General features: G+C 63.6%; 52 protein-coding genes and 5 tRNA genes. 40 read left to right on the top strand and 17 right to left on the bottom strand.

Features of this window, described 5'->3' with window-relative positions:
* Positions 1-307: 307 nt before the first annotated feature.
* The 3 genes from ACTHNR_RS24050 to ACTHNR_RS24040 are packed head-to-tail and all read left to right on the top strand — an operon-like array spanning position 308 to position 3,133.
* Positions 308-1,354: an aromatic ring-hydroxylating dioxygenase subunit alpha gene (locus tag ACTHNR_RS24050; RefSeq protein WP_440550870.1), complete on the top strand. Its 1,047-nt coding sequence runs from the start codon at positions 308-310 to the stop codon at positions 1,352-1,354.
* A gap of 8 nt (positions 1,355-1,362) precedes the next feature.
* Positions 1,363-2,307, top strand: a complete 945-nt coding sequence (locus ACTHNR_RS24045) for a PDR/VanB family oxidoreductase (RefSeq protein ID WP_440550868.1) — start codon at positions 1,363-1,365, stop codon at positions 2,305-2,307.
* Positions 2,308-2,353: 46 nt separating this feature from the next.
* Complete coding sequence (locus ACTHNR_RS24040; RefSeq protein WP_440550866.1) at positions 2,354-3,133, top strand: GntR family transcriptional regulator; 780 nt, start codon at positions 2,354-2,356, stop codon at positions 3,131-3,133.
* Between the two features lie 92 nt (positions 3,134-3,225).
* Here ACTHNR_RS24040 and ACTHNR_RS24035 read toward each other — a convergent pair whose 3' ends face one another.
* Positions 3,226-4,203, bottom strand: a complete 978-nt coding sequence (locus ACTHNR_RS24035; protein WP_440550864.1) for a patatin-like phospholipase family protein — start codon at positions 4,201-4,203, stop codon at positions 3,226-3,228.
* 301 nt (positions 4,204-4,504) lie between these two features.
* Here ACTHNR_RS24035 and gltX point away from each other — a divergent pair, with 301 nt between their 5' ends.
* Both gltX and ACTHNR_RS24025 read left to right on the top strand, forming a co-directional pair.
* Positions 4,505-5,914 carry a glutamate--tRNA ligase gene (gene gltX / locus ACTHNR_RS24030; protein ID WP_440550862.1) on the top strand — a complete coding sequence of 470 codons (1,410 nt, stop codon included), beginning with the start codon at positions 4,505-4,507 and terminating at the stop codon, positions 5,912-5,914.
* Between the two features lie 108 nt (positions 5,915-6,022).
* Positions 6,023-6,098: transfer RNA gene (locus ACTHNR_RS24025), tRNA-Ala, on the top strand.
* 179 nt (positions 6,099-6,277) lie between these two features.
* Here the strand turns inward: ACTHNR_RS24025 and ACTHNR_RS24020 are convergent.
* Positions 6,278-7,633 (bottom strand): NAD(P)/FAD-dependent oxidoreductase, encoded by a 1,356-nt coding sequence (locus ACTHNR_RS24020; RefSeq protein WP_440550860.1) that lies wholly within the window; start codon positions 7,631-7,633, stop codon positions 6,278-6,280.
* A gap of 96 nt (positions 7,634-7,729) precedes the next feature.
* Between ACTHNR_RS24020 and ACTHNR_RS24015 the strand changes: the two genes are divergently transcribed.
* Positions 7,730-8,683 (top strand): LysR family transcriptional regulator, encoded by a 954-nt coding sequence (locus ACTHNR_RS24015; protein ID WP_440550858.1) that lies wholly within the window; start codon positions 7,730-7,732, stop codon positions 8,681-8,683.
* A gap of 108 nt (positions 8,684-8,791) precedes the next feature.
* On the opposite strand, the gene hpaR is transcribed toward ACTHNR_RS24015, so the two are convergent.
* A complete protein-coding gene (gene hpaR, locus ACTHNR_RS24010) occupies positions 8,792-9,193 on the bottom strand; it encodes a homoprotocatechuate degradation operon regulator HpaR (protein ID WP_440550873.1) in 402 nt (133 codons plus the stop codon).
* Positions 9,194-9,366: 173 nt separating this feature from the next.
* On the opposite strand from hpaR, the gene ACTHNR_RS24005 reads away from it, so the two are divergent.
* From ACTHNR_RS24005 to ACTHNR_RS23965, 9 genes are all read left to right on the top strand, one after another.
* The gene (locus ACTHNR_RS24005; protein WP_440550856.1) at positions 9,367-10,137 is read left to right on the top strand and encodes a fumarylacetoacetate hydrolase family protein; all 771 of its coding nucleotides are present in this window, start codon (positions 9,367-9,369) and stop codon (positions 10,135-10,137) included.
* Positions 10,134-10,892 carry a fumarylacetoacetate hydrolase family protein gene (locus ACTHNR_RS24000; protein WP_440550854.1) on the top strand — a complete coding sequence of 253 codons (759 nt, stop codon included), beginning with the start codon at positions 10,134-10,136 and terminating at the stop codon, positions 10,890-10,892. The genes ACTHNR_RS24005 and ACTHNR_RS24000 overlap by 4 nt, the downstream gene beginning before the upstream one ends.
* Positions 10,893-10,907: 15 nt before the next feature.
* On the top strand, positions 10,908-12,365 hold the full coding sequence (gene hpaE, locus ACTHNR_RS23995; protein WP_440550852.1) for a 5-carboxymethyl-2-hydroxymuconate semialdehyde dehydrogenase: 1,458 nt from the start codon (positions 10,908-10,910) through the stop codon (positions 12,363-12,365).
* Between the two features lie 49 nt (positions 12,366-12,414).
* Positions 12,415-13,278 (top strand): 3,4-dihydroxyphenylacetate 2,3-dioxygenase, encoded by an 864-nt coding sequence (gene hpaD / locus ACTHNR_RS23990; RefSeq protein WP_440550850.1) that lies wholly within the window; start codon positions 12,415-12,417, stop codon positions 13,276-13,278.
* A gap of 29 nt (positions 13,279-13,307) precedes the next feature.
* Positions 13,308-13,712, top strand: coding sequence for a 5-carboxymethyl-2-hydroxymuconate Delta-isomerase (locus ACTHNR_RS23985; protein WP_440550849.1), 405 nt, complete (start codon positions 13,308-13,310; stop codon positions 13,710-13,712).
* Positions 13,706-14,509 (top strand): 2-oxo-hept-4-ene-1,7-dioate hydratase, encoded by an 804-nt coding sequence (gene hpaH / locus ACTHNR_RS23980; RefSeq protein WP_440550847.1) that lies wholly within the window; start codon positions 13,706-13,708, stop codon positions 14,507-14,509. Before ACTHNR_RS23985 ends, hpaH begins: the two co-directional genes overlap by 7 nt.
* A gap of 318 nt (positions 14,510-14,827) precedes the next feature.
* Positions 14,828-15,865 (top strand): 2-dehydropantoate 2-reductase, encoded by a 1,038-nt coding sequence (locus ACTHNR_RS23975; protein ID WP_440550845.1) that lies wholly within the window; start codon positions 14,828-14,830, stop codon positions 15,863-15,865.
* A 358-nt stretch (positions 15,866-16,223) separates the two neighbouring features.
* Positions 16,224-16,451 carry a hypothetical protein gene (locus ACTHNR_RS23970; protein WP_440550844.1) on the top strand — a complete coding sequence of 76 codons (228 nt, stop codon included), beginning with the start codon at positions 16,224-16,226 and terminating at the stop codon, positions 16,449-16,451.
* Positions 16,426-17,148, top strand: a complete 723-nt coding sequence (locus ACTHNR_RS23965) for a GntR family transcriptional regulator (RefSeq protein ID WP_440550842.1) — start codon at positions 16,426-16,428, stop codon at positions 17,146-17,148. Before ACTHNR_RS23970 ends, ACTHNR_RS23965 begins: the two co-directional genes overlap by 26 nt.
* A 41-nt stretch (positions 17,149-17,189) precedes the next feature.
* Here ACTHNR_RS23965 and ACTHNR_RS23960 read toward each other — a convergent pair whose 3' ends face one another.
* Positions 17,190-18,146, bottom strand: coding sequence for a LysR family transcriptional regulator (locus ACTHNR_RS23960; protein WP_440550840.1), 957 nt, complete (start codon positions 18,144-18,146; stop codon positions 17,190-17,192).
* A gap of 444 nt (positions 18,147-18,590) precedes the next feature.
* Here ACTHNR_RS23960 and oxlT point away from each other — a divergent pair, with 444 nt between their 5' ends.
* Complete coding sequence (gene oxlT / locus ACTHNR_RS23955) at positions 18,591-19,901, top strand: oxalate/formate MFS antiporter (RefSeq protein ID WP_440550839.1); 1,311 nt, start codon at positions 18,591-18,593, stop codon at positions 19,899-19,901.
* 226 nt (positions 19,902-20,127) lie between these two features.
* On the opposite strand, the gene ACTHNR_RS23950 is transcribed toward oxlT, so the two are convergent.
* Positions 20,128-20,496: a hypothetical protein gene (locus ACTHNR_RS23950; protein ID WP_440550837.1), complete on the bottom strand. Its 369-nt coding sequence runs from the start codon at positions 20,494-20,496 to the stop codon at positions 20,128-20,130.
* Positions 20,497-20,734: 238 nt separating this feature from the next.
* Here ACTHNR_RS23950 and ACTHNR_RS23945 point away from each other — a divergent pair, with 238 nt between their 5' ends.
* The 14 genes from ACTHNR_RS23945 to ACTHNR_RS23880 all read left to right on the top strand — a co-directional run bounded on the left by ACTHNR_RS23945 (position 20,735) and on the right by ACTHNR_RS23880 (position 32,257).
* Positions 20,735-21,454, top strand: coding sequence for a GntR family transcriptional regulator (locus tag ACTHNR_RS23945; protein WP_440550836.1), 720 nt, complete (start codon positions 20,735-20,737; stop codon positions 21,452-21,454).
* 95 nt (positions 21,455-21,549) lie between these two features.
* The gene (oxc, locus tag ACTHNR_RS23940) at positions 21,550-23,292 is read left to right on the top strand and encodes an oxalyl-CoA decarboxylase (RefSeq protein ID WP_440550835.1); all 1,743 of its coding nucleotides are present in this window, start codon (positions 21,550-21,552) and stop codon (positions 23,290-23,292) included.
* A 29-nt stretch (positions 23,293-23,321) separates the two neighbouring features.
* Positions 23,322-24,572 (top strand): formyl-CoA transferase, encoded by a 1,251-nt coding sequence (frc, locus tag ACTHNR_RS23935; RefSeq protein WP_440550833.1) that lies wholly within the window; start codon positions 23,322-23,324, stop codon positions 24,570-24,572.
* Positions 24,573-24,654: 82 nt separating this feature from the next.
* Positions 24,655-25,086: a PAS domain-containing protein gene (locus ACTHNR_RS23930; protein WP_440550832.1), complete on the top strand. Its 432-nt coding sequence runs from the start codon at positions 24,655-24,657 to the stop codon at positions 25,084-25,086.
* 95 nt (positions 25,087-25,181) lie between these two features.
* Positions 25,182-25,427 (top strand): hypothetical protein, encoded by a 246-nt coding sequence (locus ACTHNR_RS23925; RefSeq protein WP_440550830.1) that lies wholly within the window; start codon positions 25,182-25,184, stop codon positions 25,425-25,427.
* Between the two features lie 150 nt (positions 25,428-25,577).
* Positions 25,578-26,825 (top strand): formyl-CoA transferase, encoded by a 1,248-nt coding sequence (gene frc, locus ACTHNR_RS23920; protein WP_440550829.1) that lies wholly within the window; start codon positions 25,578-25,580, stop codon positions 26,823-26,825.
* Positions 26,826-26,953: 128 nt separating this feature from the next.
* Complete coding sequence (locus ACTHNR_RS23915) at positions 26,954-27,733, top strand: fumarylacetoacetate hydrolase family protein (protein WP_440550827.1); 780 nt, start codon at positions 26,954-26,956, stop codon at positions 27,731-27,733.
* A gap of 1 nt (position 27,734) precedes the next feature.
* A complete protein-coding gene (locus ACTHNR_RS23910) occupies positions 27,735-29,369 on the top strand; it encodes a Re/Si-specific NAD(P)(+) transhydrogenase subunit alpha (RefSeq protein WP_440550825.1) in 1,635 nt (544 codons plus the stop codon).
* A 9-nt stretch (positions 29,370-29,378) separates the two neighbouring features.
* Entirely contained in the window at positions 29,379-30,770 is a 1,392-nt protein-coding gene (locus tag ACTHNR_RS23905) for an NAD(P)(+) transhydrogenase (Re/Si-specific) subunit beta (RefSeq protein ID WP_440550823.1), read from the top strand.
* A 300-nt stretch (positions 30,771-31,070) separates the two neighbouring features.
* Positions 31,071-31,146: transfer RNA gene (locus ACTHNR_RS23900), tRNA-Glu, on the top strand.
* A 79-nt stretch (positions 31,147-31,225) separates the two neighbouring features.
* A tRNA-Asp gene (locus ACTHNR_RS23895) sits at positions 31,226-31,302 on the top strand.
* A gap of 63 nt (positions 31,303-31,365) precedes the next feature.
* Positions 31,366-31,441: transfer RNA gene (locus tag ACTHNR_RS23890), tRNA-Glu, on the top strand.
* A gap of 79 nt (positions 31,442-31,520) precedes the next feature.
* Positions 31,521-31,597 (top strand) — tRNA-Asp (locus tag ACTHNR_RS23885).
* 180 nt (positions 31,598-31,777) lie between these two features.
* On the top strand, positions 31,778-32,257 hold the full coding sequence (locus ACTHNR_RS23880; RefSeq protein ID WP_440550822.1) for a GNAT family N-acetyltransferase: 480 nt from the start codon (positions 31,778-31,780) through the stop codon (positions 32,255-32,257).
* A 62-nt stretch (positions 32,258-32,319) separates the two neighbouring features.
* On the opposite strand, the gene ACTHNR_RS23875 is transcribed toward ACTHNR_RS23880, so the two are convergent.
* Positions 32,320-33,192, bottom strand: coding sequence for an AraC family transcriptional regulator (locus ACTHNR_RS23875; RefSeq protein ID WP_440550820.1), 873 nt, complete (start codon positions 33,190-33,192; stop codon positions 32,320-32,322).
* Between the two features lie 229 nt (positions 33,193-33,421).
* Here ACTHNR_RS23875 and ACTHNR_RS23870 point away from each other — a divergent pair, with 229 nt between their 5' ends.
* Positions 33,422-33,853, top strand: a complete 432-nt coding sequence (locus ACTHNR_RS23870; protein WP_440550818.1) for a gamma-glutamylcyclotransferase family protein — start codon at positions 33,422-33,424, stop codon at positions 33,851-33,853.
* Between the two features lie 60 nt (positions 33,854-33,913).
* Here ACTHNR_RS23870 and aceB read toward each other — a convergent pair whose 3' ends face one another.
* Complete coding sequence (aceB, locus tag ACTHNR_RS23865; RefSeq protein ID WP_440550816.1) at positions 33,914-35,506, bottom strand: malate synthase A; 1,593 nt, start codon at positions 35,504-35,506, stop codon at positions 33,914-33,916.
* Between the two features lie 105 nt (positions 35,507-35,611).
* Positions 35,612-36,355 carry a haloacid dehalogenase type II gene (locus ACTHNR_RS23860; protein WP_440550814.1) on the bottom strand — a complete coding sequence of 248 codons (744 nt, stop codon included), beginning with the start codon at positions 36,353-36,355 and terminating at the stop codon, positions 35,612-35,614.
* A 152-nt stretch (positions 36,356-36,507) separates the two neighbouring features.
* Between ACTHNR_RS23860 and ACTHNR_RS23855 the strand changes: the two genes are divergently transcribed.
* Positions 36,508-37,410: a LysR family transcriptional regulator gene (locus tag ACTHNR_RS23855; protein ID WP_440550813.1), complete on the top strand. Its 903-nt coding sequence runs from the start codon at positions 36,508-36,510 to the stop codon at positions 37,408-37,410.
* 179 nt (positions 37,411-37,589) lie between these two features.
* Positions 37,590-38,024 (top strand): universal stress protein, encoded by a 435-nt coding sequence (locus tag ACTHNR_RS23850; protein WP_440550811.1) that lies wholly within the window; start codon positions 37,590-37,592, stop codon positions 38,022-38,024.
* A 133-nt stretch (positions 38,025-38,157) separates the two neighbouring features.
* On the opposite strand, the gene aceA is transcribed toward ACTHNR_RS23850, so the two are convergent.
* The 3 genes from aceA to ACTHNR_RS23835 form a co-directional block, all read right to left on the bottom strand.
* Positions 38,158-39,465 carry an isocitrate lyase gene (gene aceA, locus ACTHNR_RS23845; RefSeq protein WP_440550809.1) on the bottom strand — a complete coding sequence of 436 codons (1,308 nt, stop codon included), beginning with the start codon at positions 39,463-39,465 and terminating at the stop codon, positions 38,158-38,160.
* Between the two features lie 441 nt (positions 39,466-39,906).
* Positions 39,907-41,493, bottom strand: a complete 1,587-nt coding sequence (locus ACTHNR_RS23840; protein WP_440550807.1) for a DEAD/DEAH box helicase — start codon at positions 41,491-41,493, stop codon at positions 39,907-39,909.
* Between the two features lie 430 nt (positions 41,494-41,923).
* Positions 41,924-42,193, bottom strand: coding sequence for an acyl-CoA-binding protein (locus ACTHNR_RS23835; protein ID WP_440550805.1), 270 nt, complete (start codon positions 42,191-42,193; stop codon positions 41,924-41,926).
* A 175-nt stretch (positions 42,194-42,368) separates the two neighbouring features.
* Here ACTHNR_RS23835 and tsaB point away from each other — a divergent pair, with 175 nt between their 5' ends.
* Genes tsaB through ACTHNR_RS23815 form a run of 4 tightly spaced genes read left to right on the top strand, consistent with a single transcriptional unit; the run spans position 42,369 to position 45,460 of the window.
* On the top strand, positions 42,369-43,133 hold the full coding sequence (gene tsaB / locus ACTHNR_RS23830) for a tRNA (adenosine(37)-N6)-threonylcarbamoyltransferase complex dimerization subunit type 1 TsaB (RefSeq protein ID WP_440550803.1): 765 nt from the start codon (positions 42,369-42,371) through the stop codon (positions 43,131-43,133).
* Entirely contained in the window at positions 43,130-43,621 is a 492-nt protein-coding gene (gene rimI / locus ACTHNR_RS23825) for a ribosomal protein S18-alanine N-acetyltransferase (protein WP_440550802.1), read from the top strand. Before tsaB ends, rimI begins: the two co-directional genes overlap by 4 nt.
* Positions 43,608-44,468: a uracil-DNA glycosylase gene (locus ACTHNR_RS23820; RefSeq protein WP_440550800.1), complete on the top strand. Its 861-nt coding sequence runs from the start codon at positions 43,608-43,610 to the stop codon at positions 44,466-44,468. Before rimI ends, ACTHNR_RS23820 begins: the two co-directional genes overlap by 14 nt.
* The gene (locus tag ACTHNR_RS23815; RefSeq protein ID WP_440550798.1) at positions 44,465-45,460 is read left to right on the top strand and encodes a DUF1853 family protein; all 996 of its coding nucleotides are present in this window, start codon (positions 44,465-44,467) and stop codon (positions 45,458-45,460) included. Before ACTHNR_RS23820 ends, ACTHNR_RS23815 begins: the two co-directional genes overlap by 4 nt.
* A gap of 20 nt (positions 45,461-45,480) precedes the next feature.
* Here the strand turns inward: ACTHNR_RS23815 and thiD are convergent, their stop codons facing one another.
* Entirely contained in the window at positions 45,481-46,290 is an 810-nt protein-coding gene (thiD, locus tag ACTHNR_RS23810; protein WP_440550796.1) for a bifunctional hydroxymethylpyrimidine kinase/phosphomethylpyrimidine kinase, read from the bottom strand.
* A 38-nt stretch (positions 46,291-46,328) separates the two neighbouring features.
* Positions 46,329-47,636: a lysophospholipid transporter LplT gene (gene lplT, locus ACTHNR_RS23805; RefSeq protein WP_440550794.1), complete on the bottom strand. Its 1,308-nt coding sequence runs from the start codon at positions 47,634-47,636 to the stop codon at positions 46,329-46,331.
* Between the two features lie 216 nt (positions 47,637-47,852).
* Between lplT and alr the strand changes: the two genes are divergently transcribed.
* Together alr and radA are read left to right on the top strand one after the other, a co-directional pair.
* Entirely contained in the window at positions 47,853-48,923 is a 1,071-nt protein-coding gene (alr, locus tag ACTHNR_RS23800; protein ID WP_440550793.1) for an alanine racemase, read from the top strand.
* A gap of 104 nt (positions 48,924-49,027) precedes the next feature.
* Complete coding sequence (radA, locus tag ACTHNR_RS23795) at positions 49,028-50,404, top strand: DNA repair protein RadA (protein WP_440550791.1); 1,377 nt, start codon at positions 49,028-49,030, stop codon at positions 50,402-50,404.
* Positions 50,405-50,498: 94 nt separating this feature from the next.
* Here radA and ACTHNR_RS23790 read toward each other — a convergent pair whose 3' ends face one another.
* Both ACTHNR_RS23790 and ACTHNR_RS23785 read right to left on the bottom strand, forming a co-directional pair.
* A complete protein-coding gene (locus tag ACTHNR_RS23790) occupies positions 50,499-51,533 on the bottom strand; it encodes a CaiB/BaiF CoA transferase family protein (RefSeq protein ID WP_440550871.1) in 1,035 nt (344 codons plus the stop codon).
* Positions 51,534-51,622: 89 nt separating this feature from the next.
* Entirely contained in the window at positions 51,623-53,572 is a 1,950-nt protein-coding gene (locus ACTHNR_RS23785) for an ATP-binding cassette domain-containing protein (RefSeq protein ID WP_440550789.1), read from the bottom strand.
* A 139-nt stretch (positions 53,573-53,711) separates the two neighbouring features.
* Between ACTHNR_RS23785 and ACTHNR_RS23780 the strand changes: the two genes are divergently transcribed.
* Positions 53,712-54,191, top strand: coding sequence for a glutathione peroxidase (locus tag ACTHNR_RS23780; RefSeq protein ID WP_440550787.1), 480 nt, complete (start codon positions 53,712-53,714; stop codon positions 54,189-54,191).
* A 100-nt stretch (positions 54,192-54,291) separates the two neighbouring features.
* Here ACTHNR_RS23780 and ACTHNR_RS23775 read toward each other — a convergent pair whose 3' ends face one another.
* On the bottom strand, positions 54,292-55,500 hold the full coding sequence (locus ACTHNR_RS23775; protein ID WP_440550785.1) for a hypothetical protein: 1,209 nt from the start codon (positions 55,498-55,500) through the stop codon (positions 54,292-54,294).
* A gap of 8 nt (positions 55,501-55,508) precedes the next feature.
* Positions 55,509-55,950: hypothetical protein (locus ACTHNR_RS23770; RefSeq protein ID WP_440550783.1), on the bottom strand; the 442-nt coding region annotated here is incomplete at its 5' end.

Genomic DNA, 55,950 nt, shown 5'->3' with positions numbered 1-55,950 from the left:
ATGTCTAGTCGACATCCGAACCTATTCGATCGCTCGGTGCGGCCAGAGCGCGGGACGATGTGCGCCGTACCGCCGCCGAGAAAGAACCTGCTGTAGTCGTTTACCCGGCGCGCGCCCTTCGGGCCTGGCAATCTTTTTCATCCTGTATACAATCGCAGATGCCAAACGCAGGATGGGTCGATGATGCTCTCGACGTGAAGCGCTATAAATACGCTGAGAAATTCAAATTCTCTCTAAGCAGATCATCCGGTGTTGGCGTGTTTTGGCTTATTTCGGAAGAAATTGTATACAACAAGGGAGGAGGCGGATGTTCTTGAAGAACGCTTGGTATGTGGCTTGCACCCCGGACGAGATCGCGGACAAGCCGCTCGGCCGGCGGATTTGCAACGAGCGCATGGTCTTCTTCCGTGGGCCAGACGGCGTCGTGTCGGCGCTCGAGGATTTCTGCCCGCATCGCGGCGCGCCGCTCTCGCTCGGTTTCGTCCGCGACGGACAATTGGTGTGCGGCTACCACGGACTGACGGTCGATGTTCACGGCAAGTGCGCGTCGATGCCTTGTCAACGCGTCGGCGGCTTCCCGGTCACGCGCCGGTATCCCGCCGTGGAGCGCTATGGGTTCATTTGGGTCTGGCCGGGGGATGCGGCGCTCGCCGATCCCGAAAAGATCCATCCGCTCGAATGGGCCGACAATCCCGATTGGGCCTATGGCGGCGGCTTGTATCACATAGCGTGCGACTACCGGCTCATGATCGACAACCTGATGGACCTCACGCACGAGACCTACGTCCACGCGTCGAGCATCGGGCAGGCCGAGATCGAAGAGTCGGCTCCGCAGACGAAGATCGAAGGCGATACGGTCGTGACGAGCCGCTTCATGGAGGACATCATGCCGCCGCCGTTTTGGGCGGCGGCGCTGCGCGGCAACGGGCTCGCGGACGACGTGCCCTGCGATCGCTGGCAGATTTGCCGTTTTACGCCGCCGAGTCACGTCATGATCGAGGTCGGCGTCGCCCATGCGGGCCACGGCGGATATCACGCCGATGCGCGGTACAAGGCGTCGAGCATCGTCGTCGATTTCATTACGCCCGAGACCGAGACGTCGATCTGGTATTTCTGGGGCATGGCGCGCAATTTTCGCCCGGACGATGCCGAACTGACGGAGAAGATCCGCGAAGGTCAAGGAAAGATTTTTTCCGAAGACCTTGCCATGCTCGAGGCGCAGCAGCGCAATCTGCTCGACTACCCGCAGCGCAATCTCCTGAAGCTGAACATCGATGCCGGCGGCGTGCAGTCGCGCCGCGTGCTCGACCGGTTGATTTCGCAGGACCAACCGGCGCTCGGCGCCGTTTCGTGAGATCGACCATGCAAGTCAAAATCGCACGCAAATTCGCCGTGGCAACCGATATCTGCGCATTCGAACTCGTACGTCCCGATGGCGCCGAGTTGCCCGCGTTTTCGGCCGGCGCGCACGTCGACGTCATGCTGCGCGATGGGCTCATGCGGCAGTACTCGCTTTGCAACAGCCCCAGCGAATCGCATCGCTATTTGATCGCAGTGCTGCGCGATGCCAACTCGCGCGGCGGATCGATCGCGATGCATGCGCTAGAGGAAGGTGGGTTGCTGGAAATCGGCGAGCCGAAGAATCACTTCGCGCTGCACGCGCAGGCGCGTCACTCGGTGCTGCTGGCGGGCGGTATCGGTGTGACGCCGATCCTATCGATGGCCGAGACACTCGATCGTGAGGGGGCCGCGTTCGAGATGCACTATTGCACGCGCAGCCCGGCACGTACCGCGTTCAGGGAGCGGCTCGCCAGGGCGCGGTTCTCGGAGCGCGTTCACTTATACTTCGATGACGCTGAAGCGGGCGAACGATTGCGGCTAGATCGACTGCTTGCGCAACCTCGCCCGGATACGCACCTTTACGTTTGCGGCCCCGCGGGTTTCATTGCCGCGGCGATGGACGCAGCCAAAGCCGCGGGATGGGACGATGCGAACGTGCATCGCGAGTTTTTCGCAGCGGCGCCCGCTCAAGAAGGCGGTGGTGCATTTCAGGTGACGCTGTCGAGTACCGGCCGGGTAATCGACGTCGCGTCCGATATGACGGTCGTCTCGGCACTCGCGCAGGCCGGTGTCGAGGTGCCGACTTCGTGTGAGCAGGGCGTATGCGGGACGTGCCTGACACGCGTGTTGTCGGGGGAGCCCGATCACCGCGACGTCTATTTGACGGACGAAGAGAAGGCGGCGAACGACCAGTTTTTGCCGTGTTGCTCGCGGTCGAGATCGCCGATGCTCGTGCTGGATCTTTAGCGGCAGCGAAGCGAGCGCGGCGCGCAACGTAAGCAAGAGGTTTGGAATGGAGTCATTCGACGGAACATCGAACGATGCGGCTGTATCGTCCGGTGCGTCGCAAACGGTCAAGGCGCAGCTAGGGTTGCGTGAATTGATTCTCGCCGGCGAGGTGGCGCCGGGCGCGCGTATCACCGAACTGTGGGCCGTGGACCGCCTCGGCATGTCACGTACACCCGTGCGTGCCGCACTGATGCGGTTGCAGGACGAAGGCTTGCTCGACGCGGTGCCTTCGGGCGGCTATTGCGTCCGGTCGTTCAGCAGCGCCGAAATCTTCGATGCGATCGAGGTGCGCGGCACGTTGGAAGGGCTGGCCGCGCGGCTCGCGGCCGAGCGCGGAGTCGCGCGGCCGTGCATGGCCGAATTGAACGAATGCGCCGATGAAATCGACGCACTGCTCGCTTCGCCGAAGATGGCGGAGGGAAAGTTCTCCCGCTATGTCGAGATCAACGAGCGGTTTCATCGCTTGCTGGCATCAGCCTGCAACAGTAGCGTGGTCGAACGTCAGCTCGCCAAGGCGATGGCGCTGCCCTTCGCCTCGCCGAGCGGATTCGTCGAGGTGCAGTCGGTCGCGCACGACGCTTATCAAGTGCTCGTCGTGGCGCAGGCGCAGCATCGAGCGGTGCTCGACGCAATCGAGCGTAGAGAGGGGGCACGCGCCGAAGCGTTGATGCGCGAGCATTCAAGGATTGCGCAACGCAACCTCGAAAATGCGTTGAAGAGCCAAGCGACCCGTTCGCGCCTATTCGGCGCCAAGCTCATCCGGGAAGATGAGACTGCGCGTTGACAGGCTTTTTAACCCCTGTCGCAACGCAAATGAGGCATCCGGATCTCGCGCTGGTTTCGGTCCCAAAGCGTCGCGCGCGGCGACACGCACCGCTAGGCTGCGGCGGCCGACCCGGCGTGGTGCTCGGCGAGCTTGCGCTGCAACTCGGGATATAACCGCGAAACCGCTTCCTCGCCCGCGAGGATGGCCGCGTTGCGTTGACCGAAGTCGGCGCCGCTCATGGCGGCGAGGTTGGGGCGGATGACGAAGTCGGCGTACTTTTCGAGTTCGTAGGTCTTGATCGTCTGGCCCATGATCGTGAAGGTCTGCAGCAATACGTCGAACGAGTTTTGCGTCAGCGCCGTTTCGGGGTTGGCCGAAATGTCGACCGCGATGACGAAGTCGGCGCCCATGCGGCGCGCGAACGAGGCGGGCACCGGGCTCACGAGCCCGCCGTCGACATATTCGCGTCCCCCGATTTTCACGGGCTCGAAGATCGACGGGACGCTGCACGACGCTCGCACGGCAATGCCCGTATCGCCGCGCTGAAACAGAATCGGCTGGCCGCTGCGCAGATCGGTGGCGACGATGCCGAGCGGCTTGGCCATCTTTTCGATGGGCCGATTATGCAAGGTGGTGTCGACGTAGTTCTGCAGGGCCACGCCTTGCAGAAAGCCGCGCGTGCGAAACGGCATCGCCCAATCGCTGATCGAGGCCTGGTCCATCGTCAGCGCCAGCTTGTTGATTTGCAGGCCGCTCATGCCCGAGGCGTAGAGCGCGCCGACGACCGAGCCGGCGCTCGTGCCGCAGACGAGATCGATCTGCAGCCCGCGTGCTTCGAGCGCCTTGATCACGCCGATGTGGGCGAACCCGCGCGCGGCGCCGCCGCCCAGCGCGAGGCCGATGCGAAGCGGCTTGGGCGGCAACGCCGGCGGCCGGACTTCCGCGCTCGAATCATTGGACTTGGTGAAGGGCGAGGCGCAGGCGGAAAGCAAAGCCGAGGCGCAGGCGAGCGTGAACCCGCGGCGGGCGAGGCGGGGGGAAGACGATTTCAACGCAATCTCCAGCCGCGCGCCTTTTGCGGCGCGCATCGATCGCCGGACGCGGACGTACGACACGCCGGCACGCCGGCCAAGTGGCGGCGCGCGCACATCATACGGCAAAGCGAGTGAGATCGGCTGCGCAGCCGTCTCCTTAAGACTAGTAGCAAGCCACTACGAGCAGCATGCGCGGGCGAGCGGCGCATTCGGATGCGGGGCGCAAGCGCGGCGGGGCGGGGCTCGCTCGGGCGGCATGATGCGCCGCGACGCTATAATCGCTGTTTACTCTCCGTTCGCGCGACGGTGCGCCGCTTTGGCCGGCGCGCGCGCCCTCGCACCATCGACGCTACCTATGACGACCGTCCGCACCCGTTTCGCTCCGAGCCCGACAGGCTTCATTCACCTGGGCAACATCCGTTCCGCGCTTTATCCGTGGGCCTTCGCGCGCAAGATGAAAGGCACGTTCATCTTGCGGATCGAGGATACCGACCTCGAGCGTTCGACATCCGAATCGGTCGATGCGATTCTCGAAGGCATGGCGTGGCTGGGGCTGAACTTCGACGAAGGGCCCTTCTATCAAATGCAGCGGATGGACCGCTATCGCGAGGTCGTCGCGCAGATGCTCGATCAGGGGCTCGCGTATCGCTGCTACATGTCCATGGAAGAACTCGAAGCGCTGCGCGAGCGGCAGCGTGTCGCCGGCGAAAAGCCGCGCTATGACGGCACGTGGCGCCCGGAGCCGGGCAAGACATTGCCGACGCCGCCCGCCGGAGTCGAGCCCGTGATTCGCTTCAAGAATCCCTTGACGGGCGTGGTCGCGTGGGACGATGCCGTCAAAGGCCGCGTCGAAATCTCGAACGACGAACTCGACGATCTCGTCATCGCTCGGCCGGACGGTACGCCTACGTACAATTTCTGTGTCGTCGTGGACGATCTCGACATGCGCATCACGCACGTGATTCGCGGCGACGATCACGTCAACAATACGCCGCGGCAGATCAACATCCTGCGCGCGCTCGGCGGCGAGACGCCCGTCTATGCGCATTTGCCGACCGTGCTGAACGAAGCCGGCGAAAAGATGAGCAAGCGGCACGGCGCGATGAGCGTGATGGGCTACCGCGATGCCGGCTATTTGCCCGAAGCGGTGCTCAATTATTTGGCGCGCCTTGGCTGGTCGCATGGCGATGCGGAGATCTTTTCGCGCGAGCAGTTCATCGAGTGGTTCGATCTCGAGCACTTGGGCAAGTCGCCCGCGCAGTACGATCACAACAAGCTCAACTGGCTCAACAACCACTACATCAAGGAAGCCGACAATGCGCGGCTCGCGGAACTGGCCAAGCCGTTTCTCCTCGAGCTCGGCATCGATGATGCCGCGCTCGCGAGCGGGGCGGATCTCGCCGCGGTTGTTGCGCTGATGAAGGACCGCGCCACGACGGTGAAAGAGATCGCCGACAACGCGGCGATGTTCTATCGCACGCCGGCTCCAGAAGCCGACGCGCTCGCGCAGCATGTGACCGATGCGGTTCGGCCGGCGCTGGCGGAACTCGCGACTGCGCTGCGCGGTTGCGAGTGGACGAAGGAGGGCGTCTCGGCCGCGCTGAAGGCCACCCTTGCGGCACACAAGCTGAAGATGCCTCAGCTGGCCATGCCGGTGCGTTTGTTCGTGGCGGGCACCACGCATACGCCGTCGATCGACGCCGTGCTCGTGCTCTTCGGGCGCGAGCGCGTCGTGAGCCGAATCGAGGCGGGCCTCGCGGCTTGAGGATTGAATGGCTCGGCCCCGAGTTCGTCTTAAGGACTTGAAGAAAAATCGTCGAAGGGTATTTACAAGTCGGAAAGGGGCCTATACAATCTCATTTCTGTTCTGCAAGGGGGTATAGCTCAGCTGGGAGAGCGCTTGCATGGCATGCAAGAGGTCAGCGGTTCGATCCCGCTTACCTCCACCAAATATCGCAGACAGACCCAAAGAAAAGCTCCGGTTTCCGGGGCTTTTTCTTTTTCTACGGTCCACTGAAGTTCGCGTCGCTCTAGTCCTTTGCGTGTGGTCTGTGCGACGGTCGAACGTCTCCCCTTTTGGCTCCTCTCCCGCCCCTCCGGGCTTCCGCGCTTCGACATCTATCCGTCGTCAATGCAGCTTGACGGTCGGCCGATTATGGCTTTGCAGCCAGTCGCCGAGCGATTGAAGCAGGGTGCGCTTCGTGCCATGCAGGCCGAACAGATGCTTCCTATAGAGAAACTTGTACAACCCGATCGCCACTAGACCGTCGACGATCAGGGACCGCGCACGGCTGCCGAAATCGATCTGGTAGACCGCGCCGGCTTGCCCGAAGGAGACGACCGTGCCGGCGTCGTGGAACTTGAAAGCGGAAACATCCTTGCCGGACAAACGCCGGGCGAATGCACGCCCGAGATAGAGCGCCTGTTGATGTGCGACTTGTGCTCGCGGGGGCAAGATGCCGCGTCCTTCCAGCCGGCAGGCCGCGCAATCGCCGAATGCGTAGATGTGCGGATCGTCTGGCGTTTGCAGCGTGTCGGTCACGATGACTTGGTTCGACCGATTGAGGGCGATGTCGCCGATCTGCTTCAACATCGCGGGCCCCGCGACGCCCGCGGCCCAAATCGTCATGTCGGCGGACAAGCGATCTCCCGTCGCCGTCATGATCGCATCGTGGGTGACTTCCGATATGCGAACGCCGGTCGACACCTCGATGTTCATCCGTCGAAGTTGCGCAAGCGCCTGATCGGAGACGCGCTCGTGCAGCGCGGGGAGGATGCGCGGCGCGCCCTCGATCAAGCGGATGCACACGTCTCGCTCCGCGATCAATGACCTGAAGCGGTACTTCGTCAAAGGGGCCACCGCTTGCCGGAGCGCGGCGGCCAATTCCACGCCGGTGGCGCCGGCGCCGATCACGTTGATGAAGATGCGTTGCACGGGCAGCGTAGGGTTCGCTTGCGCCTGGTGGTCGGCCTTCATGCAGGCGGCCAGAAACTTGCGGCGAAAATCTTCGGCTTGCCCCAGGTTTTCGAGCGGCAGGGCATGCTCCGCGGCGCCGGGCACATTGAAGAAATTCGTCACGCTGCCCACTGCGAGCACGAGCTCGTCGTACGGCAGCTCGCGTTCGGGCAGAACGGGCGCGCCGTCGCCGTCGAGCACGGCCCCTAGGGTCACGACGCGGCGCGTTCGATCGACGCGCTGCAGCTCGCCCTGTACGAAGCGAAAGCCATACAGCCTCGCTTGCGCGGCGTATTCGATCGTGTGGGACGCCGGATCGCGATGACCGGACGCGGCCTCGTGCAAGAGCGGCTTCCAGAAATGCGTCGGATAGCGGTCGACGAGCACGATGTCTGCAAGGCCGCGCCGTCCGACCGTGTCGGCAAGGCGCGTCGCCAGGTGCAGGCCGCCCGCGCCGCCGCCGACGATCACGATGGAAGGGATGCGCGCGGCGCGATCCGTCGCACTAATACGCTGGTTCTTGGCCATGAGAGGGCTCCCTGATTGACATGGATGACAGCGTTCGAGATCCAACGATATAGTTCGCCACATGCAAGGACAATTTAATGTTTATAGGCGACTCATATGTATTCGCTAATAGGTAAGGCGGCGACGTTTCGGCAGTTGAGGGCGTTGGACATGGTGGTGCGGCTGGGCAGCGTATCGCGGGCGGCCGAAGAGCTAAGCCTGACTCAGCCTGCCGTTTCGCTGCAGATCAGGCTGCTCGAGGAGGCCGTCGGCGCCGCCCTGCTTCAGCGTGTCGGGCGAGGGGTGCAGCCAACCGCGGCGGGCGAGATCGTCGGCCGCTACGCGCGCGAGATTCTGCATCTATGGAGTGAGGCGGGCGATGAAGTGGCGGCGCTCACCGGCGAGCTTGGCGGGACGCTGCGCATCGGCGCGATCACGACCGCGGAATATTTGATCCCGCCGCTTCTCGTCAAGTTCACGGCCACGCGTCCTCACGTCAAGACCTATTTCAAGGTCGGCAATCGGGAGGAAATCATCCGGATGCTGGCGGCCCACGAGATCGATTTGGCTGTGATGGGGAGCGCGCCCAAGGAGTTGCGCACGCATGCGGTCGAGTTTGCGAAGCATCCCATGGTGTTCGTTGCCGCGCCCGGTCATCCGCTGATGCGGCGAAAGCGGATCGGCTTGAAGGATCTAGAGGCCGCTCACTTGCTCGTGCGCGAACGCGGCGCGGGCACGAGATCGACCGTGGAGAACCTGTTCAAGGCATCGGGCCACAAGTTTCACATCGGTTCGGAATTGTCGAGCAACGAGGCGATCAAGCAAATGGCCGAGGCCGGACTTGGCGTTGCATTCTTATCGCTGCATGCGTGCGCGCTGGAATTGCGAGCGGGGCTGCTCGCACAGTTGCCGTTTCCGGGCAACCCGATCGAACGCGAATGGTATGTCATCACGCTCGCCGATAGACGCATCTCCCAGGTGACGGCGTTGTTCCGAGACTTCCTCATCAAGCAGGGCGCGCCCGTGATGGACGGCGTGATATCGAAGGGGCACGAGCGTGCGCGAAAATAGCGAAGCGTATTCGCCAAACGCGCGGGCGGCGCGCGCGGACGCTGCTGCTACCGGCGGAACATATCGAGGCATGCGTTCATCGGCCAATTCAATCCGCTTCAGTCCTCTTCAATCCGCTTCGAGCCCGGCAAGCAGGTCGTCGACCGCTTGATAAACGCGCGCCACGACATCGGCGCCGACTTCACGCTCGAGCGCGGCGTAGCGCGATTCCAGATCCTTGGTCAGCGCGCGGACCAGTGACACGCTCGTCGTCGTCAGCGACACCAAAACGCGCCGCTGGTCTTCGGCGAACCGCTCCTTCGTTACGAGATCGAGCGACTCCATGCGGGCAAGGACGCCGGCCATGCTGGGGCTCGAGATCGTGCATAGATCCGACAACTGCCTAGGCTCCATGGGCCCGCGTTCATGAAGCGCGCGAATCACGCGCCATTGCTGCTCGGTCAGCCCATGCGCGGTGAGGAGCGGCCGGAACCGCTCCATGATCTTCTCGCGCGCCCGCAGCAAGAGCATGGGCAGATTGCGATGGGGCGCGGTTTGCTTGTTCTCGGCATCCATGAAAGGGGTGACGCATCACAAAGGGCGGATAGGGAAAACCCACGGCCGGCCCGTTCACGCTTGACGGGCGGCGATATCGATGCGAATAATACTAACATGTTAGTGAACGTAGGAAGGATGGTTCCTCGATGTTTGCGACAATCGACCATGTGCTTCACCTGGCCGGGGAGCCGCTTGCCCGCGATGTCGACGCGCGCACGGCGAAAGGCCTTTTGGCGGGTGGAGCGCAGTGCCGGCCTCCCGTCGGCGGCGCCGTTTACGGCACGTTGCTGAACGATCGGGCCGCGCTCGACGCGCTGGGCGATGCAGTCAACGCAGCGCCGTACCGAGCGCCGCCGAAGGCGCCTGTGCTCTACGTCAAGCCGCGCAACACGTTGGCGGGTCATGGCGCACGCGTCGCCGTGCCGAGCGGTGCGCAAGGCGTGCGGATCGGCGGATCGCTCGGAATCGTCATCGGGCGCACCGCCACGCATGTAAGCGTCGAGCGGGCGCTGGAGTATGTCGCGGGCTACACCATCGTGGCCGATCTGTGCGTGCCGCACGACAGCGTGTATCGGCCGTCGGTCCGTTTTCATGCGCGTGACGGGTTCTGCGTCATCGGGCCTACGATCGTCGCGCGCACCCTCGTGCTCGATCCGGATGCATTGCCGATCTCTATCGGCATAGAAGGAAAGACCACGTTTGCCGCATCCACCGCGACACCGATCAGGCGCGTCGCACGCCTCATCTCGGACGTCACCGAATTCATGACGTTTTCACCGGGTGACATCCTCACGTTGGGAGCGCCGCACGGCGTGCCTATCGCGCAGGCCGGCGATCGTGTTTGCGTGGCAATCGGAGGTTGGCCGTCGCTACAATTTTCCATGACGGCCGATGAAATGGCGGAGCGTGAAAGATGATGCGAGGCCGTGTCGCCTTCTCAGGCGCGATTCACGAGGCGTACCCGCACGAACGGGGCGTTCGGCTTGCCGACGGCCGCATTTGCGGCGAAGGCGAAGTCGTGTGGCTGGCGCCGATCGAGCCGGGCACGATCTTCGCCCTCGGCTTGAACTACGCCGAGCACGCCAAGGAATTGCAGTTCACGAGCCAGGACGAGCCGCTGGTTTTCTTGAAAGGACCCGGGACGGTCATAGGGCATCGCGGCGCGACGCGACGCCCGTCCGGCGTCTCGTTCATGCACTACGAGTGCGAACTTGCCGTGGTCATCGGCAGGGCGGCCAGGCACGTTCGGCGTGAGGACGCCATGCAGTACGTGGCGGGCTTTACGATCGCCAACGATTATGCGATCCGCGATTACCTCGAGAACTACTATCGGCCCAATCTTCGAGTGAAGAACCGCGACGGCGCGACGGTACTGGGCCCTTGGTTCGTCGACGCGGCGGATATCGCCGATGTCTCCAACCTCCAATTGCGCACCTACGTCAACGGAACGCTTCGGCAGCAAGGCAATACGAGAGACATGGTGACCGATATTCCGGCGTTGATCGAATACTTGAGCGGGTTCATGTCGCTCGCCCCCGGCGACGTCATTTTGACGGGCACGCCCGACGGCGTGATCAACGTCGAGGCGGGGGACGAGGTCGTGTGCGAAATCGACGGACTCGGCCGCCTCGTCAACACGCTGGCGTCCGACGCGCAATTCAACCGCAATTGAGATCCGAGACCCGCGATGCGAATCGAACACCTCATCAACGGCAGGGCGGTTGCCGCCAGCCGTTACTTCGAAACGGTCAATCCGGCAACGCAAGACGTGCTCGCGGAAGTGGCGAGCGGCGCCGCCGAGCATGTCGACGCGGCCGTACGCGCCGCGAAGGAGGCGTTTCCCGCCTGGGCGGCGAAGCCGGCCGCGGAGCGCGCGAAGCTCGTGCGAAAGCTCGGGGACTTGATCACGCAGCACGTGCCTGAGCTCTCCGAGCTTGAGACCCAGGATACCGGACAGACGATTTCGCAGACACGCAAGCAACTGATCCCGCGCGCGGCCGACAACTTCGCTTACTTCGCGGAAATGTGCACGCGTGTCGATGGACACACGTATCCGACCGATTCTCATCTGAACTACACGCTGTTTCATCCGGTGGGCGTATGCGCGCTGATATCGCCGTGGAACGTGCCGTTCATGACGGCCACCTGGAAAGTGGCGCCATGCCTGGCCTTCGGCAATACGGCCGTGCTCAAGATGAGCGAGTTGTCGCCGCTCACGGCATCGAAGCTGGGCCATCTCGCGCTCGAAGCCGGCATTCCGGCGGGCGTGCTCAACATCGTCCACGGATTCGGCAAGGACGCGGGCGAGCCGCTCGTCGCCCATCCGGACGTGCGCGCCGTTTCGTTCACGGGCTCGACGGTGACGGGCAACCGCATCGTGCAGGCTGCGGGTTTGAAGAAATTTTCAATGGAGCTGGGGGGAAAATCCCCGTTCATCGTTTTCGAAGATGCCGACTTCGAGCGTGCGCTCGACGCCGCCGTGTTCATGATCTTCTCGAACAACGGCGAACGCTGCACGGCAGGCTCGCGCATTCTTGTCCAGAAGTCGATCTATCGAGCCTTCGCCGATCGATTCATCGAGCGCGCGAAGCGGCTCGTCGTCGGCGACCCGCTCGACGAGGGCACGATCGTCGGGCCGATGATCAGTCAGGGCCATCTTGCCAAGGTTCGCGGCTATATCGAACTCGGGCCGAAGGAAGGGGCCACGCTCGCGTGCGGCGGATTGGACCGCCCACAGTTGCCCGATGGGCTGAGCAAGGGTAATTTCGTTGCACCGACCGTATTCGTCGATGTCGATAACCGCATGCGCATCGCGCAGGAAGAGATCTTCGGACCCGTGGCATGCTTGATTCCGTTCGACGACGAAGCCGATGCGATCCGTCAGGCCAACGATATTGCTTACGGCTTGTCGAGCTACGTGTGGACGGAGAACGTCGGACGCGCCCATCGCGTGGCGGCCGCGGTCGAGGCGGGCATGTGCTTCGTAAACAGCCAGAACGTGAGAGATTTGCGCCAGCCATTCGGCGGAACTAAAGCGTCCGGTGTCGGCCGGGAGGGCGGCGCCTGGAGCTACGAAGTATTCCTCGAGCCCAAGAACGTATGCGTGTCTCTGGGTTCTCACACGATTGCGCGCTGGGGCGCGTAAGCGAAGCCCTCATGTTGCCCCCGCGCATCGCAGGCCCTGGAGACTGGAAGTGGGAAAGCTCGCTTTAGCCGCGAAAGTGACGCACGTGCCGTCGCTGTACCTGTCCGAATTGGATGGTCCGCACAAAGGATGCCGTCAGGCCGCGATCGACGGCCACCATGAAATCAGCCGCCGCTGCCGCGCGCTCGGGGTCGATACCATCGTGGTGTTCGACGTGCATTGGCTCGTCAACAGTGAATATCACATCAATTGCGCGCCGAAGTTCGAGGGGATTTACACGAGCAACGAACTGCCGCACTTCATTCACAACATGCACTACGCCTATCCGGGCAACGCGCCGCTCGGGCAGCTCATCGCCGACGTGGCGAACGAAATGGGGGTGAAGACGCGCGCTCACAGCGACACGTCGCTCGAGCTCGAGTACGGCACGCTCGTGCCGATGCGGTACATGAACGCCGATCGGCACTTCAAGACCGTGTCGATCGCGGCATGGTGCATGTGGCACGATCTGCCCGCTAGCGCTCGGTTCGGACTGGCGGTGCGCAAGGCGATCGAGGAGCGCTACGACGGGACCGTCGCGATTCTCGCAAGCGGCTCGCTCAGCCATCGGTTCGCGAGCAACGGCATGGCCGACCAGTTCATGCATAAGGTTTGGGATCCGTTTCTCGAGCAAGTCGATCATCGCGTGGTCGAGCTGTGGGAGCAGGGTGACTGGAAGGCCTTTTGCGGCATGCTGCCGCTCTATAGCGAGAAATGCTGGGGCGAGGGGGGCATGCATGACACGGCGATGCTGCTCGGCGCGCTAGGCTGGGATCGCTACGAAGGGAAAGCCGAGATCGTCACGCCTTATTTCGGCAGCTCCGGCACGGGCCAGCTCAACGCCATCCTTCCCGTCAGGCCGCTGCCGTTCTGACAGACACTTGGACATAAAGGAAATCCGCGATGCCGCACCTCACGCTCGAATACAGCAGTAATCTGGCCGACGAAGCGAGTATTGCGCAGCTCTGTCGCGAGCTCGCTTGCACCCTCGCGGCCCAGCGCGATAACGACCAGCCGGTTTTCCCATTGGGCGGAATCCGCGTGCGCGCGCTGCGTTGCGACCACTACTGCATCGCCGACGGCCGGGCGCCTGACGCTGCATTCCTGCACGGGAACCTAAAAATCGCGGCGGGCCGATCGGACGCCGTGAAGCGGGCGACGGGCGATGCGATTTTTGAGGTCGTAAAGACGTACTTCGCCGCTCAATTCGAACGCCACGGCCTGGCCCTCTCGCTGGAAATCAACGAGTTCAGCGACGCGGGCGCGTGGAAACACAACAATCTTCATGCGCGGCTGAAGTCATGCTAGATCCGACGACCATCCGCGAGCTGGCAGCCAAGCTCGACCATGCTGAAAAGACGCGTGCGCAGCTGCGGCATTTCTCCGCCGCGTATCCCTCGATGACGATCGAGGACGGGTACGCCGTTCAGCGCGAATGGGTGAAGATGAAGCTGGCCGAGGGACACGTCATCAAGGGCCGCAAGATCGGCCTCACGTCGCGCGCTATGCAACGCGCGTCGCAGATTTCCGAGCCGGATTACGCGCCGTTGCTCGACAGCATGTTCATCGAGTGCGGCCAGGACGTTCCGGCCAATCGCTTCATCGCACCGCGCGTCGAGGTCGAGCTGGCGTTCGTCTTGAACAAACCGCTCGAGGGCCCCGGCATAACGTTGTTCGATGTGCTCGACGCCACGGCTTACGTCACGCCTGCCGTGGAAATCATCGATGCACGCATCGAGCAGTTCGATCGCGAGACCCGAGCGCCGCGCAAGGTAGTCGACACGATCTCGGATTTCGCGGCCAATGCCGGGATTGTCCTGGGCGGCCGGCCCGTGCGCCCGATGGACGTCGATCTCAGATGGGTCGGTGCGCTGCTCTACAAGAATGGTGCGGTGGAGGAGAGCGGGCTGGCGGCGGCCGTGCTCAATCATCCGGCGAACGGAGTGGCCTGGCTTGCGAACAAAATCGCGCCGTACGGCGAGCGCCTCGATCAGGGCGACGTCATTCTGAGCGGCTCCTTCACGAGCCCCATTTCGGCATCCGCCGGCGATACCTTCCATGCAGATTACGGGCCGCTTGGCGGCATCGCATTCAAGTTCGTCTAGAGCGCGCCGCGCTCGCTGGCGTAATCATTCGCGATCGTTAATCCTCACGATAAAAAACTTTAACTTTTCCTAATGGATCGGCTCGCGCAGTATGGCCGCAAGAGATGACGCGTAGCCGGATCGATTTCAGGCGCCGCCAGACCGTGGCGGCGGTCCAGCAGGACGACTGAACGATGCGCTTGCGGTGCCGCACCTTCGGCGGCCCCTGTCCAACGGCTACCCAACGACCCACGCACCTCGTCTTTATCGATCGATACGGAAGCTCAAGGCCCGTATCGAGTTCGACCGATTTCGTGACTTCACCATAGGGAACGGCATATGAAGATTTGCGTTTACGGCGCTGGGGCGATCGGCGCATACATGGGCGGCAGGCTCGCGCAGGCGGGCGCCGACGTCAGTTTCATCGCGCGCGGGCCGCATCTGGCCGCGATGCAAGCGCGAGGCGTGACGTTGCTGACCGACGAAGGATCGGCGCGCATCGACGTACGCTGCACATCGGACGCGCGCGAACTCGGGCCGCAGGACTACGTCATCGTTGCGCTGAAGGCGCATTCGGTGCCTGGCGTGGTCGAGGCGATGCAGCCGCTCATCGGGCCCGATACCGCCGTGGTCACGGCCGTGAACGGCATACCGTACTGGTACTTTTATCGACACGGCGGCGCGTTCGCGGGCACGCGGCTCGAGAGCGTCGATCCCGGCGGCAAGCAATGGGAACGCCTCGGCCCCGAACGCGCGATCGGCTGCGTCTTGTACCCTGCCGCCGAGATCGTGGAACCTGGCGTGGTGCGCCACGTCTATGGCAAGAAATTTCCGATCGGCGAGCCCAGCGGCGAACAGACGACGCGAATCGTCAAGTTGCAGGAAGCGATGACGGCGGCAGGGTTCGACGCGCCCATTCGAGAAGATATTCGCGACGAAATATGGCTCAAGCTGTGGGGCAATCTCTGCTTCAATCCCATCAGCGCGCTGACCCACGCGACGCTCGACGTCATCACGAGCAATCCGGCCACGCGCGCCGTATCCCGCGCCATGATGCTCGAGGCGAAGGCGATCGCCGATCGGTTCGGCGTGCATTTTCGAGTGGACGTCGAGCGGCGGATCGACGGGGCCGGCGCCGTCGGGGCGCATAAGACCTCGATGCTGCAGGATCTCGAGCAGGGCCGGCCGATGGAGATCGATCCATTGCTGACGGTCGTCCAAGAGATGGGGCGGCTGGTGGGGCAGGCCACGCCGATCGTCGATGCCGTGCTGGCCCTCGTCAAGCTGCGCGAACAGACGGCGCAGCGAGACCGCGCCGAGATGGCCGCGCGCGTCGCCGCGGCGGAACATGCGCGAGAGGCCGTGGGCGCGGCCTAGGTCCACACTACCCGGCGCACGCGCGCCGGCGCTTGGCGCAGGGGCGCTCACCGGGCGCCCCCCATCGACGTCGCTTCTTCTTGTTCTTCTTGCCGTGCTGCCTCGTCTCGCGCGGCGCTTCCTTCTATGCACCGTCCCTTCGCCGTCCCGCCATCGGGGCGGCGATTGCTTTTGCGTGCAATCGTCTGGGGTATGGCGACGTGCTCCTTCGCGGTACCATGTGAGATGTGTGTCGTCGATGCAACGTTGGGTGCGTTGTTCGTGAAATATCACATACCAAATATTGACGATTACCGCATCGCAGCATTACCATGGGCTTGTCTGGTCGCTGTGACCGCCTTCTCGTGGAGTTTTCAAAATGGATCTCTCTTCTTTGACACTGCTCTCCCTCGCGGAAGTTGGCCTTGGCGCTGCCGCGACCTACCTGATAGCGCAATGGCTGCCCGAGTCGGTCATCGACCTCGCCGCGCAGCATGGTCGCTACGTGGGCCTGGGCGAGCGCGCCCAGGAAGCCAAGCCGGCTGCCCCGCATCGCGGCCGGACCCAGCACGAGGCTTTGAATGTCGTCAGAACTGCTCACTCCTAAACAGGCGTCCGCGCCCGTCACGCTTTCGCTGAAGTCGATCGGCGCGAACGTCAGTTTGCGCGATCAGGCCTACGCCATGTTGCGCAAGGCCATCGCCGATGCCGACATCTACGCGACGCGCGAGCCCGTGCGCCTGGACGAGCGCATGCTCAGCGAAACGTTGGGTGTGAGTCGTACGCCGATCCGCGAGGCAATGACCTTGCTGGAGCAGGAGGGCTTCTTGCGCACGGTGCCGCGGCGCGGCATTTATATCGTGCGCAAGAGCCGCCGCGAGATCGTGGAGATGATCCAAATGTGGGCCGCGCTCGAAAGCATGGCCGCGCGGCTGGCGACGCAGCATGCGAGCGACGCGGAGATCTCCGGGTTGCGGCGCATGTTCGACAACTTTCGCGATACGACGCCCGCCGAGCACATCGCCGAGTATTCGGATGCGAACATCGCCTTTCATCAGGCGATCGTCGAACTGTCGAAGTCGCAAATCATCCTCGATACGATCAAGAATATTTTCGTGCACGTGCGCGCCATCCGCCGGATGACGATCTCGCAAAGCGACCGCGCGGCGCGCTCGATCGTGGATCATCTGCGCATTATCGAAGCCCTCGAAAAGCGCGACACCGAGCTGGCGGAGCGGCTCGTGCGTCAGCATTCGCTCGACCTTGCGGCGTACGTCGACGCGCATTGCGATTTTCTCGACTGAAGAAGGCGGCCAGGCCGCCTAGCCGCCAAGCCGTCTAGTCCTTAGGCAGGCGTGGCCGGTTTCGCGGTCAATGCGCCGACACGCGTGATCTGCTCGAGTTGCGCGGCTCCCTCCTCGATCAAGAAACGCTTGAATGCCTCGGCGACGGGCGGCAAGCGCTTGTTCTTGCGATGCACGACGTACCAGTTGAGCATGACGGGAAAACGCTCGACGTCGAGCACGACGAGATGACCGACCTGCAGTTCGAGGCTGATCGTATGCGCTGAAAGGAAGGCGATGCCCATACCGGCGATGACGGCCTGCTTGATCGTCTCCGTGCTCTTGATTTCCATCGCGATCTTCAGGTTGTCCAATCGGCCGCCGAGCCCTTCCTGCATCGAATTCCAGGTATCCGAGCCTCGCTCGCGCACGATGAACGGCTCGTTCGCCAACTGCTCCATGCTGATGAAGCGTTTGCGCGCGAGCGGATGCGTCGGCGCCGCTACGATCACGTAGGGATGCGGCGCAAACGGCTCGTTGACGACGTCCATGTTGGCCGGGGGACGCACCATGACGGCGAGGTCGGTTTGATTGGTCGATAGCTGATGCAGCAGCTCTTCGCGGTTGTGAACGGCGAGATTGAACGTCACGCCCGAATAGCGGCGCGTGAATTCGACGAGCAGGCGCGGGAAGAAATAGTCGCCGGCGCTGATGACCGCGACATTGAGCGTGCCGCCCGAAATGCCCTTGAGCTGGCTCATGGCCTCGTCCTCCTGCTCGAATTGCTGGAGGATCGTGCGGCTGAATTGGAGCATTTCGGTACCGGCGGGCGTCAGATAGATCTTCTTGCCCAACTGCTCGAACAGCGGGAGCCCAGCGTGGTCCTCGAGCTGAGCGACCTGGGTCGACACGGCCGGCTGCGTCAAATGCAGTTCTTCGGCCGCGCGCGAAAAGCTCAAGAGACGGGCGACCGTTTCGAATACCTTCAACTGCCGAAGCGTTGCGTTTCTGATCGTCATCGCCGGTGCCGGTGCATAAGCAAAACTAGATCGTCATCCTAACAAAGTTCAGCTTTTCCTAACTTAGCAATGACCCTATGCAGACGAGAGGCAGGCAGCGGCGTCCGCCGGCCGCGGTGCTCGCAGAGGGCGGTCCATAAGGAAACGTGAATCCAGACGGTAATAAAGTTTGATTATCGGTAATCGACCTAAAACCCTACGATGCTTGTATGCAATCCGGTAGATCCGATCGAGCAGGCGATGGCCCCCTAGCTCGCGTGCTGATTCGCGCGTTGCGTCGCGCTTTGCGTCGTCAGTCGTTCGTCTACGGATTGGCCTCTCTCGATTCGCGCCGCTCATCGGTCGCCATGTTCGGCTTGGACTTCGATTCGCCGACATGACCCGACCGAGTGCGCTAGTCGCACAGCCTTTCGCTTTCGATAACGAGATATGGAGACGAAGCACATGGACGGAACCGCACTACAACCCCAGGCGTTTTGGAAGAACCGGTGGAGCCAGCTCGTCATCGGCATGCTCTGCATGGCCCTCGTCGCCAACCTCCAATATGCCTGGACCCTATTCGTGGGCCCGATCCATTCCAAGCATGGTTGGAACCGCGCTGAGATCCAGTTGGCGTTCTCCATCTTCGTCATTACCGAAACATGGCTCGTACCGATCGAAGGCTATCTCGTCGACCGCTTCGGACCGAGACCGGTCGTGGCGGCGGGAGCGCTATTCGCCGGCGCCGCCTGGGTGATGGACTCGTTCGCGTCGTCGCTGCCGGTGCTCTACGCGGCAGCGGTCGTTGCGGGCATCGGCGCCGGGTGCGTCTACGGCACCTGTGTCGGCAATGCGCTGAAGCTGTTCCCCGACCGCCGAGGCCTCGCGGCCGGCCTTACGGCAGCGGGGTTCGGCGCGGGTGCGGCCGTGACCGTCGTGCCGATCGCCAATATGATCTTGCGCTCCGGCTACGAGCACACGTTCTTCTTCTTCGGGATCGTGCAGGGCGCTTCGATCCTCGTGCTAGCGCTGCTGCTCGGCAAACCTGTCCTGCGCGGCGCCGTTGCGCCCAAGCGCAAGCTCGCCGTCACGAAGATCGACTACACGGCTAAACAGATGACCCGAACGCCGGTGTTTTGGATGATCTACGTATCGTTCGTGGCGGTGGCCGCAGGCGGCTTGATGGCGACCGCCCAAATCGGCCCGATCGCTAAGGATCTCGGCTTGGCGCGTATCCCGATGACGGCTTTGGGCGTGACGTTGCCGCTGCTGACGATGACACTGTCGATCGATAATCTGTGCAATGGTCTTACCCGGCCGCTGTGCGGGTTCCTTTCCGACCGGATTGGACGCGAAAACACGATGTTCATCGTCTTCGTCGGGGAAGGGCTCGCCCTGCTGGGTCTGATGCAATACGGTCAGAACCCCTATGCGTTCATGACGTTTGCCGCGCTGATCTTCTTGTGCTGGGGGGAAATCTTCTCGATCTTCCCGGCGATTTGCGCCGATACCTTCGGCAGCAAGTTCGCGGCCGGCAATGCGGGGCTGCTTTATACCGCCAAGGGCACGGCCTCGCTGCTCGTGCCGCTTGCCTCGATATTGGCCTCGGCAGGCGGCTGGAATGCCGTCTTCCTCGTGGCCGCCGGCATCACCATCACGGCGGGTATCAGCGCGAAGTTCGTGCTGGCCCCGATGCGCGCGCGTTGGCTCGAGGCGCAGGGGAAGGATGAACAAGCGTATGTCGCTGCCCCGCGCCCGTCGACGCTGACCCACTGATCCGTTCGCGCGCCCGCTCGTCACTCGGGCGGGCGCCTACTGTTTTGCGATGATTCGACGCTTGTCGTAGAGAAAAGCGGCGACCCCTTCAAATCGCCGCCGATCGGGCGGGCTCGAAGACAAAGAGATAGACAAATAAAACGCCGCGGCGAAAGCACGCGGCGATTTGGGTTCGATTAGGACTACTAATGATAAACCGGCCGCGAAGGCCGGTTGATCATCCGCTTTATGCCCCTGCCAGCATGGGGAGGGTGAAGTCGACGGGCGAATGCGCCTCGCGCGCGCGCACCTGAAGCAGGGAAGGGCGATTCGTCTCGATGGCCGCTGCGTCGCAGACGGGAAGCGGTTCGGGCCGCAGCGCGTTCTTCCTCTCGAGGATCGCTTGGCTGAGGAATTCCGGCGAGTACGCGGCGAGCAGGTGTGGGTGATGCGCTTGGACATAGGCGACGATCCGCGCGCCTTCGTCCTCGATGCCGGCGAGCGACGCAAGCGTGCGGGCATCCCACCGGAAGCGCAGCCCGAGTTCGGCGAACGCCATGTTGTAGGCGCACACGTGCGCGTCCAGTTCGGTTGTGTCGATGGATGTTGCGTTCATTGCCTCCTCCTTGATTCGGGCGATCGATGGTGGTGCTAAGCATAGAACGATCATGAATAAATGATAGTTAAAGTTTTATTTGAAAAGCATAAGTAAAACTGGATGATGAACCCGTCGGTAGCGCGCGGCTGCGTCGGCTGATGATTGCGCGGCCGACTTGGAAAACCACGGGCGAATGTTCCTTGGAAGTTTGTGGTATGTGATATATCGTATAAAGCATGGATATCACGGAGGGGACATGTCGACAAATAGAGCAAGCGCGAGCGACGAAGCGCCCGCGGCTTTGGCCTTGGCGCCGCTGGATCCGTCGGCGTCGCTGCGCGACCGGGCGTATGCGAGCCTGAAGCAGGCGATCGCCGAGACGGACATCTATCGCAGCCGAGAAGCGATCCGGCTCGACGAAAAGGAAGTGGCCGAGGCGCTTGGCGTGAGCCGCACGCCGGTGCGCGAGGCGATGACGCTGCTGGAGCAGCAGGGGTTCTTGCGGACGGTGCCGCGCCGCGGCGTCTACATCCAGCGCAAGACGAAGCGCGAGATCGTCGAGATGGTGCACATGTGGGCGGCGCTCGAAAGCATGGCTGCGCGACTGGCCACGCTGAGGGCGTCCGACGAGCAGCTGGCCGGCTTGCGGCGCTTGTTCGACGCGTTCTGCGAGGCTGCGCCGGCCGACCATGTCGATGCGTACTCGGAGGCCAACCTCGCGTTCCACCAATCCCTCGTCGACCTATCCGGCTCGCAAATTCTCATCGAAACGGTCAGGAACATTTTCGTGCACGTACGCGCCATCAGGCGCACGACGATCACGCGCAGCGACCGGGCGTCTCGCTCCATCGACGAACACATGCGGATCATCGAAGCGCTCGAAGCGCGCGACACGGAGCGCGCGGAGCGGCTCGTGCGCCAGCACTCGCTCGATTTGGCCGCGTTCGTCGAGGCGCACTGCGATTTTCTCGACTAGCGCAGCAAAGCGGCCTGCAAAACCGCTTGCGTAAACACAGTATGTGGCATATGGTATATCACAGACCGAACCAAACGGGCTCAAGGAGGCAAGACATGGCAGAAGTCGTGGGGCAGATCGACGTGGAAACGATGCCCGAAACGGAAGCACCGGCGATGACCGACGGTTTTCACTTGGTCATCGACGCATTCAAGCTGAACGGGATCGAGACGATCTACGGTCTACCGGGCATCCCCGTGACCGACTTGGCCCGGCTTGCGCAAGCGCGCGGCATGCGCGTCATCAGTTTTCGTCATGAGCAGAACGCGGGCAATGCCGCCGCGATCGCGGGCTACCTCACCCAGAAGCCGGGCCTGTGCCTCACGGTGTCGGCGCCCGGGTTTCTCAACGGCCTCACGGCGCTCGCCAACGCGACGACGAACTGCTTCCCGATGATCCTCGTGAGCGGCTCGAGCGAGCGCGAAATCGTCGATCTGCAGCAGGGCGACTACGAGGAGATGGATCAGCTCAACATTGCACGGCCGCACGCCAAAGCCGCTTTTCGCGTGCTGCATGCCGAGGACATCGGGATCGGTGTTGCGCGGGCGATTCGCGCCGCCGTCTCGGGACGCCCGGGCGGCGTCTACCTCGATCTGCCCGCCAAGCTGCTCGCCCAGACCATGACGGCCGAGGCAGGGCGTCGTTCGCTGGTGCGCGTCGTGGATGCGGCGCCGCGGCAGTTGCCGTCGCCCCAATCGGTCGAACGCGCGCTCGCCGTGCTCAAAAGCGCCAAGCGCCCGTTGATTTTGCTCGGCAAAGGCGCTGCCTATTCGCAGTCCGATGCGGCCATTCGAGCGCTCGTCGAGCGCTCCGGCATTCCCTACCTGCCGATGTCGATGGCCAAGGGACTGTTGCCGGACGACCACCCGCAGTCGGCATCGGCCGCGCGCTCCTTCGTGCTTGCGGAATCGGACGTCGTCATGCTGATCGGCGCACGTTTGAACTGGCTGCTCTCGCACGGCAAGGGCAAGACGTGGGGGGCGCCGAAGCAGTTCATCCAGATCGACATTTCGCCGACGGAAATCGACAGCAACGTCGCGATCGCCGCGCCGGTGATCGGCGATATCGGTTCGTGCGTCGCGGCGCTGCTCGATGGGATCGACGCGTCGTTTCCGAAGCCGGGCGCGGCATGGCTCGATGCCGTCAACGAGCGCAAGAACAAGAACCTGGAAAAAATGGCGGCGACGCTGGCGAAAGACCCCACGCCGATGAATTTCCACAGCGCGCTCCGCGTTTTGCGCGACGTCGTGAAAGCCAACCCGAGCGTCACCGTCGTCAACGAGGGCGCCAATACGCTCGACTTCGCGCGCAGCATCATCGACATGTACGAGCCACGCAAGCGGCTGGACTGCGGGACGTGGGGAATCATGGGTATCGGCATGGGCTTCGCGATCGGCGCGGCCGTCGAGACAGGCAAGCAAGTCATCGCGATCGAAGGCGATAGCGCGTTCGGCTTCAGCGGCATGGAAGTCGAAACGATCTGCCGCTATCGCCTGCCCGTGTGCATCGTCGTGTTCAACAACAACGGCGTGTATCGGGGCACGGACCAGAACCCGTCCGGCGGCTCGGACGTCGCGCCGACCGTATTCGTCAAAGGCGCGCGCTACGACAAGCTGATCGAAGCGTTCGGCGGAAGGGGCTATCACGCGAGCACGCCGGCCGAACTCGAACGCGCGCTGCGCGAGGCGATTGCGCTGGGCGAGCCGGTTCTCATCAACGCCGTGATCGACGAAGCGGCCGGCACGGAAAGCGGACGGTTGACCAATCTCAATCCGCAAAGCGCCGCCCATAAGAAGTGACCCCCTTATCAGGAACTAGGAGAACGAACGTGAGCCTCCCGTTAAACGGTATCAAGATCATCGATTTCACCCATGTGCAGGCAGGGCCGGCGTGCACGCAAATGCTTGCCTGGTTCGGCGCGGATGTCATCAAGGTCGAGCGCCCGGGCGCCGGCGACGTGACCCGCTCGCAACTGCGCGACATCCCCGGGGTCGACGCGTTGTACTTCACCATGCTCAACAGCAACAAGCGCTCGCTGACCCTCGACACGAAGAAGGACGAAGGCAAGGCGGTGCTCGAGCGGCTCATCCGCGAGTCGGACGTGCTCGTCGAAAACTTCGGCCCGGGTGCGCTCGATAGGATGGGATTTTCTTGGGAGCGCATCAACGAGCTCAACCCGAAAATGATCGTCGCATCGGTCAAGGGCTTTTCGGACGGCCATCACTACTCGGATCTCAAGGTGTACGAGAACGTCGCGCAGTGCGCCGGCGGGGCGGCGTCGACCACGGGCTTCTGGGACGGCCCGCCGACGGTCAGCGCCGCCGCGCTCGGCGACAGCAACACGGGCATGCATCTCGCGATCGGGATCCTTACGGCGATCATCGGCCGCCAGCAAACGGGCAAAGGTCAAAAAGTGGCGGTCGCCATGCAGGACGCGGTGTTGAACTTGTGCCGCGTGAAAATGCGCGATCAACAGCGGCTCGAGCGCGTGGGCTACCTCGAAGAGTATCCGCAGTATCCGCACGGGACGTTCACCGACGTGGTGCCGCGCGGCGGCAATGCGGGCGGCGGCGGCCAACCGGGCTGGGTGCTCAAATGTAAGGGCTGGGAGACCGATCCCAACGCCTACATCTACTTCACGGTGCAAGGGCATGCCTGGGCCCCGATCTGCCGCGCCCTCGGCCGCCCGGAGTGGATCGACGACCCCGACTACAACACGCCCGAAGCACGCCAGCCGCACATCTTCGACATCTTCGCGAAGATCGAGGAATGGCTCGCGGACAAGACGAAATTCGAAGCCGTCGACATCCTGCGCAAGTTCGACATTCCCTGCTCGCCGGTGCTCAGCATGAAGGAACTCGCGAACGACGAATCGCTGCGCAAGTCGGGGTCGATCGTGGAAGTGCCGCACAAGGAACGCGGCACGTACCTGACGATCGGCAGCCCGATCAAGTTTTCGGACTTGAAGCCCGAGATCAAGACGTCGCCGCTTCTGGGCGAACATACCGAGGAAGTGCTTCTCGGCCTTGGCTACACGAAAGACCAGATCCGCGAAATGCGAGAGGTCGGCGCGGTGTAGGTGCTACGCTGCGGTGCGGGCGGTCGGCGGCGCCGGGCTCGCACCGCCCACGCACTTCGCCCACGGAAAGGAGAAGAAGTTCATGCAAACGACGGTCGATTTGACGCAGCTCGTATCGGTGATCGGGGACGCAGTCGTGGTATGCGATTCGGCCGGGGTCATCACGCTTTGGAACGGCGCGGCCGAACGTATGTTCGGCTTTACCGAAGACGAAGCGCTCGGCAAGTCGCTTGACTTGATCATTCCTCAGCGCCTGCAGGCACGGCATTGGGACGGCTATCGAACGACCATGGAAACCGGGCACACGCGCTACGGCAGCGACGTGCTGAAGGTGCCCGCGGTCCATAAGAGCGGCGCTGCGCTGTCGATCGCGTTCACGGTAGCGTTGCTGCGCGACGCGAACGGGGCGGTGAGCGGCATCGCCGCCGTGATCCGCGACGAAACCGCAAGGTTTCAGGAGGATCGCGAGCTGCGCAAACGACTGGCCGCGGCCGAAGCACGCGCGGGCGCATAGGAGACAGCTCGGGCGGTGGAATCCTTGAATGCTTGAATGCGGCACCCGTCTGCGCTCTCGAGCGCTGGCGGTGACGCCAATGAGGAGAGATGGCGATGCACGTGGAAATGCTGGGGCGCTTCCGGCTGGAACTGTCGGCGATGCAACTGATCGAGAACGGCGGATGGACCGCCTACGCCGCGGTGCGCGATGCGCACGCCGACGAGCCGCGAGAGACGGTGAGCGTCCTTCCGTATCAGCGTGTGGTGGGCGACGCCGTATTCGCAAGCGAGGCCGCGGCGCTCGCGGCCGCGCGTCGCGTAGCCATGGCGTTGGCCTCGTCGGCCGATATGGCGGGCTGAGTCGGGCGAAAGCATCGATGTAACGGCAATAGCAGTTCGAGAATAATTAGAAGTACTAAATAAATAATGTGACTGAAATCGACGGCGCTCGCCGGCGCTTCGCGCCGGCAGCCGTTGCCGAGCGAGACGAACGCGATTGGGAGGCAGGAAGTGGGCAAGGCGTTAGAGGGGGTGCGTGTCCTCGATTTCACGCACGTGCAGTCCGGTCCGACGTGCACGCAGTTGCTGGCGTGGTTCGGCGCGGACGTCATCAAGGTGGAGCGGGCGGGGGCGGGCGACGTGACGCGCGAGCAATTGCGCGATATTCCGGACGCCGACAGCCTGTACTTCACGATGCTCAATCACAACAAGCGCTCGATCACCGTCGATGCGAAGCATCCTGAAGGTAAACAGGTGCTAGAGACGCTGATCCGGCAATGCGACGTGCTCGTCGAAAACTTCGCCCCGGGCGCGCTGGACCGCATGGGGCTCGGCTGGGATCGCATTCAAGAACTGAACCCCCGCATGATCTTCGCTTCCGTGAAGGGCTTCGGTCCGGGGCCCTACCAGGATTGCAAGGTGTACGAGAACGTCGCGCAGTGCGTGGGCGGCGCGGCGTCGACGACCGGGTTCGAAAACGGCCCGCCCGTCGTGAGCGGTGCGCAGATCGGCGATAGCGGCACCGGGCTTCATCTCGCGCTGGGTGTCGTGACGGCGCTCTATCAACGAACCGTCACGGGCCGCGGTCAGTACGTGCTGGCCGCGATGCAAGACGCAGTGCTCAATCTGTGCCGCGTCAAACTGCGCGACCAGCAGCGCCTCGATCGTACCGGCGTGCTGCGCGAATACCCGCAACATCCGAAAGGCACGTTCGGTACTGCCGTGCCGCGAGCCGGCAACGCGTCCGGAGGCGGACAACCGGGCTGGATCCTGCGCTGCAAGGATTGGGAGTGGGATTACAACGCCTACATTTACTTCATCGTGCAGGCGCCCGTGTGGAGCAAGATCTGCAATTTGATCGGCAAGGAAGAGTGGATTACCGATCCCGACTACGCCACGCCCGCCGCTCGTCTGCCTAGACTCGCCGACATCTTCGCCGAAATCGAACGCTGGACGATGACGAAGACGAAGGTGGAGGCGATGCAAATTCTGAACAAGTACGAGATTCCGTGCGGGCCGGTCCTGTCCATGAAGGAAATCGTCGAGGACGAATCGCTGCGCAAGAGCGGGACGATCGTCGAGGTCGACCATCCGGGGCGGGGCAGCTATTTGACGGTCGGCAATCCGATCAAGCTTTCCGATAGCCCCACCGAGGTCAAACGATCCCCGCTGCTGGGCGAGCACACCGACGAGGTGATGGCGGAGTTCGGCTTTTCGGCCGATCAAATCGCCGCGTTGCGCGCCGTCGGCGCGATTTGACGGGGCCCATCGGCGCTCATTCGATGCGACGCACCGCTCGGTGCGTCTCGTTCGCGGTGCGATGCGGCGCTCGTACGGGGCGGCCGCGTCGCACGTCTGTCCATCCATTCAAGGCAGGAGATATCCCGATGACATCGTGGATACGCTTTCAGTCGCCCGACGGCGGCATCGGCTTCGGCGTGCTCGATAACGATCGCATTACGCAATACGAAGGCGATATGTTCGGGGCGGTACGCGCAACCGGCATCGAACGCAACCTCAATGAGGTGACGCTGATAAGCCCGTGCGCGCCGAGCAAGGTCGTGGCGCTGTGGAACAACTTCCATGCATTGGCCGCCAAGCTCGACAAGGCGCCGCCTAGTCATCCTCTCTTTCTCATCAAGCCGTCGATGTCCGTGATCGGGCCGAGGGAGGCGATCCGGCGTCCCGCGACCTACGGCGGCAAGATCGCTTACGAGGGCGAGCTCGCCATCGTCGTCGGGCGGCGCTGCAGCGAGGTGACACCCGAGCAAGCCGCCGACTACATCTTCGGCTATACGTGCATCAACGACGTCACCGCGGTCGACTTGCTGTCGGAGGACCCCAACTTCGCGCAATGGTGCCGAGCGAAGGGCTTCGACACGTTCAGTTGCATCGGCCCGGCCGTGCAAACGCGCTTGGACTGGCGCGCGGCGCATGTCGTCACGACGCTCGATGGCGTCGAGCGCCAACGTTATCCGTTGTCCGACATGATCTTTTCTCCCGAAGAGCAGTTGAGCCTGCTCTCGCAAGACATGACGCTGATGCCCGGCGACGTGATCGCCTGCGGCACCTCCATCGGGGTGGGGTCGATCAAGGACGGGGCGACCGTGAGCGTGTCGATCGAGGGCATCGGCACGCTGTCCAATACGCTTGAAGCGCGAGGCTGACATGGACGCACAGTACGAAGGCGCAGGCGCGGACGGCGCGGCGCGCCCCATGACGATCGTCGTGCCGCGCGAAGTGCATGCGCTCGAGCGCCGCGTGGCCGCCACGCCCGAGACGGTCGGGCAGTTGCGCAAGCTTGGGTATCGCGTCTGCGTCCAGGCCGGCGCAGGTGCGGCCGCATCGTTCGACGACGCCGCCTACGAGGCGGCGGGCGCGCAGGTGATCGCCGATCCGCGCGCGCTATGGGCCGAGGGCGACATCGTCATCAAGGTGCGGCCGCCGGAGTTTCACCCGGCCCTCGGCGTCGACGAGGCATCGTTGCTCAAGCCGGGCGCCACGCTGATCGGGTTCGTCTGGCCGGCTCAACGCAAGGCGCAGCTCGAGCTGCTTGCCGCCCGTCAGGTCAGCGTGCTTGCGATGGACTGCGTTCCGCGCATCTCGCGCGCTCAAAAGCTCGATGCGTTGAGCTCGATGGCCAACATCGCCGGGTATCGCGCGGTCATCGAAGCGGCTCACCACTTCGGGCGGATTTTCACCGGCCAGATCACGGCCGCCGGCAAGATGCCTCCGGCCAAGGTGCTCGTCATCGGCGCGGGCGTCGCCGGGCTTGCGGCGATCGGCGCCGCGCGCAGCCTAGGCGCCGTCGTGCGCGCGTTCGATACGCGCCCCGAGGTCGAGCAGCAGGTGCAAAGCATGGGCGCCGAATTCTTGACCGTGGAGATCGAGGAGGACGGCAGTGGGGCGGGAGGCTATGCGAAGGAGATGAGCGCGCGCTACCTGGAGGCCGAGTTGGCGTTATTCGCGGCGCAGGCGAGGGAGGTCGACATCATCGTGACGACGGCGCTCATCCCGGGCAAGCCGGCGCCGAAACTGATCACCGCGCCGATGGTGGCCGCCATGCGTCCGGGCAGCGTGATCGTCGACATGGCGGCGGAGCAGGGCGGCAATTGCGAACTGACGCAGCCCGGCGAAGCCGTCGCGCGGCACGGCGTGACGATCGTCGGCTACACCGATTTGGCGAGCCGCATGGCGACCCAGTCGAGTCAGCTTTTCGCAACCAACGTTCGACATCTGCTGGCTGATCTGACGCCGCGCAAGGACGGGATCCTCGGTATCGACATGGACGACGAGGTGGTGCGCGGGGCCACCGTCGTGCGGGCCGGCGCGGTGACGTGGCCCGCGCCGGCGCCTTTGCCGAAGAGCGCGAGCGCTGCGATGGATCGCTCGGCGAGCGGCGCGCGCGAGCGGACGCCGGACACTGCCGAAAGGGGGGCGGCCGCGGCCGGCGAACGCGGCATGCTCGTGCGCGCGGCGATGATCGTCGCAGCTGTCCTTGCGCTGCTCGCGTTGGGCGCGGTGGCGCCGTCGTCGTTCGTATCGCATCTGACGGTGTTCGTGCTCGCCGTGTTCGTCGGCTATCAAGTGATCTGGAACGTGACGCCCGCCTTGCACACGCCGCTGATGAGCGTGACCAACGCCATCAGCGGGATCATCGTCGTGGGCGCGCTCTTGCAATTGGGGACGAGCATGCCGCTCGTCGCCGCGTTGGGCGGCTTGGCCTTGTTCGTCGCCGCGATCAACATCGCGGGCGGCTTTCTCGTCACCCAGCGCATGCTGAAAATGTTTCGCGGAAATTAGGAGCCAGCGATGTTCAATGGAATCGGCAACGTCGCCTATTTGGGCGCGAGCACGCTCTTCATCTTGAGCCTGCGCGGCCTAAGCCACCCCGAGACGGCGCGCCGGGGCAACGTGTTTGGAATGCTCGGCATGCTCATCGCGGTTCTGGCCACGCTGCTGGTTGCGCCGAACGCGAGTCTCGCCGTCGCGCTCGGCTGCGCGGCGGCAGGCGGGACGCTCGGCGCGTGGCTTGCCCGCCGCGTGGAGATGACGCAAATGCCGCAGCTCGTCGCGGTGTTGCATAGTTTCGTCGGGCTCGCGGCCGTGCTGACGGCCGTCAACAGCGCGCTCGCGCCGGCGGGCGAGCTGGCCGGCGCCGAGCGCGCGATTCACGCGTGCGAGGTGTATCTGGGCGCGCTCATCGGCATGGTCACCTTCTCGGGTTCGATCGTCGCTTTCTTGAAGCTGCAAGGGACGATCGGCGGCAAGCCGCTCGTGCTGCCGGCTCGGCATGCGCTCAACCTCGCGATCGGCGCGGCCTGCGTCGTTCTCGGCTACCGGTTCTTGACGGCGGCCCCGCCCTCGAGCGGTATGTCCGCGCTCCTCACGATGATCGTGCTCGCCGGCGCATTGGGGGCTCATCTCGTGATGGCGATCGGCGGCGCCGATATGCCGGTGGTCGTCTCGATGCTCAACAGTTACTCCGGCTGGGCCGCCGCGGCAACGGGCTTCACGCTCGGTAACGACCTGCTGATTACGACCGGCGCCCTGGTGGGCTCGAGCGGCGCGATTCTGAGTTACATCATGTGCCGAGCCATGAACCGTAGCTTTCTTTCGGTCATCCTCGGCGGCTTCGGCGCGGCCGGCGCCGCCCGCTCGGCGCAGCCCGGCGGCGAGATCGTGGCCGCGACGGTGGACGAAGTCGAGGCGCTGCTGCGCGAGGCGTCCGACGTCATCATCGTGCCCGGATACGGCATGGCGGTGGCGCAGGCGCAGTCCACCATCAGCGAGATCACGCGCAAACTGTCGGCGATGGGCGTGAAGGTGCGGTTCGGCATTCATCCCGTGGCAGGCCGCTTGCCCGGCCACATGAACGTGCTGCTTGCCGAAGCGAAGGTGCCGTACGACATCGTGCTGGAGATGGACGAAATCAACGACGACTTCGCCCATGCCGACGTCGTGCTCGTGATCGGCGCCAACGACATCGTCAATCCGGGTGCGCTCGAGGATCCCACGAGTCCGATCGCGGGCATGCCCGTGCTGGAGGTGTGGAAGGCGCGCACGGTCGTGGTGTCCAAACGGAGCATGGCGTCCGGCTATGCCGGCGTCGACAATCCGCTCTTCTACAAGGACAACACGCGCATGCTTTTCGGCGATGCGAAGTCCAGCGTCGACGCGTTGCTTCAAGCGCTCGGAACGTGAGCGACGGGGCGCGACGGCACGACGCCCGCGAGGAATAGGGCGCGTATGAAAATCGCTTGCGAAGCCGCGTGAGGCATGCGTATAATTCGAGGCTCTCTTGCAGCAGCTGCGCACGGGTTTTAACTGTGGGGTGAACTGCGGTTTTAATTGCGCGGCGGCATGGCGGGCGAAGCGTGAAGTGCTTTCAAAGTGCAGTGATTGAAAGAAAAAGCTTCACAAACGCCATGTAGCGAGTTAGAATAGCGTTCTTCGCTGTTGACGAAAGGTTGAGCGCGAAAAGCAGGAAGTGAAAAGATTTTTGTCCCCTTCGTCTAGAGGCCTAGGACATCACCCTTTCACGGTGAGTACAGGGGTTCGAATCCCCTAGGGGACGCCAAAACATCGGCGGCGCTTCGGAACGAAGCGAAGCAGCTTGCGAGACGAGACCGACGCTCGCAGGTATGATGAGCAGTAAAGGAGTGGTAGTTCAGTCGGTTAGAATACCGGCCTGTCACGCCGGGGGTCGCGGGTTCGAGTCCCGTCCACTCCGCCAGACAAAGCCCGTTCAGGTCTCGCTTGAACGGGCTTTTTCAATAAAGTGTAAGCAGTACATGTTGTCCCCTTCGTCTAGAGGCCTAGGACATCACCCTTTCACGGTGAGTACAGGGGTTCGAATCCCCTAGGGGACGCCAGAACATCGGCGGCGCTTGCGGTTCCAGGCGCTGCGGTTCGCGAGAAAATACCGACGCTCGCGGGCCAAGATGCAAGACTGGAGTGGTAGTTCAGTCGGTTAGAATACCGGCCTGTCACGCCGGGGGTCGCGGGTTCGAGTCCCGTCCACTCCGCCAAATAAAAAGCCCGTTCGAACATTGGTTCGGACGGGCTTTTTTCTTGCGCGCATCGACACGTACGCCATGCGTGTCCGTTCGCATTCTCGTCCATGCATGCGTGCGATGTCGGACAATCCGCCATTGCAAGTCGCGCCATGCTGCCTTACTGTGGTCGCGGGTTCCTTTGTTCCGGCTACGATGTTCGATCCGACCGACGCGCCTTCCCGCTATGCGCCATCGCCGTTTCGCCTCCGCCAGGCATCGTTGAGCGATTTCGCCTTCGCCGAGGCGCTTACGCGTACCAACATGTGCCGCTATTACGAGCGGCACCGGCTGGCGTGGCGCGCCGATCTCTTTCTGGCCAGTTGGCAAGAATCCGAAAACTTCATTCTCGAATCGGAAGGCGAGCCGATCGGTTTGCTGCGCCTCACGGAAGAGGGCGATTCTCTTCACATACGCGACGTACAGATCGCCGAAGGCTACCGGGGACACGGAGCCGGCACATTTCTGTTGCAGACGTCGCATACCTGGGCCCGCGAGCGCGGGCTGCGCGAACTGCAACTGCGCGTGTTCGTCGATAATCCGGCGGCGCGGCTTTACCTTCGCATGGGATATCGCGTGGCCGGGCCGCGGCTTGCCCAGTTGGGTGCGATTCGCCACATGACTCGGCCCGTGTAACACGACCTGTGTGACGCGACCGGCTCGGCCGAGGCCGAGGGTGGCGCCGAAGCGCTCGCCGGCTAAATCGATTCGACGATCCCGTCGAAGTCGTCGTCCGCGCTGGTGCGCTCGGGGGACGATTCGCCGCCGCGCATCATGAACGCGCGCGGGCTTTCGCCGAATGCGCGCCGGAACATAGCCGAAAACGCACTTTGGCTTTGATAGCCGAGTTCGTGGGCGATCTGCGACAGCGCGCGGCCGCGCGTCAGCAAAGGGATCGCGCGGGCGAGCACGGCCTGCTGGCGCCACTGCGAGAAACTCATTCCCAGTTCTTGACGGAAAAGACGGGCGATCGTGCGTGTGCTCGCCCCGACGCTGGCCGCCCAGTATTCCAGCGAATCGGCGTTGCCCGGATCGGCCAGCAGCGCTTCGCACAAGGCGCGCAGGCGCTTTTCCTTGGGCATCGGCACGGACAGCGGCAGCGGCTCCGAACGCGTGATTTCGTCGAGCGCCAGCGCGCCGAGCAACCGCTCGCGCGCACTGCCGAGGCCGTCCGCGTCCAGTGCGGCGATCACTTCGCGCAGCAACCCGGACATTTCCACGACCCGGCAGGCGCCGAGTCCCGCGGGAACGACCGACTCGTCGATGTACAGCGTGCGCAGATAGGCGTCCTCGACGATCACGACTTCGTGCGGTACGTGCGGCGGCACCCAAATCGCGCGCGAGGGCGGCACCATCCATGTGCTGCCGGTGACGCCCACCCGCATCACGCCGCGAGACGCGTAGGCGAGCTGCGCCCACGCATGCATATGCATGGCGATGCGTTCCCCGGCCGGCATCGGCCGAGCCCGTACGCGGATCGGATGGGCAGGCGTGGGCGCGAACTCCGGCGGAATATCGATGAGGCGCACACGGGCGCTTGGCGCGCGAGGGATCGGGTCGGTCGTTTGCATATCGAGGACGCGTTGGCGAAACGAAAGGCACGGCCCGTCGTAAAGCAGGCGGCAACCGGTATTGTCCATATTGTATGTTCGCCGCTTATTCGACATGCATAATGCGCTTGCCGAGTATAGGCGCTTAGTGCACCCATGCTGGGCGTTGAGCATGCGCCGGCGAAGTCCACGCGTTCAATCATGCACAGCCGGCGACGCGAGAATTCACACATAACAAGGACGAGGGCAAATGCAATACGTATTCATCTACGGGACGCTGCGAGAGGGCGAGATCAATGACATCGGGCAAGCGGCCGCGCGCCACGGGATCGCGGCGCCGCGGCTCATCGGCAGGGCGTCCGTCATGGGGCGTTTGTACGATTTCGGGGACTATCCGGGGCTCGTGCAGGACGAGGCGGCGGGGCCCGTGCGGGGCGATGTCTATGAAATCGAAGACGATCTCGTCCCCGTGCTGGACGACATCGAAGGCGTGCGTCCCGGGATCGACAGTCTATTCAAATCGCGCCCGGTCAGCGTTCCCGTTGCGGGGCGTTTGCTAGCGTGTTTCTTCTATCCAGTCGACGCGGTGTCGGTCGAAGGGCGCACGCGCATCGAGGCCGGCGATTGGGTCAGCTATCGCCTCGCGCGCGACGGCGTGGGCGCGTTCAACTACGGCAGGTAATTCGCTGCGTACCGGCGACGGCCCCGGATTGAATTGGGCCGTCGCGCGGTTTCCCCTTGCTTACACTTCTTCGTAAAGCGGCAGCGTCAGGAATTCCGTAAACGATTCCGACGTCGACATCTGTTCGAAGATCGCCGCGGCACGGTCGTACGACTCGGTAGCGCCGGCCACCGATGCCTTCACCTTCGGCAATTCCTCGGCGATGAGCACTCTCACGAGCTCGGCCGTCACCTTACGGCCATCCTCGAGTTTGCCCTTGGGCGAACGGATCCATTGCCAGACCTGCGAGCGCGAGATTTCGGCCGTCGCCGCATCTTCCATCAGGTTGTGAATCGGCACGCAGCCGTTGCCTGCGAGCCACGAGCCGAGATAGTGGATGCCGACGTTGATGTTGTTGCGCAGGCCTGCTTCGGTAATCGGCGCTTCGGGACGGAAGTCGAGCAGATCGGTCGCCGTCACCTGGACGTCGTCGCGTTGCTTGGCGATCTGGTTCGGCTTATCGCCGAGCACGCCGACGAACTCTTCCATCGCCACGGGCACGAGGCCCGGGTGGGCCACCCAGCCGCCGTCGTAGCCGTCGGTCGCATCGCGCTTCTTGTCGGCGCGCACGCCGGCCATGGCCTTTTCGTTCGCGGCCGGATCGCTCTTGATCGGAATCAGCGCGCTCATGCCGCCGATGGCCGGCGCGTTGCGCTTATGGCAGGTCTTGAGCAGTTGCAGCGCGTAGGCGCGCATGAACGGGACCGTCATCGTGATTTGCGCGCGGTCGGCTAGGCAAAAGTCCTTGTCGTTCTTGAACTTCTTGATGGCCGAGAAGATATAGTCCCAACGGCCGGCGTTCAGGCCCGCGCTGTGTTCGCGCAGTTCATAGAGAATTTCGTCCATCTCGAAGGCGGCGAGAATCGTCTCGATCAGCACGGTGGCGCGAATCGTGCCGCGCGGCAGTCCGATGGCTTCTTGGGCGGCCACGAAGATGTCGTTCCAGAGGCGGGCCTCGAGGTGGCTCTCCATCTTGGGCAGATAGAAGTAGGGGCCGCTGCCGCGCGCGAGGAGTTCCTTCGCGTTGTGGAACAAGAAGAGCGCGAAGTCGAAGATGCCGCCCGAGACGCGTTCACCGTCCACCGTGACGTGCTTTTCATCAAGGTGCCAGCCGCGCGGACGCACGATGAGCGTCGCGGTCTTTTCGTTCAGCTTGTACGTCTTGCCGTTTTGTTCGAGCGAGATCGTGCGGCGAACGGCCTCCTTCAGATTCAGTTGGCCCGTGATCTGGTTATGCCAGTTGGGCGTATTCGAATCCTCGAAGTCCGTCATGTAGGAGTCCGCGCCCGAGTTCAGCGCGTTGATGATCATCTTGCGCTCGACGGGGCCCGTGATTTCCACGCGGCGGCATTCGAGATCCTTCGGCAGCGGGGCGATCTTCCAATCGCTTTCGCGCACGGCTTTCGTTTGGGCGAGAAAGTCCGGACGCTCACCCGCATCGAGGCGTTTCGTGCGTTCGGCGCGTGCTTGAAGCAGTTCTTTGCGGCGCGATTGGAACGCGCGGTGCAGATCGGCGACGAGCTTGAGCGCCTCGGGCGTGAGGATCGTCTCGAAACCGGGCTCGATCGCGCCGGTGATTTGCATGCCTTGGGGCAACGACAACGTGTTCGCCATGGAAAGTCTCCTTTGGTCGGTCAGATGGCAAAAATACGGGCGAGGGCATCGCAGGCTCGGGCTGGGGCGTGCGATACCGATCGCTTCAATCCTTTTCGATTCTTTTCAATCCTTGTCGGTCGGCATTAAGGTTCGAACGAATTCGACGAGGTCCGATAGGCTCGCGCCAATGCCGCGAGGCTTCACTCCGAGTTCTTCGAGCGGCGCATTCGTTCGATTGATCCAAAACGTCGTGTAGCCGAACCAGCCAGCGCCGGCCACGTCCCAGCCGTTCGATGAAACGAAGACGATCTCGCGCGCACTGACGTCGAACGCGCGCGTGCCCAACGCATAAGCGGCCGGTGCCGGCTTGTACGCACGCACCGCGTCGACGGAAAGCACATGATCGAAAAGCTCGGCGATGCCGGCGCTCTTGACCGCGACGTCGAGCATGCGCGGATTGCCGTTCGACAAGATGCCGAGGCCGAGCGGCTGTGCGTCGCAGGCGCCGCTGTTCACCCGCAGCGCTCGCAGGGCGGGCGCTGCATCGGGAAATGCCGAGAGGCAAGCGTACTGATCCATGAGCCGTTTTTCGCCGGCCGGCTCGAGCGGCAAGCGCAGACGGCGCGCCGCATGGCGCAACGCGTCGAGCGTGACGTCCCAGAACGGCGCGTAGTGCGCGCCGTTCACATCGGCCAGCGTGCGCAGTTGGGAATACTCGATCTGCTTCAAGCGCCAGAGCTGCGAGAGCGCATCGCCTTGCCCCGGGAAAAGCTGTTCGGCCGCCGCCACGACGGAGTGCACGTCGAATAGCGTGCCGTACGCGTCGAACAGCACCGCTTTGGGAAAACGTCGTGACGGGTTCGACATGGCCTGAGCTCCTCGTGCAACCGCAGTTTCAACAATCTGGAACGTATTTTATTTGTGACTTGATGGACTGAAAAAGACCCGTGACGTCACTTTATCTTTGACTTTTTGTTGCATAATCGGCCGGTCGATCGATTTTTCCGGGGGGCTCGCCCGTGTCGCGGTTCAAGCAAATCGAAACGTTCGTGGCCGTGGCCGCAAAAGGCAGTTTGTCCGCTGCCGCTCAGGCCGAAGGCGTGGCGCCGGCCGTGATCGGCCGACGGCTGGATGCGCTCGAGGAGCGGCTCGGCGTCAAACTGCTCGTGAGAACGACGCGCAAGCTCACGTTGACGTTCGAGGGCTCGGCGTTCTTGGAGGATTGCCAGCGGATCGTGGGCGATATGCAGAATGCGGAGGCCAGCGTGTCGGCCGGCGGTGTGAAGGCGAGCGGACACGTGCGCATCTCGGCCCCGGCGGGCTTCGGCCGCAAGCACGTCGCGCCGTTGATTCCCGCATTCGCGTCGGCGCACCCGGAAGTGTCGATCGCGCTCGACCTGTCCGATCGCATGGTCGACCTGGTCAACGAGGGCTTCGATTGCGCGGTCCGGTTCGGCGAGCTGCCCGATTCGTCGCTCGTTTCGCTGCGCCTTGCCGAGAACCGGCGCGTGTGCGTGGCGGCGCCCTCGTACCTCGAGCGGCGCGGCACGCCGCGCACGCTTGCCGATTTGGCGCACCACAACTGCCTGACGCTCGCCGCGGGCGTCAATCAACAGCGCGGCTGGACTTTTCAGCAAGACGGCAAAGTCGTGTCGATCAAAGTGTCGGGCACGCTGGAATGTTCGGACGGGGCGGTTCTTCACGAGTGGTGCTTGGCGGGGCACGGCCTCGCATGGCGCTCGTCGTGGGAAGCGGGCGAAGACATCGCCGCCGGCCGTCTCGCGACCGTGCTCGATTCGTTCGCGGCGCCGCCGATCGGCATACACGCCGTATTCCCGCAGCGCAGGCATTTGCCCTTGCGCGTTCGGTTGTTCCTCGATTTCCTCAAGCATACCTATGAGCGTCCGGGCTACTGGCAATAGCGGGCGGCCTTGAGCGAGGACCGCGGGCCGCGCGGGTTTCCGATATGCGGACTCACCCGAAGCACGGGCATTGGGCGCGCCGCGCCGCACTACAATCCACTTGGACAAGCTCGCGCCGACGCGCGCGAGGCCACCGACCCGCCGTGTACGGCGGTTGCTAGTCGACGAGGGGAGGCGCCATGTTCAAGCACATCCTGGTCCCGACCGACGGTTCCGATTTGTCGCAAAAGGCGATCGACGGTGCAATCGATCTTGCGCGTTCGGTCGGCGCGCGCATCACCGCGTATGCCTGCTTGCCCCAGTATCCCTATTCGCCGTTTTCCGAGGTGGTCGTCGAGCCGCCGGCCGACTTCCAGCAGCGCAGCGAACGCGAGGCGCGAGAGCATCTGGACGACGTCGAACAGGCGGCGCGCGAGGCCGGTGTCGCCTGCACGAGTCAAACGAGCGTGCATCCGTCGCCCTATCTCGGCATCATCGAAGCGGCCGAACAAAGCGGGTGCGACGTCATCTTCATGGCTTCGCACGGGCGCAAAGGGTTGGGCAGCCTCTTGATCGGCAGCGAGACGCAGCGCGTCCTCACGCATACGAAAATTCCCGTCATCGTTTACCGCTGATTCACCGATTCGCCGCTCCTCCAGCCACGGCGTCGAATCACGCCTCGATTCCGCGCCGCGAAACGTCGGGCCCCGCACGCATGACGCATGCGGGGCTCGCGTCCTCCCTGGTCCCCTGTGCTAGTTCAGTGGCTTACGCGACCTTTTTCGCATCGAAGAACTGTTCGTCTTCCGTCGAGCCATGCAGCGCCGTCGTCGAGGCTTCGCGCTCGACCGTCTGCGTGACGGCGTCGAAGTAGCCCGTGCCCACTTCGCGCTGATGCTTGACGGCCGTGAAGCCCTTCTCGGCCGCGGCGAACTCGGCCTGCTGCAGTTCGACGAATGCGCTCATCTGTGAACGCGCATAGCCGTGCGCGAGGTTGAACATCGAATAGTTGAGCGCGTGGAAGCCCGCGAGCGTGATGAACTGGAACTTGTAGCCCATCGCACCCAATTCCTTCTGGAATTTCGCGATCGTCGCATCATCGAGATTCTTCTTCCAGTTGAACGACGGCGAGCAGTTGTACGACAGCAGCTTGCCGGGGAATTGCTTGTGGATGGCCTCGGCGAATTTCTTCGCGTATTCGAGATCCGGCTTGCCCGTTTCGCACCAGATCATGTCGGCATACGGCGCGTAGGCGAGGCCGCGCGAGATGGCTTGCTCGAGGCCAGGCTTGGTCCGGAAGAAGCCTTCGACCGTGCGCTCGCCCGTCAGGAACGGACGATCGTTTTCGTCGATGTCCGAGGTGATCAGGTCGGCCGCTTCGGCGTCCGTGCGCGCAATGAGGACGGTCGGCGTGCCGCAGACATCGGCCGCCAAACGCGCCGCCGTCAGTTTCGCGACGTTTTCACGCGTCGGCACCAGCACCTTGCCGCCCATGTGGCCGCATTTCTTGACCGAGGCGAGCTGATCTTCGAAGTGCACGCCCGATGCGCCCGCTTCGATCATGGCCTTCATCAGTTCGAATGCGTTGAGCACGCCGCCGAAACCGGCCTCGGCGTCCGCCACGATCGGCGCGAAGAAATCGACGTACCCTTCATCGCCCGGGTTCTTGCCTTCGGCCCATTGAATCTGATCGGCGCGCGTGAGCGTGTTGTTGATGCGCTTGACCACGAGCGGCACCGAGTTCGCCGGGTACAGCGACTGATCGGGGTACATTTCCCCGGCGACGTTCGCATCGCCCGCCACTTGCCAGCCCGACAGATAGATGGCCTTCAGGCCGGCCTTCACCTGTTGCATCGCCTGGTTGCCCGTCAGCGCACCCAGGGCGTTGACGAACGGTTCGTTGTTGACGGACTGCCACAGTTTTTCGGCGCCGCGCTTGGCAAGCGTGTGCTCGGGTTGGATCGACCCGCGCAAGCGGACGACGTCCTCGGCCGTGAAGCCGCGCTTGATGCCTTTCCAGCGCGGATCGGTTTCCCATTGCTGTTGGAGTTGCTGTGCTTGCTGTTCGCGTGACATGGTGGGCTCCTGGTTACCTAAGGTGTGAGTCGTGTTGGATCTCGCGTGTCGCGACGTTTGGGTCGCGAACTCTTATATAAGAGTCTAGGCAATACGGTACCCGCGGAATAGGCGTAAGCGAACGTTTTTTTTGGATGAATTATCGTTAAATATCAGATAGATATGAATAGCATTTCGCATTAAGAAACGACATTTTTCATGTCGCAACGCTTATCGTTGTGCCACGCAGCACAGATTTTTACGACACAAAAGATCTTTTCGTATCGTGAAATTGGGGCGAAATGGGGTGATGAGCGGGCTCGAACGGGGGGATTCGCGCGAGAAAGCGACGGAGATCGGGCGCTGAACGGGCGAAAAAAAACCGGTGCGGTTCGGATGAACGGCACCGGCTTTTGAGGCAGCAGGCGCTTGCGCCCTGCCCAGTGAAGGTCCTGCTAAGCGTTAGTCGCCGCGCCGCGCGCCGCGCTGGCCGTCGCTGCGACGACCTTGGTAGCCGTCGCGCGAACCGTAACCGTCGCGCGAGCCGCTCGACGGGCGGCCGCTCCAGCCGCCGCCGCCGCCGCGCTTCTCGCCGTTACCCGTGCCGGTGCCGCGCGATGCGCCGCTCGGCGAACCGAAGCGGCGGCCACCGTTGCCGCCGGGGCGGCCGCGGCCATTGCCGTTGCCGCTGCGCGCGGGCGGGGCCTTGCGCGGCTCGAAGCCTTCGATGACGTTCACCGGCAGCGGGGCGCGCACGAAGCGCTCGATCCGCTTGAGCGCGCCTTGCTCGGCGTGGTGCACGAGGCTGACGGCGATGCCCGTACGACCGGCACGGCCCGTGCGGCCGATACGGTGAACGTAGTCTTCGGCGAACTTGGGCAGATCGTAATTGAAGACGTGCGTGATGCCGGGGATGTCGATGCCGCGCGCGGCGACGTCGGTCGCCACGAGCACGCGCACACGGCGTTCGCGCAGCGCGCGGATCGTGCGGGTGCGTGCGCCTTGAGGCAAGTCGCCATGCAGGGCGGCGGAAGAGAAGCCGGCATCGGCCAGACGGCCCGCCAACTGATCGGCTTCGCTCTTGGTCGCCGTGAACACGATGGCTTGATCGAGCGCGTCGTCGCGCAGCAGGTGATCGAGCAAACGGTCCTTATGATCGCGGTCGTCGACATAGTGGACGGTTTGCGCGATGTTGGCGCGCGATTCCATCCGCTGAACGATCTCGATACGCTCCGGATTTTTCAGCAGGCGGTTCGTCAACGAGCCGATCTTGCCATCGAGCGTGGCCGAGAACAGCATCGTTTGACGCGTGGCCGGCGTGGCGGCGACGATCGTCTCGATGTCGTCGATGAAGCCCATGTCGAGCATGCGGTCGGCTTCATCGAGCACGAGCATTTTCAGCTCGGACAGGTCGATACGGCCGCGTTCGAGGTGGTCGAGCAGACGGCCGGGCGTCGCAACCAGGATCTCGGGGTTCTTGGCGAGCAGCATCAATTGCTGTCCGTAGGCGACGCCGCCGAGAATGCTGACCGTGCGCAGCCGGCGCAGGTGCTTGCCGTACGTCGAAGCAGCGGTCGTCACTTGCATGGCCAGTTCGCGCGTGGGCGTGAGCACGAGCAGACCGGGGCGCGCGACGGACGGCCCGCGACGCGGACGGCGGTCGCCGCCGGCCTCGCGAGGCTCGCGCGGCTGTGCGGCCAGCGTCTTTTGCAATTGGGCGAAGCGCTCGATGGCGGGCAGCATGAAAGCCGCCGTCTTGCCCGAGCCCGTGGGGCTCGAAACGAGCAGGTCGCGGCCCGCGATGCCGGCCGGAATGGCGCGCTGCTGTACCGGCGTGGGCACGGTGTAGCCGGCAGCCGTCAGCGTCGCGACGATCTCGGGCGACAGGCCGAGCGAGGCGAACGTGGGGCCGGTCGGGGTCTCGGCGGCCGGCTCGTTGGAGAGCGCTGCATCGGCGACCGGCGCGTCGGCGAGGAGGGTATCGGCGGGCAGGCCGAGGGCGCGATCGGCAATGGCGTTCAACGGGCTGGTGTCAAGGCTCGAAGTCATGAGAATCCTAAGAAGACGTCAAAAATACGTCGGCGCCAATCGGCATTACCCAAGTCGTCGGATTCAGCATGCAACAGGCACGCGAGCAAATCGAAAAACGGGGGCAGCTCGCGAGTCAGTGCGAGCTTTTCGTTAGAAGCTGTATCGGATACGGGACGCCGATATGGCATCGCCGCCAGCCTGGTATGAGACGGCCCGTGAAGGCCTAGGCGGAAGGGGACAGGTTCTAAACTGGATTGGTGCAAAACGCTACGGTGCGCTGCACGCTCCGGCTTGCCGCCGGCGGGTGATGCGCAGCCAGCATTATAGGGGTTTTTGCTGCGGCGCGCCAGAGGGGCGTTGAATCGGGGTGCTGAACCGGCGGCAACGCGCGCCGTTCCCGAGCGCGCCCGGGCCGCCGCGCTGCGTCTTGCGGTCTCTTGCGCTTGGCTCAGCTCGCTTCGCCGTTCTTCAGCGATTCGACGAGTTCGACGTACTGCTGTTTCGCCACGTCCGACGCCGTGCCCTTGAGCGAGGCCCACGCGTCGTACTTGTACTTGCCGACGATGTCGGTGAAGCCCGGCTTGTCGCCGTGGACATCGCCTTCGGTGGCTTGCTTGAAGAGGGCGTACAAACGCAGCAGCGTCATGTTGCCCGGCTTTTCCGGCAGGGCTTTGACATCCACTTGGGCTTGCTCGAACTGCGAATCGACTTGGCTCATGACCATCTCTCCAATGCAAAAACGATAGGGCCGCCGATCATAGCAAGCGTTCCCGTCGGAAAAATCGAGCGATGCTTCCAAACGCCGGCCGCGCGAGCGCGAAGCGGCGGCGTCATGATCGGCGCACCGCATTCGGTCGGCGGAGCGCCGCACTACCCGCATTACAATAGCGCCCATGACATCCACCGTGCTGCTTGCTCTCGATACATCGACCGAATTTTGTTCGGTCGCGCTGCTACGCTCCGAGGCGCCCTCGGCCGGCTTCGAACCGGCTTCCCCGCGCATCTGGACGCGCCATGAACAAACGGGGGCGGTCTCCAGCACCCGCGTGCTGCCCGCCGTGCGGGAACTGTTCGATGAAGCCGGTTTGACGCTGGGTCAATGCAACGCCGTCGCGTTCGGTGCCGGCCCTGGCTCGTTCACGGGTCTGCGCACGGCGACCGGCGTCGCCCAGGGGCTCGCGTTCGGGCTCGGCGTGCCGGTCGTGCCCGTCAGCACGCTGCTCGTTTGCGCAGAAGGCGCGCGCGAGCGCGACCCTTCTATCGATCGTGTGCTGGCCGTGCTCGATGCCCGCATGGACGAAGCGTATTGGGCCGATTACGCGTGGGATGCCGCAACCGGCGATTGGCGCACGATTGCGCCGCCCTCGCTGGGCACGCCCGAGGCGCTCGTCGCACCCGATACGTCTTTCACGTTGGCCGGCAACGCCGCCCGGGCGTTCGGCGCGCGCTTGGCCGTGGCGCAGCGGGCCGCCGTCGTCGATCACGACGCGCTGCCGCACGCTCGGCCCTTGGCGCTGGCGGCGCTGCGCGCCTATCGCGCCGGCCGCGCGGTGTCTGCCGAGCACGCGGCGCCCGAATACGTGCGCGACAAGGTCGCGCAGACCACGGCCGAACGCCTAGCGGAACGCGCCGCGCGCGAGGGGCGGGAGGCGCGATGAGCGGGGTGCTGCTGGCCGACCGCTACATGTCGCCGATGACAGAGGCCGATCTCGATGAGGTGGCCGCCGTCGAACGCGAAGCGTACGAGTTTCCCTGGTCGCGCGGCAATTTCGAGGATTCGCTGCGCAACGGCTACTTCGGCATTTGCATGCGGCACGTCACCGGCACGTTGATCGGCTATTGCGTGCTGATGCCCGTCGTCGACGAAATGCACCTGCTGAACCTATGCGTCGCCCCGCAGGCGCAAGGCACGGGCGCGGGGCTCGCATTGCTGCGCGAAGCGGTACGGATCACGCGCGGCAAGCAATTGGCCGGGCTGCTGCTCGAAGTGCGGCCGTCCAATGTACGCGCGCTGCGCCTGTACGAGCGTTTCGGCTTCGCGACGATCGGGCGGCGCAAGAATTACTATCCCGCGCGGCGGCACGGCCGCGAAGATGCGCTCGTGATGCGCTACACGTTTAAGGAGGGCGACGATGGCGCTCGATGAAGCCGCGCTCGACACGCTCGGTCTTTCAACGCTTTGGGTTCGGCGCGGTGGGGCGCTCGAGTCGGGTTCCGCCGCCGACGAAGGCGCGGCGACCGTCGCGCACGAGGCGGCACATGCCGACGACCCGTCGATGCCCAGCGCGACGCCGAGGCGCGAAGCCGAGCAAAACCCGGACGGCGCGGCATGGGACGAAGTCGATTTTGCCCCCGTGGGAAGCGCGCCGGTGCGGGCCGAGGCGCGCCCGGTGGCTCGCGACGACGATGTGGCCACGCTCGATTGGGACGCGCTGGACGCACGCGTGTCGGCATGCGAACGGTGTCGGCTGTGCGAGAAGCGGACCAATACCGTGTTCGGCGTCGGCGACCGCGCGGCCGATTGGATGCTGATCGGCGAGGCGCCCGGCGAAAACGAGGACAAGCAAGGCGAGCCGTTCGTCGGCCAGGCCGGCAAACTGCTCGACAGCATGCTGCGCGCACTGTCGCTCGCTCGCGGCGAAAACGTCTATATCGCGAACGTCGTCAAGTGCCGCCCGCCCGGCAACCGCAATCCCGAGCCCGACGAAGTGGCGCAATGCGAGCCTTACCTGCAACGTCAGGTGGCGCTGCTCAAGCCCAAGCTCATCATCGCGCTCGGCCGCGTGGCCGCGCAGAATCTGCTCAAGACCGACGCGAGCATCTCGTCGCTGCGGGGGCGGGTGCATCGGTACGAAAACGTGCCCGTCATCGTGACGTACCACCCCGCCTATTTGCTGCGCACTTTGCCCGACAAAGCCAAGGCATGGGTCGATCTGTGCCTCGCGCACGACACCTATAGGCAAGCTTTAACCGATTCGCAGGCGGCGCGATGAGCGCGCTCGAGCCGGCCGCCGCCCCAGCCGCCGCGCTCGATGCGTTGCTCGATGCGCTGTCCGATCCGGTCGTGCGCGACTTGGCCTGGCTGCTGTTCAGCGCGCCGTTGTTGCGAGGCCACCCCCCTGCCGGCGAACTCGCCGTCGCCTTCGAGACCGCCGACGAATCGGCGGCGACGCTTGCCTGGCTGCTCGAACTCGATCGCGACGCCCGGCCTTTGAGGGAAGCGATATCGGCGACGCGGATCGTGCGGCTTGGCCGCTACGCCGAGTGCTTGCTCGGCTACTTCTTGCAGCACGGGCCGGCGGCGCGTCTGATTGCCGCGAACGTCGCGCTGCGGCTGGCGGGGCGGACGATCGGCGAATGCGATTTTCTCGTCGAAACGGCGCTTGGGCGACGTCTGCATTGGGAACTCGCCGTCAAATGCTATCTGCACGCGGGCGGCGACCGCGCGCAATTGGCCGATTATGTCGGCCCCAATCTGCAAGACCGTTTCGATCTCAAGCTTAAGCACCTGCTTGGGCACCAGTTGCCGCTGTCGGCGCGCGAAGAGTTCGCGGCGTTGGGGCATGGGGGCCCGTGGCAGCCGCAGATGTTCGTCAAGGGTTGGCTCTTTTACCGGTGGCGCGAGTCGCCTCCTGTTGCGCACGCTGTCGAACCGGCGCACCACCGCGGTTTTTGGGTGACGCGCGGCGAATGGTCCTCGCTCTGCGAGCGTCAGCCCGCGGCGCGATGGATCGTTTTGCCGCGCCTGGCGTGGCTCGCGCCGCGGCGAGCGGTGTCGAATGCGGATGCGGATGGGGCGGGCTTGTCCGAGGCGGGCGCATTGGCAGAGCGGCTGGCGCAACAAAGTGGGCCGACGATGGTCGCCTCATTCGAGCGCACGGGCGCAGGGCTCGGGCATTGGAGCGAAGCGCAACGCGGGTTCGTCGTCCCCGACGAATGGCCGGCGCAGGCTCGCTCGTTCGCGCTCGCCACGGATCTCGGCTAGGCCGAGTGCGGTACGGGCTGTTACCACCAACGATGGAAATGATGCAGGGGGCCGATGCCGGAGCCCACTTGCAGACGCACGCTCTCGCGCAGGGCGCCGACGAGATAGGCTTTGGCGTCGGTCACGGCGCCGAGCCAGTCCGTACGCTGCGTGATCAGCGCCGCGATCGCCGCCGACAGCGTGCAGCCCGTGCCGTGCGTCTGCTTGACCTCGATGCGCGCCGCGCCGAGACGATGGGCGCCGGTATCGTCGATGAGCCAATCGGGGCTCTGATCGCCGCCTAGGTGCCCGCCTTTCATCAGCACCGCGCGTGCGCCCAGCGCCCGCAGCGCGTCGCCGTGGCGGCGCATGGCCGCTTCGTCGGCGGCCGGTGCGTCGGCGCCGACGAGCGCCGCGGCTTCGTCGAGGTTAGGCGTGATGAGGCTGGCCAACGGCAGCAATTCGTCGCGCAAGGCAGCGACCGCGTCGGGCGCGAGCAGCGCGTGCCCGTTCTTGGACAGCATCACGGTGTCGAGCACGATGTGGACGGGGCGATGGCGGCGCAAACCGGCAGCCACCGCACGAACGATCTCGGCGTTCGCGAGCATCCCGATCTTGACCGCATCGATGCGGATATCGTCGAAGACCGCATCGAGCTGGGCGGCGACGAATGCGGCATCGGGTGCATGGACTGCGCGCACGCCTTGGGTGTTCTGCGCGGTCAGCGCCGTGACGACGCTCGCGCCATAGACGCCCAGCGCCGAGAAAGTCTTCAAATCGGCTTGGATGCCGGCCCCGCCGCCGGAGTCGGAACCGGCGATCGTCAGGACGTTGGGAATGGCGCGGGACATGGCACGTATGCGGGCCGCGGCACGGCCCGGCGGGTGGGTTAGTGCTTGGATTCGCCGATCAGGGCGACGGAATCGAATGCGCGCTGATTGGCTTGATGCCGGCGCATGACGAGCCACATCATCAGGCAGACGAACGTCCCGAAAAGGACGATGACGACGGACACCGGCACGTCGAGCCAAACGAGCACCGCGTACAGGCACAGCATGATGAGCACCGAGAGGTTCTCGTTGAAGTTTTGCACGGCGATCGAATGGCCGGCCGAGAGCAGCACGTGCCCGCGATGCTGCAGCAGCGCGTTCATCGGCACCACGAAAAAGCCCGACAGCGCCCCGACGACCATCAGGAACAAATAGGCGATGATGAGATAGCCGGGCACGTGCAAGCGGCCGAAGTAAAAGCCCCAATTCGCCGGGATGAGATGGCGCGTGTAGAACGCCATCAGCATGACGGCGATCCCCATCATGATGCCGACGGGCAGCACGGTGAGCGACTTCTTGAGCGGCACGCGCGCCGCGGCGGACATTGCGCCGGCGGCCACGCCGACGGCGACGATGGCCTGCAGGATCGCTCCCTCGGACAAGGACATGCCGAGCGACACCTCTGCCCACTTGAGCACGATGAACTGCAGCGTTGCCCCCGCGCCCCAGAACAGCGTAGTGACGGCAAGCGAGATCTGGCCTAGCTTGTCGCGCCAGAGCGTGAGGAAGCAATCGGCGAAATCGGTGATGAGCTTGATCGGGCCGTGCTGCTGCTTGGGATAGCGGGCGCCCGTGTCGGGAATGCGCAGATTGAAAAGCGCCGCGACGATGTAGATGGCCATGATGACCAGCATGGCGGCTTCGGCCGGCGTCGAGACGAACGGCATGCGGTGCTTGAGCACGTGCGCGGCGATGTGCGGGCTGATCAGCGCGCCGCCCAGCACGGTGCCGAGAATGATGGAGGCGACGGTGGTGCCTTCGATCCAGCCGTTTGCCGCCACGAGCCGCTCGGGCGGCAAGAGTTCGGTCAGGATGCCGTATTTGGCGGGCGAATAGGCGGCCGCGCCGAACCCGACGACCCCGTAAGCGGCGAGCGGATGCGCGCCGACGAGCATGACGATGCAGCCCACGATCTTGATCGTATTCGTCGCGAACATGACGCGGCCCTTGGGGCGCGAATCGGCGAACGCCCCCACGAATGGGGCGAGCGCGACGTACGACAAGACGAAGAACAGCTTGAGCAGCGGGGTCATCCAGTTCGGGGCATGGAGATCTTTGAGCAGTGCAATGGCGGCGATCAGAAGGGCGCTATCGGCCAGCGACGAAAAAAACTGCGCGGCCATGATGGAGTAAAAACCTTTTTTCATCTGATGCGTTGCGGTCCTTTGCGGCGCGTCCTCCCCGGACGCGTCTGACGCGTTAGGACTTAGGCCGTTCGAAATGGGTTGTGCGCACGGCTTTATATCACGAAAATAGGTGGCTTCGGACTGCCGGCGCGCCGCCCGAACGGCGCGCGGCCCGCCCGCGCGGCCGAAAACGCGCCATCCCATCACGATTGCCATCGTGCTACATACGAAAACGTCATGCCGCGCCCGCTTCTCGCCACCATCCATACCGCAGCTCTCGCCAACAATCTCGCTTGCGCCCGCCGCCACGCGCCCAACTCGAAAGTATGGGCCGTCGTCAAGGCCAATGCCTACGGTCACGGGCTAGCCCGTGCGTTCCCGGGTTTGCGCGCCACCGACGGCTTCGGCCTGCTCGACCTCGAAGAGGCCGTCAAGCTGCGCGAGCTCGGCTGGGCGGGGCCCATTCTTCTGCTCGAAGGGTTCTTTCGTCCGACCGATATCGACGTCATCGACCGCTACAGCCTGACGACGACCGTGCACAGCGACGAGCAGCTGCGCATGCTCGAAATGGCGCGCCTGTCCAAGCCGCTGAACATTCAGCTGAAGATGAACAGCGGCATGAATCGGCTCGGGTACACCCCCGACAAGTTCCGTGCCGCGTGGGAGCGCGCTCGGGCGTGCCCGGGCGTCGGGCAAATCGTGCTCATGACCCATTTTTCGGATGCCGACGGAGAGCGGGGAGTCGAGCACCAGATCGACGCGTTCGAGCGCGGCGCCGAAGGCATTGCGGGCGCACGCAGCTTGTCGAATTCAGCCGCTACGCTCTGGCATCCGCGTGCGCATTTCGACTGGGTACGGCCCGGCATCATTTTGTACGGCGCGTCGCCGTCCGGGGTCACGTCCGCCATCGAAGGCGTCGGACTGCAGCCGGCCATGACGCTCGCTTCCGAGCTGATCGCCGTCCAGAGCTTGGCGAAGGGCCAAACCGTCGGATACGGGTCGTCGTTCACGGCGCCCGCGCCGATGCGCATCGGCGTGGTGGCCTGCGGATATGCCGACGGCTATCTGCGCTGCGCGCCCGAGGGCACGCCGATCATCGTCGACGGCGTGCGCACGCGCCTGGTCGGACGGGTGTCGATGGATATGCTGACGGTCGATTTGACCCCGTGTCCGACAGCGAACGTCGGCTCGCGCGTCGAATTGTGGGGCGCGCAGCTTCCGATCGACGACGTCGCGCGCGCTTGCGGCACGATCGGCTACGAGCTCATGTGCGCGGTAGCGCAGCGGGTGCCCGTGCTGGCCGAATGAGCGGTCGGCGCGATTCATCCCTATTTGTGCGTTGTGCGAATGCGATTCCAGTTGCACGCGCAATCGCATTAGCGAGCAAAAGAAGACACGGCTAAGGACCGCGCGTGGCGAAACAAAAAACGATTTACACCTGTACCGAGTGCGGCGGCCAATCGCCGAAATGGCAAGGGCAGTGCCCTTCGTGCAGCGCCTGGAACACCCTCGTCGAAGCCGTAGCGCCCAGTGCGGGCGCGCATCGTTTTCAATCGCTTGCGAAGAGCGCGCCGGTGCAGCGGCTGGCCGATATCGAGGCCGCCGACGTGCCGCGTTTCTCGACGGGCATCGGCGAATTCGATCGGGTGCTCGGCGGAGGATTCGTCGCGGGCGGCGTGGTGCTGATCGGCGGCGACCCGGGCATCGGCAAGTCGACGCTGCTTTTGCAGTCGCTCGCTTCCTTGTCGGAGGATCGGCGCGCGCTCTATATCAGCGGCGAGGAATCGGCGGCGCAGATTGGCCTGCGCGCGCAGCGTCTGGCGCTGCTCGAACCGGGGTCGCGCGCGGCCGATCTGCAGTTGCTCGCCGAAATCCAGCTCGAAAAGATCCAAGCGGCGATCGAGGCAGAGCGGCCCGACGTGGCCGTCGTCGATTCGATTCAAACGATCTACTCCGAGGCGCTGACGTCGGCGCCGGGGTCCGTTGCGCAAGTGCGCGAGTGCGCGGCGCAGCTCACGCGTATCGCCAAGCAGTCGGGCACGGCCATCGTCATGGTCGGGCACGTGACGAAGGAAGGCAGCCTGGCCGGGCCGCGCGTGCTCGAGCACATTGTCGACACCGTCTTGTACTTCGAAGGGGACACCCATTCGTCGTTCCGGCTCGTGCGCGCGTTCAAGAACCGCTTCGGCGCGGTAAACGAACTCGGCGTATTCGCGATGACCGAGCGCGGGCTTCGCGGCGTTGCGAATCCGTCGGCGTTGTTCTTGTCGCAGCACGAGCAGATCGTGCCGGGTTCGTGCGTGCTCGTCACGCAGGAGGGCTCGCGCCCGTTGCTCGTCGAAGTCCAGGCGCTCGTCGATACGGCGCATGTTCCGAACCCGCGCCGGCTGGCCGTCGGGCTCGAGCAGAATCGGCTGGCGATGTTGCTGGCCGTGCTGCATCGCCATGCCGGCATTGCGTGCTTCGATCAGGACGTCTTTTTGAACGCCGTCGGCGGTGTGAAGATCGCCGAACCCGCGGCCGATCTGGCGGTACTGCTCGCCATCCATTCGTCGATGCGCAACAAGCCGTTGCCCAAGGGTTTGATCGTATTCGGCGAGGTGGGACTTGCCGGTGAAATTCGACCGTCGCCGCGCGGGCAGGAGCGTTTGAAGGAGGCTTCGAAGCTCGGCTTCACGGCGGCCTTGATCCCGAAAGCGAACGCGCCGAAGCAGCCCATCGATGGCCTACAGGTGATCGCCGTCGAGCGCCTTGAACAGGCGATCGATCGCATCAAGGAATTGGAGTAGGCGGCGAGCAGGGTGCGGCGGCGTGCGCGGTTGCGTGCCAGAGCGCCGGCGGTTCGGTCGTCGGGAGACGAAGTGCGTACTGGCGGACGGGCCGCTATGCCTGGGCTCCGGGCCGAAAGAGCAAGTGGTCGCGGGCTTCTTCGACCGTCAGCACCGGCGAGACGCAGCAATCGCGCGGCTCGAGCAGTTCGATCCATGTGCTGAGCCGATGGGTCGCGATGTGCTCCGCCAGCTCGCGCGTCAGGGCGAGCGCGTCGGGGCCGCCGATCGCCTGGCCCAAAGTCCAATGGCGCGCGGCCCAATCCGGTCGGCCCAATGCACGGCACAGCCTCTCCCAGAATTTCAGTTCGAGCGCCCCGACGGCCAGCCAGCGTCCGTCCGCCGTGCGGTAGACGTTGTAGCAGGGCACGCCGCCGTTCAGTAAGCCCTGGCCGGAACGCAACGCGTCCGCCGCAGACGGCATGCCGCCTTCGGCATTCTCGAGCGTCGCCTGCGCCACGATGTTGCTGGCATGGATAGCGTGGGTCATCGACACGTCGACGAACGCACCGTCGCCGCCGCGCGACACCTGCCAAAGCGCCGCGAGAATGCGCGTAACGGCCGGCAGCGCGCCGCCGAGCAGGTCGGCAATCTGGATGTTAGGGATGACGGGCGTGCCGTCAGCCGTGGCGATTTGATCGAGCACGCCGGCATAAGCGAGATAGTTGATGTCGTGCCCCGGACGCTGCGAGAACGGTCCGTTCGCGCCGTATCCGGTAATGGCGCAGTACACCAGCTTGGGGTTGACCGCGAGCAGATTCGCGTAGTCGAGCCCGAGGCGCTCCATGACACCGGGGCGGAAGCTTTCGACGAGTACGTGCGATTCGCGCACGAGTGCGCGCAACACCGTTCGCCCCGTTTCGGATTTCAAATCGAGCCGCGTTTCCCGCTTGCCGCGATTGACGAGGCGATAAAAACTGCTGGGCACGCCTTTGGCGCGATCCGCCGGCGCCTGCATCATGGCGCGCGCCGAATCGCCGGCGCCGGGCTCTTCGATCTTCAGCACATCGGCGCCGAGTTCCGCGAGCCGCAACGTCGCGAGCGGGCCGGGCAGCAAGCGCGTAAGGTCGAGCACGCGTAGGCCGCGCAGCGGAGCATCCGTCGTCAACGTACACCTCCTGTCGATACTTGCCGGCTCGGTCCTCGCGAGAGGGCCGCGCACCGCTCGGTGCGAGCGCGCTAGCCGATCTGTTCCAGTTCCTCCTGCGCATCGAGCCAATTGGCTTCGAGCGCTTCGAGGCGCGCGTGGACTTCGGCTTGACGTTTCAGCGCCTCGGTCAGTTTCGCCTTCATCGCCGGCTCGTAGCTGGCGTTGTCGGCGACGAAGGCGTCGAGCGTCGCCTTCTCCGCGTTGAGCGCATCCATCTCTTTTTCGAGCTTTGCGATGCGCGTCTGCAGCGGCTTCTTCAATTGAGACAGCTTCTGGCGCGCTTCGGCTTCCTGACGGCGCTGATCCTTGCGATTGCCGGCGGATAGCTCGCCGTCCATCGATGCGCCGGACGCGCCCGCCTGGGCCGCGGCTTTCGCCGCCGCGCGGGTTTCCGAGGCATGCTGAAGGAGCCAGTCGCGGTAATCGTCGAGGTCGCCGTCGAACGGCTGCAGCCGATGCTTGGCGACCAGCATGAACTGATCGGTCGTCGCGCGCAGCAGATGGCGATCGTGCGAGACGAGGATCAGCGTGCCCTCGAATTGCGCGAGCGCCATCGTCAAGGCATGACGCGTTTCGAGATCGAGGTGGTTGGTCGGCTCATCGAGCAGCAGCAGGTTCGGTTTCTGCCAGATGATGAGCGCCAGCGCGAGCCGCGCTTTCTCGCCGCCCGAGAACGGCCCGATCGGCGAGCTCGCCATATCCCCGGAAAAACTGAAGCCGCCCAGGTAGTCGCGCAGCTCTTGTTCGCGCGTATCGGGTGCGATGCGCGCCAGGTGTGCGAGCGGCGAATCGTCGGGCCGCAACGTTTCGAGCTGATGTTGGGCGAAGTAGCCGATCACGAGACCGCGCGCCGCGCGCATCTTGCCGCCGAGCGGGGCGAGTGTGCCGGCGAGCGTTTTGACGAGCGTCGACTTGCCCTGGCCGTTGGCGCCGAGCAGGCCGATGCGTTGGCCGTTTTGTACCGACAGCGTGACCCCTTCGAGAATCGGAATGTCGGTGCCGTCGTCCGCGTGGTAGCCGCAGCGCATGTCTTCCATGACGAGCATCGGATTGGGCGCGGCGTCGGGCGTGCGAAACTCGAACGTGAACGGCGAAGCGGCATGGGCCGGTGCGATCAGCTCCATCTTCTCGAGCGCTTTCATCCGGCTTTGCGCTTGGCGCGCTTTCGTGGCCTTCGCCTTGAACCGGTCGATGAAGCTTTGCAGATGCGCGATCGTCTTTTGCTGCTTCTCGAAGGCGCTTTGCTGCAAGGCCAGCTGCTGCGCGCGCAGGATTTCGAACTGGGAGTAGTTGCCGCCGTAGCGCTTGATCTGCCGGTTTTCCAGATGCAGCGTGACATTGCAGACCGCATCGAGAAATTCACGGTCGTGCGAGATGATGACGAGCGTGCCTGCATAGCGGCCCAGCCAATCTTCGAGCCAGACGATGGCGTCGAGGTCCAAGTGGTTCGTCGGTTCGTCGAGCAGAAGCAGGTCCGAACGGCACATGAGCGCTTGAGCCAGATTCAAGCGCATGCGCCAGCCGCCCGAGAAGCTCGCGACTTGTTCGCGCGTTTGCGCGAGCGTGAAGCCGAGGCCCAGGAGCAGCGCCTCGGCGCGGGCGGGGGCGGTGTAGCCGTCGGCGTCGGCGAACGCGGCATGTTCATGCGCCAGCGCTTCGCCGTCGTGGGCCGCTTCGGCTTGGGTGATCCGCGCTTCGATCTCGCGCAGCGCGGTGTCGCCGTCAAGCGTGTACTCGAGGGCGGTTTTCTCGACCGCGGGTGTTTCTTGCGCGACGTGGGCGATGCGCCATGAGGGCGGCATCGTGAAGTCGCCGGCGTCTGCGTGCAGCTCGCCGCGCAGCACCGAGAACAGCGTGGATTTGCCCGCGCCGTTGGCGCCGACGAGCCCGGCCTTCTCGCCGGGGTTCAGCGTGAACGAGGTGGCGTCGAAAAGCGGCTTGACGCCGCGGGCCAGACTGAATTGATTGAAACGGATCACGACGGGGCCGGCTGCACGAAAACCGCTATTTTAGACGGTGCTCGGGCAGTGGCGTGCATCGAGCGTGCCACGCGCGGTTTTTTTGGGGTTCTTTTCGTCTTTCGCATAGACTTCACGCTTTTGCTTCGGAGACGCCACGATGAGCACGCTTTATACGTTTTCCGCCCGTACTCTCGGCGGCGAGCCGGTCAGCCTGGACCGCTATCGCGGCAAGGTGCTGCTCATCGTCAATACGGCCAGCGAGTGCGGGTTCACGCCGCAGTATGCGGGGCTGGAGCAGCTCTACGAGCGGTTCGCCGCGCGCGGATTCGAGGTGCTCGGATTTCCCTGCAACCAGTTCGGCAAGCAGGAGCCGGGCGACGCGGCGCAGATAAGCGGGTTCTGCGAAAAGAACTTCGGCGTGACGTTTCCGATGTTCGAGAAGATCGACGTGAAGGGGCCGGACGCGCATCCGTTGTACAGGTATCTGACAAGCGAGCGGCGAGGCATCCTCGGCACGAAGGCCATCAAATGGAATTTCACGAAGTTCCTGGTCGACCGCGACGGCGAGGTCGTCAAGCGGTACGCGCCCAAGACGACGCCAGGCGAGATCGCGGGGCGTATCGAGGCGCTGCTGTAGGGGCGCCTACCAGCCCGTCGTTGCAGTCGCTTTTCCAGACGCAGGGTCAAGCGGCCTCTGGCCGTCGCATGTTGCGGCGTCGCGATCGACGGTGTTGGTCTCATCGCAAAACTGAACAATCACGGTTGATGTCGGGATTGGAAGCGCTGAGGGCGACGGCACAAACTAAACCGGAGATTCCGCATGCGAAAAACAAGACGGTGCTCGGAATCCCCATTTGCATGCACGTTCCCAGCAGTGCAATGCTGATGGCTGAGGCCGCGCGGCCGGACATCTTGGTCAGCGCCGAGTATTCAATATAGGCGCTGCCCCGTAGCTTAGGGGTCAAGACTTTTTGGACGGTGGCAAGCTCGTACGCATACAGGAGTCCCAGTGCCGCGCACACGATGAGCTCTATCGCAAATGACGGACTGGCTGCCAGTACGATCGAGAGTGCTGCTGTCGCTGCAACAATCTGGGGGATGTGGATCAGTCGCCTGGCAAGAATGGCTTTGTCGCCCAGAATCGAAACAAGTGTGCTATAGGCAAAAAAACAGCCATACATGGTGGTCAACGAATTTAGGACCGAGTTTGAGCTTTGGTCGATTCTTGTGATCATCATATAAGACATTCCGCCAAATGAGAAATTGACGAAAATTTGATAAATCAAACCCCATCGCATGTGGGTGTTTTTGATTATAGTGACAACACTTGATGTCATTGATGTCGGGTTAATTTTGTTGCTGATGTACGATTCTTTTTGGTTGATCGGTTGTTTGATTGATATTAGTGAGATCGTGCTGATGCTGGTAGCAAGCAACGCACAAAAAAGGATGTATCCGATATCGATAGTTCTATGTATGACCCCCAAGGAAAAAGCGGTGGCGAGGGTAATGGATCCGCGAGCAATGATATTCTGAATGCTATTGATCTGAGAAAAATCAATCTTGTGAACATCCTTTGCTATAAAGTTGAAATCTGAGCTTAGAGCGAAATCAATATTTGTCAGGATTTTGAAGGCGACAAATATGGCCAGGAGAGCGGTCGTGCTGAGGCTCGCGTCGATAAACAACAGCGCGACAAGCCAAAATGCCGTAAGCGTAGGGCGAAGGTAAATGCACAAGTTCACCCGTGTAGAAGACAGTATTCGCGTTGACGCAGCTGCGAGGGGTAGGGTGAAGAGGATTTTTAGCGCGGAGTCAATGATTGCGACTGCTGCCGCAAGGTCGAAACGATGGATGCTCGAAAAATAGATTGCAAAAAGCTGGATGATGAACGAGTCAAGTGCTAGGTGCCAGTATAAGAGTGTCCCGTGTAGTAATTTCGGCATTTCGGTCGTCAAAATAAAGGCATAACTGGTATGTTGTAGAGACTATTGTGGAAGCGGCGTGGGGTCAGCAGTCCAGTAGTCGACGCCCTTGATGCGACGATGTTGTTCGAAACACGAAAGGCATAGATTTCTAATGCATTCTTCAATGTCGTGAAATTGTCTCCTTTGGTCGATAGTAGCGATGAAAAATACCGCCTTCTATCTTGCGAAAACTTGCGGTCACGAAGGGAAAGGATCTTCGATCGAGCAGCCGCCGTTGGCGCGCGACCCGCTCTCAGCCGTATTGCATCTTCGAACAATGTCGCCGCCTCCCCAATACAATGGTGGATCGCCGCATCTTTGCTTGATTTTAGTGATGCCCCCATACAAAAGAAATCTAGATGGTCGACGTCTATTATCGAAATAACTAGATGGCGGGTCTTTAGGTATCCCACCTCATAAAGCTTGATG

Source organism: Trinickia sp., from assembly GCF_051954495.1.
Lineage (GTDB): Bacteria > Pseudomonadota > Gammaproteobacteria > Burkholderiales > Burkholderiaceae > Trinickia.
The sequence above is the reverse complement of the archived record's forward strand: the minus strand, read 5'-3'. Positions and strand labels throughout refer to the sequence as shown.

Bases quoted from the DNA above. Each gene is read 5' to 3' on its own strand.
- ACTHNR_RS24050 (WP_440550870.1), top strand. From the start codon at position 308: ATGTTCTTGAAGAACGCTTGGTATGTGGCTTGCACCCCGGACGAGATC.
- ACTHNR_RS24045 (WP_440550868.1), top strand. From the start codon at position 1,363: ATGCAAGTCAAAATCGCACGCAAATTCGCCGTGGCAACCGATATCTGC.
- ACTHNR_RS24040 (WP_440550866.1), top strand. From the start codon at position 2,354: ATGGAGTCATTCGACGGAACATCGAACGATGCGGCTGTATCGTCCGGT.
- ACTHNR_RS24035 (WP_440550864.1), bottom strand. From the start codon at position 4,203: ATGCGCGCCGCAAAAGGCGCGCGGCTGGAGATTGCGTTGAAATCGTCT.
- gltX (WP_440550862.1), top strand. From the start codon at position 4,505: ATGACGACCGTCCGCACCCGTTTCGCTCCGAGCCCGACAGGCTTCATT.
- ACTHNR_RS24020 (WP_440550860.1), bottom strand. From the start codon at position 7,633: ATGGCCAAGAACCAGCGTATTAGTGCGACGGATCGCGCCGCGCGCATC.
- ACTHNR_RS24015 (WP_440550858.1), top strand. From the start codon at position 7,730: ATGTATTCGCTAATAGGTAAGGCGGCGACGTTTCGGCAGTTGAGGGCG.
- hpaR (WP_440550873.1), bottom strand. From the start codon at position 9,193: ATGCTCTTGCTGCGGGCGCGCGAGAAGATCATGGAGCGGTTCCGGCCG.
- ACTHNR_RS24005 (WP_440550856.1), top strand. From the start codon at position 9,367: ATGTTTGCGACAATCGACCATGTGCTTCACCTGGCCGGGGAGCCGCTT.
- ACTHNR_RS24000 (WP_440550854.1), top strand. From the start codon at position 10,134: ATGATGCGAGGCCGTGTCGCCTTCTCAGGCGCGATTCACGAGGCGTAC.
- hpaE (WP_440550852.1), top strand. From the start codon at position 10,908: ATGCGAATCGAACACCTCATCAACGGCAGGGCGGTTGCCGCCAGCCGT.
- ACTHNR_RS23985 (WP_440550849.1), top strand. From the start codon at position 13,308: ATGCCGCACCTCACGCTCGAATACAGCAGTAATCTGGCCGACGAAGCG.
- hpaH (WP_440550847.1), top strand. From the start codon at position 13,706: ATGCTAGATCCGACGACCATCCGCGAGCTGGCAGCCAAGCTCGACCAT.
- ACTHNR_RS23975 (WP_440550845.1), top strand. From the start codon at position 14,828: ATGAAGATTTGCGTTTACGGCGCTGGGGCGATCGGCGCATACATGGGC.
- ACTHNR_RS23970 (WP_440550844.1), top strand. From the start codon at position 16,224: ATGGATCTCTCTTCTTTGACACTGCTCTCCCTCGCGGAAGTTGGCCTT.
- ACTHNR_RS23965 (WP_440550842.1), top strand. From the start codon at position 16,426: ATGTCGTCAGAACTGCTCACTCCTAAACAGGCGTCCGCGCCCGTCACG.
- ACTHNR_RS23960 (WP_440550840.1), bottom strand. From the start codon at position 18,146: ATGACGATCAGAAACGCAACGCTTCGGCAGTTGAAGGTATTCGAAACG.
- oxlT (WP_440550839.1), top strand. From the start codon at position 18,591: ATGGACGGAACCGCACTACAACCCCAGGCGTTTTGGAAGAACCGGTGG.
- ACTHNR_RS23950 (WP_440550837.1), bottom strand. From the start codon at position 20,496: ATGAACGCAACATCCATCGACACAACCGAACTGGACGCGCACGTGTGC.
- ACTHNR_RS23945 (WP_440550836.1), top strand. From the start codon at position 20,735: ATGTCGACAAATAGAGCAAGCGCGAGCGACGAAGCGCCCGCGGCTTTG.
- oxc (WP_440550835.1), top strand. From the start codon at position 21,550: ATGGCAGAAGTCGTGGGGCAGATCGACGTGGAAACGATGCCCGAAACG.
- ACTHNR_RS23930 (WP_440550832.1), top strand. From the start codon at position 24,655: ATGCAAACGACGGTCGATTTGACGCAGCTCGTATCGGTGATCGGGGAC.
- ACTHNR_RS23925 (WP_440550830.1), top strand. From the start codon at position 25,182: ATGCACGTGGAAATGCTGGGGCGCTTCCGGCTGGAACTGTCGGCGATG.
- ACTHNR_RS23915 (WP_440550827.1), top strand. From the start codon at position 26,954: ATGACATCGTGGATACGCTTTCAGTCGCCCGACGGCGGCATCGGCTTC.
- ACTHNR_RS23910 (WP_440550825.1), top strand. From the start codon at position 27,735: ATGGACGCACAGTACGAAGGCGCAGGCGCGGACGGCGCGGCGCGCCCC.
- ACTHNR_RS23905 (WP_440550823.1), top strand. From the start codon at position 29,379: ATGTTCAATGGAATCGGCAACGTCGCCTATTTGGGCGCGAGCACGCTC.
- ACTHNR_RS23880 (WP_440550822.1), top strand. From the start codon at position 31,778: ATGTTCGATCCGACCGACGCGCCTTCCCGCTATGCGCCATCGCCGTTT.
- ACTHNR_RS23875 (WP_440550820.1), bottom strand. From the start codon at position 33,192: ATGCAAACGACCGACCCGATCCCTCGCGCGCCAAGCGCCCGTGTGCGC.
- ACTHNR_RS23870 (WP_440550818.1), top strand. From the start codon at position 33,422: ATGCAATACGTATTCATCTACGGGACGCTGCGAGAGGGCGAGATCAAT.
- aceB (WP_440550816.1), bottom strand. From the start codon at position 35,506: ATGGCGAACACGTTGTCGTTGCCCCAAGGCATGCAAATCACCGGCGCG.
- ACTHNR_RS23860 (WP_440550814.1), bottom strand. From the start codon at position 36,355: ATGTCGAACCCGTCACGACGTTTTCCCAAAGCGGTGCTGTTCGACGCG.
- ACTHNR_RS23850 (WP_440550811.1), top strand. From the start codon at position 37,590: ATGTTCAAGCACATCCTGGTCCCGACCGACGGTTCCGATTTGTCGCAA.
- aceA (WP_440550809.1), bottom strand. From the start codon at position 39,465: ATGTCACGCGAACAGCAAGCACAGCAACTCCAACAGCAATGGGAAACC.
- ACTHNR_RS23840 (WP_440550807.1), bottom strand. From the start codon at position 41,493: ATGACTTCGAGCCTTGACACCAGCCCGTTGAACGCCATTGCCGATCGC.
- ACTHNR_RS23835 (WP_440550805.1), bottom strand. From the start codon at position 42,193: ATGAGCCAAGTCGATTCGCAGTTCGAGCAAGCCCAAGTGGATGTCAAA.
- tsaB (WP_440550803.1), top strand. From the start codon at position 42,369: ATGACATCCACCGTGCTGCTTGCTCTCGATACATCGACCGAATTTTGT.
- rimI (WP_440550802.1), top strand. From the start codon at position 43,130: ATGAGCGGGGTGCTGCTGGCCGACCGCTACATGTCGCCGATGACAGAG.
- ACTHNR_RS23820 (WP_440550800.1), top strand. From the start codon at position 43,608: ATGGCGCTCGATGAAGCCGCGCTCGACACGCTCGGTCTTTCAACGCTT.
- ACTHNR_RS23815 (WP_440550798.1), top strand. From the start codon at position 44,465: ATGAGCGCGCTCGAGCCGGCCGCCGCCCCAGCCGCCGCGCTCGATGCG.
- thiD (WP_440550796.1), bottom strand. From the start codon at position 46,290: ATGTCCCGCGCCATTCCCAACGTCCTGACGATCGCCGGTTCCGACTCC.
- lplT (WP_440550794.1), bottom strand. From the start codon at position 47,636: ATGAAAAAAGGTTTTTACTCCATCATGGCCGCGCAGTTTTTTTCGTCG.
- alr (WP_440550793.1), top strand. From the start codon at position 47,853: ATGCCGCGCCCGCTTCTCGCCACCATCCATACCGCAGCTCTCGCCAAC.
- ACTHNR_RS23780 (WP_440550787.1), top strand. From the start codon at position 53,712: ATGAGCACGCTTTATACGTTTTCCGCCCGTACTCTCGGCGGCGAGCCG.
- ACTHNR_RS23775 (WP_440550785.1), bottom strand. From the start codon at position 55,500: ATGCCGAAATTACTACACGGGACACTCTTATACTGGCACCTAGCACTT.